Source organism: Pelomonas baiyunensis, from assembly GCF_043555935.1.
Classification (GTDB): Bacteria; Pseudomonadota; Gammaproteobacteria; order Burkholderiales; family Burkholderiaceae_C; genus Pelomonas; species Pelomonas baiyunensis.
This window is the reverse complement of record NZ_JBIGIB010000004.1, coordinates 335,467-390,523: the sequence shown is the minus strand read 5'-3', so window position 1 is coordinate 390,523 and position 55,057 is coordinate 335,467. Positions and strand designations below refer to the sequence as shown.

Genomic DNA, 55,057 nt, shown 5'->3' with positions numbered 1-55,057 from the left:
CGGACCCCACCGCCTTTGCCGAATGGCTGCGCGCACGCGGCGCGGCGCTGACCCTGGGCGGCGTGGTGCTGGTGGCGCCCGAGGGCCTGAGTGCGGCCATCGCCGGCGAGGCCGACGACGTGCGCGCGCTCGAATCCGAGCTGCAAGCCCTGCCCGGGCTGGCCGACCTGCACGTGAAGCACAACGCCTGCGAGCGCCGGCCGTTCAGCCGCTTCAAGGTCAGCGTCAAGCGCGAAATCGTGGCCTTTGGTGTGCCGGGCGTGAGTGGCGACGCCACCGACACCCACGTCAGCCCCCAGCGCTGGCGCGAACTGCTGGACGACCCCGACACCGTGGTCCTCGACAACCGCAACAGCTTCGAGTTCCAGCTCGGACGCTTTCGCGGCGCCATCGACCCCGGCGTGGCCCACTTCCGCGACTTCCCCGCCTACGTGGAGGCCCACCGCAGCGAGTGGCAGGGCAAAACGGTCGCCATGTACTGCACCGGCGGCATCCGCTGCGAGAAGACCGCCGCGTGGATGCAGGCGCAGGGCCTGAAGGTCGCGCAGCTGGATGGCGGCATCCTGAACTTCCTGGAGGCTTTCCCCGACGCGGCACGCGACTGGGAAGGCGAGTGTTACGTCTTCGACAAGCGCATCGCCATCGACGCCCAGGCCCGCGAGACGGGCACCACGGCCGAGCAGGTGTTCACCGACCCGGCAGACGCCTGGCGGCTGGCGCGGGCGAAGCGGTTGGATCCGGGCGAGCCCTGATCAGGCAGGAACGGCCGCCGGCTCGACCGCAGGCCGGTGCGCCGGCGGCATGACGCGAGCCACGTCAATGACCTGGCCGTTCGCGACCTGAACCGCGCGCTGCGCGCCCGCAATGGTCTCGGGGCGGTGCGCGATGACAAGACGCGTCAGTTGAAGGCCAACTTGCCGCCGATATTGATCAATTGGTCTAGAGTGATTCCGCCTCTGGCGCCATGAATTTTTCTAAGGTCTCTGAGATCAAGGTGGGTGCCATATGACGCGGCGCCTTCTAATAAGCATGCGAGACCGTATTCAGCGCGTTCTGATGGAATGGGCATCAAGGCTACCGGTGGCCTGTTGCGTGCTGAAGCCCGCACACCTTTGCATGCAACGCGTCGGTATCGTTGATCCGGTTCAAGTAGTCACAGAAAGGGGGAAGCCCCAGCTTCGACCTGCGCGAGTCCAGGTTAGCTGGATCCTCAACCCGCCAAAATTCCACTGCGTCCTCGACGGACTTGAATCCTGAGTTTGGTCGATAGATCGGTATTTGTGTGCCGTAACGCTGCGGCTGATCTTCTGCAATCAGTGTTCGGTCGATGTAGACCGCCCACCACTCGGCGGACAGTTGCCCGCTGGCCGCCGCAGCTTCAATTGCGGGAAGATATCTTGCCCTTTTTTCTGGATTGGCATGGTGAATGACAAGAACAGCGGACTCCAAGGTGGAGGTCGGCAGGTTGGCGAAGGCGGCCCAGCCACATCTCGAAATGATTCCTTCGACAATGGCGAGGCTCAAATCGTCTGCTGCCCGCAAGTATCGAGACTCGGCGTCGTTTAATTGATCTGAAAGTCCGGCGTTTGCGATTTGATGTGAGATCGCATTGGTGATTTTGCGGGCTTGTCTACCGCTTTGATCGATGTTTTTCGCAAAGCTAAGCGATTGATTGACCATTTCTCGCGAACAGTCGGATGCGAACGTTGAGGCGTGAAAAAAATCACCAGGGCAAATGAGAGGACTTTTAGGGTTTGACGTCGCATTCTTAATATCCGGAGGCTGGCGTTATCCTTTGTTGGATGGTTCCGGCGGTCATTGGTGTGCCAATTCATGGCGGTGCATCGGTTAAGGAAGGTCTGCAAAACCCAGTTCATGGCGCGTGAGTCCGTGCCGAGCGGGAGTTTTGTTTCGTGAGGAGGTCGCGCGCGCTTGAATCGAACGTTCTGAGCGCTGCGCCGACCCGTTTACAGGCCCTTGCGCTCCCAGGATCTGCCTGCGCGCCATCCACAGATTTCCCAGCGCAAACAGCATCGTCAGCCGCGCCGTGTTCTTCGCCAGCCTGCGATAGCGCACCTTGGCGTAGCCGAACTGTTGCTTGATCAGGCGGAACGGGTGCTCGACCTTGGCGCGGATGCTCGCCTTGAGCTTCTCGGCACTCTCCAGCAGTTGATCCAGCTCACGCTCGGGATCGAGCGCTCGGCGCTTGCCCGGTCGCATGGCCACTTCCCAGCGCACCTTGCTGTCCTCGAGTTCCTCGCGCTTGTCCACGCTCAGGTACCCCGCGTCGCCCAAGGCATCGGTCTCTTCGCGATGCAGCAGGCCCGCGGCCTGCGTCACGTCGTTGACGTTGGCCGCCGTGCCGACGACGCTGTGCACCAGGCCCGAGTCCGCGTCCACGCCGATGTGCGCCCTCATGCCGAAGCGCCACTGGTTGCCCTTCTTGGTCTGGTGCATCTCGGGGTCGCGCTCGCCGCCCTTGTTCTTGGTCGAGCTCGGCGCTGCAATGATGGTGGCGTCCACCACCGTGCCGGTTTTGAGCATCAGCCCCTGCTGGGCCAGGCCGGCGTTGATCGTGGCCAGCACCTGCGGTGCGAGCTGCTGCTTCTCCAGCAGGTGTCGAAAGCGCAGGATCGTCGTCTCGTCGGGCATGCGTGCCGCGCCTTCCAGGCCGACGAAGCGTCGGTACAGCGGACGCGCATGCAGTTTCTCCTCCATGGCCGGATCGCTCAGGTTCCACCACAGCTGCAGGCGGTGGATGGGCAGCATGGTCTCGATGGGGAACGGCGGACGGGCGCCCAGCACTTGATGCGCACCGCGTGCGTGCGGCTGGATCAACGCCACAAGCGCGGCCCAGGGCACAACCTGGTTCATCTCATCGAGGAATACTTCCTTGCGGGTCTTCTTGGGCAGCGGGTCAAGGCCAAGCGTGATCTGATCCATGCTTTGCATCGTCCCCTGCCATCAGCCCCTGCGCCAGTCGGAGTGACGAGGGGCTTTGCAGAGCCTCCTTGGCGGCTGCGGGTGTGGGCGTGGGTGGTACATGACGGGTGGCGGGGCGCGGGCCGCCGCATGATGCCCCGCCCCGGAACAAAGCTTCCGCCCCGCCGGCCGTGACGGTGCTGCCGCAGGCCCGACAATCGGCCCCGCGCGCCGCTTGCGCGCCCCGAACTCCCTCATTCGATGTCTCACCTGATCGTTCACGGCGGCACGCCTCTCTCCGGCCGCATCGTTCCCTCGGCGAACAAGAACGCCGTTCTGCCCATCTTGTGCGCCACGCTGCTGACGAAGCAGCCGGTGCGCCTGCGCGGCGTGCCCGAGATCACCGACGTCAAGAAGATCGTCGAGGTCTTCCGCAAGCTCGGGTCCAAGGTGGAGTTGGATTTCAAGACCGGCATCCTGGACGTGCATCACCAGGACACGCACTTTGACCCGGCCACCGACCGCCTGCCGGAGGAAATGCGCTCGTCCATCATGCTGGTGCCGGGCCTGATGGCGCGCTTCGGCGCGGCGCGCATCGAAGATGACGTCAAGGGCTGCACGCTGGGCGCCCGCGAGATCGACCCGCACGTGGAGGTGTTCCAGCGCTTCGGCGCCGAGGTGGAGCGCCTGCCCGACGGCCTGGTGCTGAAGGTGGACCGCCCGCTCAAAGGCAACGACCACTGGACGGACTACGCCTCCGTCACCACCACCGAGAACTTCGTGCTGTGCGCCGCGCTGGCGCAGGGCACGTCCACGCTGACCAATGCCGCCAGCGAGCCGCATGTGCAGGAGTTCTGCAACTTCATGTCGCTGCTGGGCGCCAAGATCGACGGCCACGGCACCTCCAAGCTGAAGATCACCGGGGTCGACGCCCTCGGCGGCGCGGACTACACCTTCACCGAAGACTTCCACGAGATCGTCACCTTCCTGGCGCTGGGCGCCATCACCGGCGGCGACGTGCGCGTGAAGAACGGCGCGCCGGAGATGTTCCCGCTGCTGGACCGCACGTTCGCAAAGTTTGGCGTGGAGATCGTGCACGAGGACGGCTGGAGCCGCTGCGTGACGAACGGCCCGTTGAAGGTGAAGGAGCCCTTCACCCGCAACATCCTGCAGAAGGTGGAAGCCGCGCCCTGGCCTTACGTGCCGGTGGACCTGCTGCCCATCTTCGTGGCCTTGGGCGTCAAGGCCGAGGGCAGCGTGATGTTCTGGAACAAGGTGTATGACGGCGCCATGGGCTGGACGAGCGAGCTGGCCAAGTTCGGCGGCCACGCCTTCCTGAGCGACCCGCACCGCATGATCACTTTCGGCGGCAAGCCGTTGAGCCCGGCCGAGGTGGAGAGCCCCTACATCATCCGCGTGGCGATTGCGCTGCTGATGGTGGCCGCCAGCGTGCACGGCAAGAGCGTGATCCGCAACGCCACGCCCATCCGCCGCGCGCACCCGAACTTCGTGGAGCACATCTGCGAGCTGGGCGCCCGCATCGAGTGGGTGGAAGGCGACTGACATGGAGCCCTTCGTCGGGTCTCTCGCCGCTGAACGCGGGCGAGCCCAGCCGGTTCCCCAAGGGAACGGCGATGCTTGCGGCGTTGAGCCGCAAGCACATCGCCATGGCGGGCCGGCTTGGGAGCGGCCCGGCGCTCGGCCCGGAATGCAAGGCCGCTGATGCGGTGGCTCCAGGTGCTGGTCGTCGGCGTGGCGGCTTCGGCCGCCCAGGCCGCGCCGCCTGTCGACACCATCCGCTGGGTGGCGCAAGACGTGCCGCCGCACTTCAGCTTCTTTCAAGGGCACCCGCCGCGCAACGTGACCGAGCTGGGGCATGGCGAGGTGGACGGCTTCATGCGTCAGTTGCTGGCGCGCATGCCCGAGGTGCGGCACGAGTTCGTCGAGGCCAGCACCGCCCGCTATGAAACGGAGAGCCGGCGCGGCCAGACGCTGTGCTCCACGCTGCACGTGCGTACGCCGGAGCGGCTGCAGTGGGCGTATTTCTCGCACCTGTACCCGCCGCTGGTGTCGCGCGAGATCCATGTGATCGTGCGCCGTGAGGCCTTGGTGCAGTGGGCGCAGACGCCAGCCGGTGGCGGGCGCCTGCAACTGGCTGAATTGCTCAAGCGGCCGGAACTGCACCTGCTGGTGGCCAAAGACCGCTCGTATGGGGCGCAGATCGACAACCTGCTGGCCCAGCACACGGTGCCCCGCCAGGCGGTGAGTGCCCAGCCCAGCGTGCAGGTGCTGGACATGCTGCGCGCCGGCCGCATGGACTACACCTTGGACTACCCCGCCGTGGTGAAGGACTACCTGGCCCGTGCTGGCGACCCGGGCGCGCTGGTGGCGCTGCCGCTGGCCGAGGGCTTGACCACCATGCTGGCCACCGTGTCGTGCAGCCGCACGCCGGAAGGGCGCCGGGCCATCGAGCGGGTGGATGCCGCCGTGCGCGAGCTGGCCCGCGACCCGCAGCGCGACGCCTGGGTGCGGGAGTGGCGGGGCGACCGCGCCGAGCCGCAGGACATGAAGCGGCTGAACGCCTACATGGACGAGCGGGCCCGAGGCGGCCCGCGCATCGAGTAAGGCGGCGCGTGGCCCGGCCGCCCAAGCCTGCATTGCCGCTGCGCGAGGGCGTGGCTGCCAGCGCGGTGCACTGCCCGCCGGGGGCGTGGCCGTCGCTCACGGCCTTCCTGAACGAGCGGCTGCCCCGGGTGGACGACTGGGCCGAGCGCCTGGCCCGGGGCGACGTGGTGGGCGACGACGGCGCCCCGCTGCAGGACCGGCCCTACGTGGGCAACCGCCGCGTCTACTACTGGCGCCAGCTGCCGCAGGAGCCGGCGGTGCCGGGGGGCGAGCGCATCCTGTTTCAGGACGAGCACCTGCTGGTAGCGGACAAGCCGCACTTCCTGCCCGTCACGCCCAGCGGCCTGTACGCCCGCGAGACCCTGATGGCCCGGCTGCGCCACGCCACCGGGCTGGTGGACCTGAACCCGGTGCACCGGCTGGACCGCGAAACCGCCGGCCTGGTGGTGTTCAATCTGCGCCGGCAAGACCGCGACGCCTACCACCGCCTGTTTCGCGAGCGCAGCGTGAGCAAGGTGTACGAAGCCGTGGCGCCGTGGTCGGATGGCCCCTGGCCGCGCGTGCTGCGCCACCGGTTGCAAGAGCCGCCGGGCGACGATTTCATGCAGATGCAGGTGGTGCCCGGTGAGCCCAATGCCGAGACCTGGGTGAACCTGATCGAGCCCCTGCAGGGCGCCTGGCAGGGCTGGGCGCGCTACGAGTTGCGGCCGGTGACGGGCCAGCGCCACCAGCTGCGCGCGCAGATGAACGCCATCGGCCTGCCGCTGTGGGGTGACCGCATCTACCCCGTGCTGCAACCGCACGAAAACCCGCCCAGCTTCGACCGCCCGTTGCAGCTGGTGGCACGCGCCATCGCGTTCACCGACCCCGTCACCGGCGAGTCACGTTCGTTCACCCGCGGCGCCCTCACAATGGCGCCGTGATGAATCCGTCCGACCCCCACGCCCAGGTGCAGGAGCTGCGCCGCCAGCTCCAGTCCCTGCTGGAGGCGGCCAAGGCCAACGAGCGCAAGCTCGACCGGTTCGACGCGCTGGAGCGTCGCCTGGTGGCGGTCAGTTCCATGGAGGAGTTGGTCAACCTGCTGCTGGTGGACTGCCGGGAGGACTTCCAGCTGGATGCCGCCGAGCTGTGGCTGCTGGACCAGGACGAGGAACTGCGCCGCGCCTTGCCGGCGCTGCCCATGATCAAGGCGCCCAAGCTGCTCGACAGCCACGCCGGGCTGAAGGACTTGTTCGGCACCGTGCGCACCACGCGCCTGGTGGGCCCGGGCCACAGTGAGGCGCTGCTGGCGCAGGCCTTCGACCCCCAGGCCGGGGTGCGCTCGGCGGCGCTGCTGCCCTTGATTCGTCAGGGCTTGCTGATCGGCAGCCTGCATTTCGGCTCGCGCGACCCGCAGCGCTACGACGCGGCCTCGGGCACCAAGTTTCTGGACCGGTTGGCTGCGATTGCGGCCATCGCCATCGAGAGCATGCTCAACCGTGAGCGCCTGCGCCGCGCCGGCATGACCGACGGCCTGACCGGCGTGCACAACCGCCGCTATTTCGACCACCGCAGCCTGATCGAATTCAGCCAGGCCGTGCGCCACCGCTACCCGCTGGCCTGTTTGTTCCTGGACATCGACCACTTCAAGTCCATCAACGACCGCCACGGCCACCCGGCGGGTGACGAGGTGCTGCGCCAGGTGGGCGGGCTGATCCTGCGTTCGCTGCGCACCGGCGACCTGGCCGCCCGCTACGGCGGCGAAGAGTTTGTGGTGCTGCTGCCCCGCACCGACCTGGCCGGCGCCCGCGAGGTGGCCGAGCGCATCCGCCTCATGGTGCAGGAGGCGCCGTTCATCACCCCCGACGGCGGCACCGTGAGTGCCACGGTGTCGGTGGGGCTGGCCATGCTGCCGGCCGAGGCCACCAGCTTCGGCGAGTTGCTGCAGGCCGCCGACCGGGCGGTGTACCAGGCCAAGCGCAGTGGGCGCAATCGCACCGTCACCCACGAAGACGCGCCGGCCTGAGCTTGCTTGCAAGCTGTTGCGCAGCGGCACCGCGAAGTGCCAACTCCTGCAGCCCCTGCAGGCAAGGCCTGACCCACAATGGCCGGCATGAAACGCCTGATCAGCCTTTGCCTCGCCCTGGGTGCCGCGTGGTCGGCGCATGCCGGCCCCGTGCTGGACCGCATCCAGTCCAGCGGCCACATCGTCCTGGCGCACCGCGAGTCGTCCGTGCCATTCAGCTATGTGCTGCCTGACGGCAAGCCGGTCGGGTATGCGGTGGACCTGTGCCTGAAGCTGACCGACGCGCTGCGCCAGCGGCTCAAGCTCAAAAGCCTCACGCCGCAGTTCCTGCTGGTGACGCCGGCCAACCGCATCCAGATGGTGGCCGAAGGCAAGGCCGACCTGGAATGCGGCTCCACCACCAACAACGCCGAGCGCCGCGAGAAGGTGGCCTTCACGGTGCCGCACTACATCACCGGGGCCCGCTACCTGGTGCGGGCGGACAGCGGCATCACCGAGCTGTCGCAGTTCGACGGCAAGACGCTGGTGTCCACCAAGGGCACCACGCCGCTGAAGTCCATCACGCAGGCGAACAACGAGCGCGCTCTGCACATCCGTGTGGTGGAGGCGCCCGACCATGCCAAGGCCATGGAGATGCTGGCCGCGGGGCAGGCGGACGGTTTCGTCATGGACGACGTGCTGCTGTACGGCCTGGTGTCGGCCCGGCCGGATGCCGCCAAGTTCCAGGTGGTGGGCAAGTTCCTGACCATCGAGCCCCTGTCCATCGTGCTGCCCAAGGGCGACCCGGAGTTCAAGTCGCTGGTGGACGAGGAAATGAAGCGCCTGGTGACCAGCCATGAGGCCCATGCGCTGTACGAGCGCTGGTTCCTGAAGCCGATTCCCCCGAAAGGCACGGCGCTGAACCTGCCGATGAGCTACCTGCTCAAGGATTTCTGGAAATATCCCTCGGATCAAGTGCCCTACTGACCCCGGGCCCCTGACAAACCCCGAGGTTCCCACACTGCACGGCGGCGGGGGGCGCGCTCACAATTTGTGACTCGCACGAGCCCCGCCATGAGCACCGAGTCCCTCGCCGATCCCCTGAGCCCCGTCGCGGCGCGACCGGTCGGATCGCTGCGGCTCCAACTGGCCCTGGGCTTGCCGCTGGTGACAGCCGGGGTGCTGCTGGCCATCGAATGGACGCTGGACAGCCTGGACACCTCGCCCGAGGGGTTGGTGCGGCTGGCGGGCCTGGTGGTGGTGATCAGCGCCGCGCAGTGGCTGCTGCTGGAGGCGCTGCTGCTGCGCCCGCTGCGCCAGCTGGCCCAGGGCTGCGAGGCCATGGTGGCCGGCGCGCACACGGTGGGCTGGTCTGAGCCGGGCGAGGCGGGGGCGGTGTTGTCGGCCGAGCTGGGCCGCATCGGCCACGCCGTGGAGCAGACCCGCACGCGGCTCTCGCAGCAAGACCACGAAGTGCGCGAACTGCGCCGCGAACTGGGCCAGCAGCGCCAGTTGCTGCAGGAGGCCCACGGTGCGCTGGAAGCCCAGAAGCGCGAGTTGGCCAGCCTGGCCCGCACCGACAGCCTCACGGGCATTGCCAACCAGCGGGCGTTCGACGAAGCCCTGCGCCGGGAATTCAAGCGCGCCCAGCGGCTGCGCGGGCCGCTCGCCGTGGCGGTGCTGGACCTCGATCAATTCAAGGAATTCAACCTCGTGCACGGCACGGACGAGGGCGACGCGGCCTTGCAGCGCGTGGCCGGCCTGCTGAGCGACCGGTTCAAGCGCGACACCGACGTGGTCGCCCGCCTGGGGGGCGAAGAGTTCGTGGCCTTGCTGCCTGGCGTGGGCGTGAGTGAGGCGCAGGGCGTGCTGGAACTGCTGCGCGACGAACTGCGTGCATTGCGCTTGCCCGACGGCCGCGGTGACCTGACGTTGAGCGTGGGTTTGGCGGCGTTCAGCCCGACCCACCCCTACCTCAGCGCCCAAGCCCTGCTGCAGGCGGCCGATGAGGCGCTGTACATCGCCAAGCACGCCGGGCGCGACCGCATGAGCCTGGCGGCTTGAGCCGGTTCACCCGCCGGGGGCGGGTGTGTCGTGAAAGCGTGGGAGGTGTTGCGAACGTGGCCGGCGTGCCGGCCGGGCGGGGCGTCAGCGGCCGTGCTCTTGCGCGGCTTGCAATTGCTCGCTCACTCGGCGGGCGGCGCGCAGCACCAGGGTCTCGTCCAGCTGCGCTTGCGGCGCAATCTGGGTGGCGATGTCGTCCAGTTGATCCGCGTGGTTGAGCAGCGCCCAGGCGACCGTGGAGATGGCGGCCACGCTGCGGCGGGCCAGGCTCTCGGGCATGGTCAAGGTGGTTTGGATTTCCACGTGGTGGCGCACGCTGGCCACGGCCGCCGGGGCCAGGCCCCAGCTTTCGCACAGGGCGGCCCCCAGGGCATCGTGGCTCACGCCGAAGGCGGTTTTCTCCAGCTCCACCAGCTCTGCGTCGCGAGTGGCGGCGCGCAGCATGGCGGGGTAGTGCGTCGGGGCGTGGCGGTACAGCACCGCCTTGCCGCATTCTTCGAACAGGCCGGCCGAGTGCGCGGCCCAGGGGTCCACGCCCAGCATCTGGCCCATGCGGCCCATCAAGAGGCCACGCTGCGAGGCGCGGGACCACACGGTTTCCAGCTCCGCCGCGGCTGGGAATGCGGCGCGCAGGCCCATCTCGAAGGTGATGGCGGCCACTTCACGCATGCCCAGGTAGGTCAGGGCCTGGTGCACCGTCTGCACCCGGCCGCGCAGGCCGTACAGCGACGAGTTCACCGCCTTCATCACCGCAGCCGCCAGGGCCATGTCAGTTTCCACGAGGGAGGACATGGCTTGCAGGTCGATGTCTTCGGCCGCCATCAGCAATGACAGCTTGACCAGGACCTCGGGCTGGGTCGGGATCTCGATGTCCAGATTGCGCAGTTGAGGATCGACAGACATGGTGGGCAGACAGAAGGCTCAGGACGGACGCTGATGGTAGTTCAGCGGAAGAAGGCGTCCCAGGCAGTTTTGACAATCAGCGCCCCCACGACCGTGATGAACACCCCTCGCACGAAGCCCGCGCCGTGCTTCAGCGCCAGCCGCGTGCCGGCCAGGCTGCCGATCACGTTGGTCACCGCCATCACAGCGGCCACATGCCACCAGATGTGGCCCTTGCTGACGAACAGCGCAATTGCGAAGCCGTTGGTCACCAGGTTCATCAGCTTGGCTGTGGCCGAGGCGTGCAGGAAGTCGTAACCGAGCACGCGCACGAACAGGAACACGAAGAAGCTGCCGGTGCCCGGGCCGAAGAAGCCGTCGTAAAAGCCGACCGCCAGCGCGATCGTGCTGGCCACCAGGGCTTCGGCCCGGCCCTGGAAGCGCGGCGCGTGGTCGCGGCCCAGGTCTTTCTTGGCCAGGGTGTACAGGAACACGGCCAGCAGCACGAGCGGCAGCGCCTTGCGCAGGCCGTCCGGGCTCACCAGCGTCAGCGCCCAGGCGCCGGTGAAGCTGCCGGCCCCGGCCAACACGGCCGCCGGCAGCAGCCGCCGCCAGGGCAGCGACACGCGCCGCACATACTGCGCCGTGGCCCAGGCCGTGCCCCAGATAGCCGCGCCCTTGTTCGAGCCCATCAGCGTGGCCGGGGCCGCCGCAGGGAAGGTGCTGAACAGGGCCGGCGTGAGGATCAGGCCGCCCCCGCCGGCCACGGCGTCGATGAAGCCGGCGAGCAAGGAGGCGAGGGCAACGGTTGCGAGTTCAAGCATGGGTTCGGTGATGGCCGCAAGGCCGCAGTGCCGTCTTCGGGCCGAGCCCCGGGCCGCCCCAGACGGGCTTGTCTGGCAATGCGGATCAGACTCGATGCCCGGTCCATCGCCATTCCTTTGAGGGCCTGACCCCGTACAGCGCCGTGCGCTGGGCGAGGGCACAAAGAAAACGGCCACCAAGGGGTGCCTTGGTGGCCGGTGTGATTGTCTTCGGGGTTACGAAGCAACCTGGTGCGTTTAGCGCTTGTCTTGTCTCCTCACAACCCGCCCGGCGGTCCTGGACCGGAGCCCGGAACCGCGTCGAGTGACGAAAATGTATTGCCCTGCTGCGGTGCACAACACTGGGGTAACCCCGGGTTCGTTGGCCGCGAACGGTGCACGAATGCACCGAATGTGTGCAATTTTGGGGCGGGGAGGTGGGTTTTGTCGCCTGCGAGACAAGTAGGGTCGAGCCGCTTGCGAGTGCATTTCTCCCATGAAGCGGGGTGCTTTTCGAGCTGCCGGGCGGGGCTGGCAGCCCTTCGCGCCTGCAGCGCCGCCCCGCGATTGCCGGGGTTCTGCGCTGTTGCACAAAGCCAACGTGCGGTGGCGGCGGCGCTGTCGCGCGCGGCGGGCGGCGCGCGGTGGGGCGGGCCTGAGAATGCGGGGCGGTCAAATCCCGATTGCCGCGGGCCGTTCGCCGTTGAACAGTCGCGCTCCCGCAGTACCCCCCTTTGCCATGTTCCTGTCCCACCGCGCCCGCGGCTTCACGCTGCTTGAACTCCTGGTTGTCATGGTCATCATCGGCCTGCTGGCCGGGTATGTCGGCCCCAAGTTCTTCGGGCAAATCGGCAAGAGTGAGGTGAAGGCGGCGCGCGCGCAGATCGATGCGCTGACCAAATCGCTGGATCAATACCGCCTGGACGTGGGCCGCTACCCGAGCACCGACCAAGGCCTGGCCGTGCTCGTCACCAAGCCGGCAGACGAGCCCAAGTGGGCCGGCCCCTACCTGTCCAAGGCCGTGCCCAAGGACCCCTGGGGCAACGACTACCAGTACCGCAGCCCCGGCGAGCATGGCGAGTACGACCTGCTGAGCTTGGGCAAGGACGGCCGCCCCGGCGGCGAGGGTGAGGACGCCGACCTCACCAGTTGGTGATGGCCGTGTTCCAGGCCCGCGTGCTGCGCGGGGGCGCGGTGAGTGCCGAGCGGGTGGACGCCCCCGACCGCGCGGCCGTCGCGGCGGTGCTCGGGGTGCCGCCCCAGCACGTGCTGGAGGTTCGCGAACTGGTGGCGGCCGCGCCCGGGCGGTCCCGGCGCGCGCGCTTCCCGCTGCAACTCTTCAGCCAGGAGCTGGCCGTGCTGCTGGACGCCGGCATCGCCTTGCTCGAAGCCCTGAGCACCCTGCGCGAGAAGGAAGCCCAGCCCGGCGTGCGTGCGGCGCTGGACGCGGTGATTGGCCAGATCGAACAAGGCCAGCCCCTGTCGGTGGCATTGCGCCAGCAGCCGCAAGCGTTCGACGAGCTGATGTGCGCCATCGTGGCCGCGAACGAAAAGACCGGCCAGCTCTCGGTGGCGCTGGCCCAGCACGCGCGCTACCTGGCCTGGGTGGATGCGCTGCGCTCGCGCCTGGTGGCTGCCTTGGTCTACCCGTTGATGCTGCTGGGCGTGGGCGGGGCGGTCATCCTGTTTTTGTTGCTGTATGTGCTGCCGCGCTTTGCGGGCATCCTGGAACAGACGCAGGGCGAGCTGCCCTGGGCCTCGCGGGTGCTGATTGAGTTCGGCCAGGCCGCCGGCGCGCATCCGGGGTGGGTCATCGGGGGCATCGCTGCCGTGGCCTTCGCCGTTTACGCGCTGGTGCAGCAACCCGCCGTGCGCCAGCGCGCGCTGGCCGCGCTGTGGACGCTGCCGGGCTTGGGCCCGCGCTTGCGCGTGCTGGCGCTGGCGCGGCTGTACCGGTCGCTGGCCATGCTGCTGGCGTCGGGCGTGCCGGCGTTGGCGGCGTTGAAGATCGTGGTCGACGTGGTGGCCGCACCCTGGCGTGTTGCCGTGCAGGCTGCAGCGGCGCAGATCGAGCGGGGTGAGCGGCTGTCGGCCGCCTTCGAGGCGCAGGATTTGGCCACGCCGGTGGCGCGCCGCATGTTGCGCGTGGGTGAGCGCAGCGGCGAGGTGGCCGCCATGCTGGAGCGCGCCGCCGCCTTCCACGACGAAGAGGCCGCCCGGCTGACGGACTTGCTGTCGCGCCTCGTGAACCCGGCGCTGATGCTCATCATGGGCGTGCTGATCGGCGGGATCATCGTGCTGATGTATTTGCCGATCTTTCAGTTGGTGGAGCAGGTGCAGTGATGGGTGGCTTGCTGTTTCGGTACGCTGGCTTGCCGCGTCGGCCCATGCCGGGAGTTCGCCCCGGCGGGCGACCTACTTTCTTGTGCGGACAAGAAAGTAGGCAAAGAAGCCGCCCCTGCAAAACCGGCCCTGCGGGCTGCCTTGCGATGCTCGGAACCCAGGGCCGCGGCGAACTCGCGCCGCTACGCTCTGCTCAAACAGGCGCCGCGAGTCAGTTCTTGAAGTGCGCTTCGCGCACGCCCTGGGCTTCTGCGCTTCTCAGCGGTTTTGAAGGGGAATGCCCAGCAGCCCAACGACCAACCGCCAAGCCCGAAAGCCGGCTGGTGCCGGCTGTTCGTGTTGGCCCCTTGAGCACCGCCGAGGAACGGAAGGCCTTGAAGCCGTGCGCGCAGCGCACTTCAAGAACTGACTCCGCGCAACTGTTTGACCGAAGCGTAGCGAAGGGAGTTTTGTGCGGAGCTTCAAGGCCTGAGTACCGCAGGGAACCCGCAGCTGTGCTGCGGGCGGGGCGAGGTTTTTGCCTACTTTTTGGCGGCCCCAAAAGTAGGTCGCCCGCTGGGGCGAACTCCCGGCATCACGGCGGCCCAACACCCCAAGGTGCCAAGCCATGACCACCTCCCTCCACGACTGCCTCCCCGCCGACCAAGGCCCCTGGCACTTGGACTTCGAGCAATGGCCCCAGGCTCAGGCCCAGCGCTGGCGCGCCGTGCTGGCTGTGGGCGCCAACGGCCGCCGCGTGCTGCTGGCCGAGCGCGACGAAGACGCGATGCTGCTGCAAAGCATCGAAGCGCGGCTGAACGCGCCGGTGGGCTGGCAGCGTGCGTCGGCCGAGGCCGTCACGCATTTCCTCGGCGCGGGCGAGGCGGACTTTCGCGCGCTGTCGGACGTGGAGGATGCGCTGGGCGCCGTCGAAGACCACACCGAGGAGCTGTCGGCCCTGGCCCTGTCCGAACAGGCCAGCCCGGTGGTGCGCCTGCTCAACGCCACGCTGTACGACGCGCTGCAGGACACCGCCTCTGACATCCACATCGAGTGCACAGCCCGCGGCGCGGTGATCCGCTTCCGGGTGGACGGCGTGATGGCCGTGGTGCGCCAGGTCGAGAGCCCGCAGGTGGCCGAGCAGTTGGTGTCGCGGCTGAAGGTCATGGCTGAGCTCGACATCGGCGAGCGCCGGCTGCCGCAGGACGGCCGCTTCAAGCTGCGCGTGCAGGGCCGCGAGATCGACTTCCGCCTGTCCATCATGCCCAGCGTGTTCGGTGAGGACGCGGTCATCCGCATCCTGGATCGCGCCGCCATCGCCCGTGCCGGCACGCTGACGCTGGACGCTCTGGGGTTCGACGACGACGAGCGGGCCGCCATCCGCCACCAGGCCCGGCAGCCGCACGGCATGTTGCTGGTGACCGGGCCGACCGGCTCGGGCAAAACCACCACGCTGTACGCCACGCTTGCCGAGATCCACACTGGCGCCGACAAGATCATCACCATCGAAGACCCGGTGGAGTACCAGCTCAGCGGCGTGGTGCAGATTCCGGTCAACGAGAAGAAGGGGCTGACCTTCTCGCGCGGTCTGCGGTCCATCCTGCGCCACGACCCCGACCGCGTGATGGTGGGCGAGATCCGCGACGCCGAGACGGCCCAGATCGCCGTGCAGGCCGCGCTGACCGGCCACCTCGTGTTCAGCACCGTGCACGCGAACAACGCGTTCGATGTGATCGGCCGCTTCATGCACATGGGGCTGGACCTGTACAACGTGGTGTCGGCCCTGAACGCCGTGCTGGCCCAGCGTTTGGTGCGCCTCACGTGCAAGCACTGCGCGCAGCCGTTCACGCCCGACGCGGCCACGCTGGCGCGGCATGGCTTGAATGTCAGCCCCGGCCCGGCGGGTGGCGGGAGCAATGGCAACTTCATGAAGGGCGAGGGCTGCGGCCACTGCCGGGGCACCGGCTACAAGGGCCGCCGCGCGGTGGCGGAGCTGCTGAAGCTGGACGACGGCCTGCGCGACCTGATCGCGGCGCGGGCGCCGATGTCCGAGATCAAGGCTGCGGCGCGCGCACGCGGCATGAAGTCGCTGCGGGAGATGGCGCTGGCCGCCGTGTGCCGGGGCGACACGACGTTTGAGGAGCTGGAACGTGTCACGCTCGATGAGTGATTCGTGGATTCAGCGCCTGCGCCAGCGGCTGAGCGCACGGCTGGCGGCGCCGCAACGCGTGTTCGTCACGCCCGGCGGCGAGGAATTCGGGGCCTGGTGCCGCGCGCACCCCGGCACGGCGGTGGAGCTGGTGGTGTCGGCCTGCGCCTTGCACGAACTGGTGTGCGAGCCGGGCCTGCCCTTGGCCGACCTGGACGCCGTGCAGGCCTACGCGCAACAGCAGTTCGTGCACTACTTCGGCGCGGCCGCCCAGCGATTTGCCATCGCCCCCTGGCAGGCTGGCGGGGCGCGGGGCGCCTCTGCCCTGCACGGGCTGGAGCTCGCGTCGCTGCTGTCGCAAGCCGAGGCTGCAGGCGTGCGCCTGGCCGCGGTGCGACCGGCCTGGGCCGTGTGGCTGGCCTCGCTGCCGGCCGCCACGCGCGCCGGCTCGGGCCGGGTGGTCTGGCACGAGGGCGCCGTGGCGGTGGTGGTGCAACTGGAGCGGGGCCAGGTGAGCGGCCTGCAAGTGCGCCGCGTGAACACCCTGGCCGACCTGGACGGACCCGCGCAGGCCGCACCGTTGGCCGTGGGCAGCCCCGCCGATGTGGGCGCGCCCCAGCCCGGCCCGGCCACGCCGCAACCGGATTTCCTGCCCCGCGGCGCGCGTTCGCCCCTGGCCTGGCCGCTGGCCGCGACCGGGGCGCTGGTGCTGGCCACGGCCGCGTGGGGCGCGGTGCAGAGCCACCAACTGCGCGACGTGGCGCAGGCGGCGCGCGACCGCGTGGCCGCGGTGCGCCCGACCTTGGCGCCCACATCCGCGCCCACATCCGCGCCCACATCGGCCCCAGCCCGCAGCACCCGCACCGCACCGACTGAGAACCGGGCTGCTGCGGAAGCCCGCGGCTTGTTGGCCATGCCGTGGGAGCCGGTGTTCACGCGCGTCGAGACCACCGGTGCTGAGGCCCGGTCCATCGCCTGGCTGGGGCTGGAGGCCAACGCCGCGCGCGGCGAATTGCGGCTGGAGGGGCTGACGCCAGACAAGCTGCTGGCGCTGCAACTGGCCGAGCAGCTCGGCACCACGCCGGGCTGGCGCCAGGTGGTGCTGTCGCGCTTCTCGGCGGCCGAGACGGGGCTGGTGGGCCAGCGCTTCGAGATTCAAGCCCGCGTGGCCACCGGAGGCGGCTCATGACGTCAGTCCGTGAAGTGCTCAGGGCCGGAGCCCGGCTGGGTGGGCCGGGTCTGGTGGGCGTGGGGGCGCTTGTGGCGGCTGCGGTGTTGGCCGGGCTGGGCCAGCGCTGGGACGCGCAGACCCAGCGCCTGCAAGACGAAGCCCGGGCCTTGCGCGCCCAGGCCCGGCCGCAGGCCACGGCCGAGGCGCCCTTGAGCGTGCAGCAGTGGCAGGCGAGCTTGCCGGCACCGGCCGACCGCCAGCAGCGCCTGGCGGACTTGCTGGAACTGGCGATTCGCCTGGACCTGAACCCCGCGCGCACCGAGCACCGCCTGAGCACCAGCGAGGGCCTGGAGCGCTTGCGTGTGACGCTGCCGGTGACCGGCCGCTACGCGCAGGTGCGGCGGTTCATTGCCGCCGCGCTGGCGCATGACCCCGCGCTGAGCCTGGATGCGATCAAACTGCGCCGCGTGAGCCCCCAGGCGGCGGAGGTGGAGGCGGAGATGCAGTGGTCCTTGCACGGGCGGGCGGCGCCATGAGCGTGACGCCGCGTCAATATGTGCTGGCCGGCGCACTGGGCCTGACCGTGGCCGCCACCGTGTGGCTGGCCACGCAGCCGGACGACGAGGCCCCGGTGGCGGCCGCCCGGCCGCTGCGCGCGGCCGACCGGGTGGGGGCGCGCGCCGCCTTGGCGGCATCGGCACCATCGACCGCCGCTGCCACAGGCGCGGCCGCCTCGGCCCCGGCGCGCCCCGCGTGGGCCGAGGTGTCGGACGCGCAGCTCGCCGCTTGGCAGCCCCCGCCGCCTCCGCCCGCGCAGGCCGTGCCTGCCCAGGCCAGCGTGCAGCCCCCGCCGCCGCCGCCCGTGGCGCCGCCCGCGCCTTACCAGATGATCGGCCGTTTGATCGAAGGCGAGGGCGCGCGCGCGGTGCAGGTGGCCTTGCTCAGCGGCCCGAACAAGGCGCTCAGCGTCAAGGCCGGCGACGTGCTCGACGGCCAGTGGCGTGTCGAACAGGTGTCGGACGCCGGTGTGCGCCTGACTTGGCTGCCCGGCCCGCTCCCTCAGACGATTGTTTTCAAGGCTGTGCCATGAACGACCACCCCCAACGGCCTTGGGCCGCCCCCTGCGAGGGGGCACCGCTGGCGGCCCGGCAGAGCCGGTGTCGCGGCGGTCGCTCGATCGGGACCGTCTGGCGCGGAGACCTCGCATGAAGAAGCTGATTCCGTTGCTGCTTGTCGCCCTGCTGACGGCCTGCGCCAACCCGGCGCTGCGCCAGGCCGAAGACCTGGGCCGCGCCAACCAGTGGCCCGCGGCCTTGCGCGTGCTCAACGACGCCGTGGCGCAAGACCCGGCCAACCCGCAGCTGCGCGCTGCGCAGGTGCGCGCCCGCGAGCAGGCCACGGCCCGGCTCATCCTGCAGATCGAGGCGCTGCGCGGCGCCGGGCGTTGGGATGAGGCGGCCGCGCTGCTGAGCCAGCTGGCCCTGGCCGACGCCAAGCACCCGCGCCTGGCCGCGCTGACGACCGAAGTCGAACGCAGCCGCCGCCAGGACGTGCAGTTGGCCGCAGGCCGCGTCGCGTTGAAAGAAGGCCGCATCGACCGGGCCGACGCCACCGCCCGCGAGGTGCTGGCCGAGTCGCCCCAACACCCCGGCGCCCGCCTGCTGGCCAGCCAGGTGGCCCAGGCGCGGCCGCTGGAGTCGGCGGTGGGCGAACTGGGCGCGGCTTTTCAGAAGCCGGTCACGCTGGAGTTCCGCGACGCGCCGCTGCGCCAGGTGTTCGAGTCCCTCGCCCGTTCCAGCGGCGTGAACTTCGTGTTCGACAAAGAGGTGCGCGGTGATGCCCGCGTGACGCTGTTCCTGCGCAACGTGACGCTGGACGAAGCGATGCGCATCCTGCTGAACACCCAGCAGCTGGACCGCAAGCTGCTGAACGACACCTCGGTGCTGATCTTTCCCAACACCTCGGCCAAGCAGCGCGAGCACCAGGAGCTCATCACCCGCACGCTCTACCTCACCAATGCCGATGTGAAGCAGGTGCAAGCCCTGGTGCGCACGATTGCCAAGGTGCGCGACATCCACATCGACGAGCGGCTCAACCTGCTGGTGGTGCGCGACACGCCGGAGGTGCTGCGCCTGGTGGAGAAGCTCATCGCCTCGGTGGACCTGCCCGAGCCCGAGGTGATGCTGGAGGTGGAGGTGATGGAGCTGGCCACCGACCAGGTCGAGACGCTGGGCCTGCAGTGGCCCGAGACCGCCAGCCTGGGCATCAGCGACGCGACCGGCAACATCCCGGCGCAAGTGTTCGTGGGCGGACGCAACCCGATCAACTTCCGCGCCAGCATTGCCAACCCGGCGGTGGTCGCCACGCTGCGTGGGTCGGCCGGCAACACCAACACCTTGGCCAACCCCAAGATCCGGGTGCGCAACCGCGACAAGGCCAACGTTCACATCGGCCAGAAGCTGCCGGTGTTCACCACCACCACCAACTTCACCGGCGCCACGTCCGTGGCCGCGTCGGTGAATTACCTGGACATCGGCCTCAAGCTCGATGTCGAGCCCACCATCCAGCTCGACAACGACGTGGTCATCAAGGTGGGCCTGGAGGTCAGCAACCTGATCCGCCAGGTGGCCGGCCCTGGCGGCACCACGGCTTACGAGATCGGCACGCGCAAGACGGCCACCACGCTGCGCCTGGCCGATGGCGAAACCCAGGTGCTGGCCGGACTCATCAACGACGAGGACCGCAAGAGTGCGTCCGGCATTCCGGGCTTGTCGCGCATTCCGCTGCTGGGGCGGCTGTTCGGCACGCACAGCGACACCCGCAACAAGACCGAAGTGGTGCTGCTGATCACGCCGCGCGTGGTGCGCAACCTGGCCGTGCCCGATGCCTCGCTCACGCGCTTGCCCAGCGGCGTGGACGGCAGCCCCGGCGCCTTCAGCAGCCTGTTGCGCCGCGATGCCCGCGTGGGCGGCGCGCCGGGCACGGCTGGCAGTGCAGTGCCGGCGGTGAGCCCCGCTGTCAGTGCGACCGCGCCTGCGGCAGCACCCACGCCGCCCGCCGCGCCCACCGAAGCCGGCCTGAAGCTGGACGTCACACCCCAGGTGCCCGCGGGCGGCACGGTGTCGGTGGCGCTGAAGAACGATAGCGGCCTGACCATCAAGGGCGAGGTGGAGTACGACGCCACCCGGCTGGCCCCTGCCCAACCCCTGCCCGGCAGCACGCCGGGCCGCTACCCGGTGGAGCTGTCGCCGCGCGGCGACCGGGTGGTGGTGCTGCGCGCGCTGCCGGCTGCCGCGGGCCAGGTGCTCAACATCAGCCTGGGCGCGCTGCAGGCGAGCGGGCTCAATGGCGAGACCGCAAGCGTGCGGGTCGATGGCTCGGGCCTGCTGACCGTGGACGCGGCCCGTTGATGGACGCAGGCCGGCTCCTCGCACACGGCGCCCCGCCGGGGCGCGCGGTGCGCGGCTTCACGCTGATCGAGATGCTGGTGGTGCTGGCCATGCTCGGCGTGCTGGCGTCGGCGGCGCGGCCGCTGCTGGAGTTGTCGGTGCAGCGCAGCCGTGAACATGAGTTGCGCCAGGGCCTGCGAACCCTGCGCGAAGCGCTGGACGCCTACCGCCGCGCGACCGAAATCGGCGCCATCGCCCGCAGCCCCGAAGACAGCGGCTACCCCGCCCGGCTGGACCTGCTGGTGGACGGCGTGCCCGACGCGCGCTCAGCCGAGGGCCGCAAGCTGTACTTCCTGCGCCGCCTGCCGCGCGACCCCTTCGCACCGGCCGACCTGCGTCCCGCCGAGACCTGGGGCCTGCGCGCCTACGACAGTCCGCCCGACAACCCCCGCGCCGGCAAAGACGTGTTCGACGTGTTCTCCCGCTCCGAGCGCCTCGCGCTGGACGGCACACGGCTGAAGGACTGGTGATGCGCCCCGCGATGCCACTGCTTCCCGCCGCGCGCCGCACCCGACGCGGCTTCACGCTGATCGAGCTCATCGTGGTGATGGCCATCGTGGCGCTGCTGGCGTCCATTGCCGCGCCGCGCTACTTCGCGTCCCTGCACAAAAGCAAGGAAGCGGCCTTGCTGCAGTCGCTGACGACCCTGCGCGACGCGCTGGACCAATACGCCGCGGACAAGGGCCGCTACCCCGAGTCGCTGCAGGAACTGGCCGCCGCCCGCTACGTGCGGGCCATTCCGGAAGACCCGTTCACCGCCCGCCACGACACCTGGGTGGAACTGCCCCCGCCGAGCGAGATGCAGACCAGCGGCCGGGTGTGGGACGTGCGCAGCGGCGCGGCCGGGCGCTCGGCCGACGGCAGGCTGTATGCCGACTGGTGAGCCTGCGGCACGGTGCCGTGGGCAGCGCGGCTACAGCTACCTCGCCGTGCTGCTGCTGGTGGCCCTCACGGCCGCGGGCCTGGCGGCGCTGGGCCAGGCCTGGCACACCGCCGCACAACGGGAGCGCGAGCGCGAGTTGATGTTCCGCGGCGCCGAGATTGCCCGCGCGCTGGCGGCCTACGCCGAAGCCACGCCCACGCCGCCGCAGCAATACCCGCGCAGTCTGGAGGAGTTGTTGGTCGACGACCGCGGCCCCCAGGTGCGGCATCACCTGCGCCGCCGGTACGTTGACCCGTTCACCGGCGAGGCCGACTGGGAGTTGGTGCCCGAGGCGGGCCAGCCCGGCCGCTTCAGCGCGGTGCGCAGCCGGTCCACGCAGCCGCTGCTGCGCGCTTTCGCCCCCAACGGCGACCCGGTGCGACAGGCGCGCGATCTGGTGTTTGCGGCCCGCGACCATGGGCGCGAGGCCCTGACCTCGCCCAGCGTGGACCCGGCCCAGGCGGCCGCCAGCGCCGCGAGTGCGGCCAGCGCGGCCTCCGCCGCGACCCGCTGACCTGGCGCTCTGCAGGAAAAACCCTGAGCCCAAGCGCGACAAGCATCCAGAAAAACCCTAGACCCCCCTGCTTGGGTGCCGGGGAATTTGGGATAGGCGTGAATTTTGCCGCGCCCAGAATCGGCACCCCAGTCAGTCCCAACTTCTAGGGACTGTCGGCAGGGCATCCAGCGATGGGTCGATCAGGCTGTCAGAGATGTCGCAGCGCCAACAGCGCTGCTCGCCTGCACGGAGTTGATTCAACTTGCACAGAAAGAGAGAAGTTTGATGAAGAAGGCTTTGACCACGCTCGCCTTGGCGATGGCTGCTGCCGCCGCCTCGATGAGCGCGCAGGCAGGCGTGCTGCGCACCACGATCAATTTCGAGGCGCCGATCGATGCGTCCCCGTTCCTGAGCTACCCCGGCTCGAATCTGCTGGGCAGTGGTGACGAGTTCTACCAGGCCGGCCTGGCAGGCCGCACCATGTACTTCAGCCCGTTCTCCAACTCGGCCTCGGCCGTGGCGGGCGATCTGGTGGGCTTCATGGGCAACGGCTCCGACGCCAGCACCTGCTGGAGCATCACCTGCCCCAGCAACAACCCGAGCACCTACCTCGGCCTGCTGGACGACGCCGTGATGGTGATGGGCTCGACCGATGGCTTCCGCTTCTCGGTCAAGAACTTCAAGGCCAGCTTCATCAGCAACGGTGATCCGATCGCGGCCATCCCGGGTTACGTGCGCCTGCAAGGCATCCGCAACGGCGCGTCCACCATCGCCACCTTCGCGCTGACCGGTCTGGACGCCAACGGCGCCCTGAACTTCGGCACGATCAACACGGGCACCTTCGGCAACATCGAGTTCGACTACGTGTACGCCTACGGCTTCGCCTGCCCGACGCCGGGCGTGGCGGGCAGCTGCTCGGCCTTCTCGACCGACCGCGCCCAGTTCGCGTTGGATGACATCACCATCGAGCACGTGCCCGAGCCGGCCAGCCTGGCGCTGGTCAGCCTCGCCGGTCTGGCTGCTGCAGGCGCACGCCGCCGCCGCGCCGCCTGATCCCCGCACACGCCGACAAGGATTCTGAGATGAACATGAAGATGAAGCCCGCCGCACTGGCGACGCTGGTTCTGCTCTCCGGCCTGGCCACGAGCTCCTTTGCGCAGGACCGCAAGACCTACATCGTCCAACTGAAGGACGAACCCGCTGCCTCCTACCAAGGCACCGTGCCTGGCTACGCCGCCACGCAACCCACCGCCGGCGAACCGTTCCGCTACAGCAGCGCTGCGGTGCAGGCCTATGTGAACTACCTGAGTCAGCAGCAAAGCAACGTGCTGTCGCTGGTGGGCAACGCCCCCGTGCTGGCCACCTACAACACGGTGTTCAACGGTTTTGCGGCCAGCCTGACGGATGACGAGGCCCGTGCGCTGAGCGCCAATGCCCAGGTGGCCGGCCTCTGGCAAGACGAAGCCCGCAAGGTCGACACCATCTCCACCAGCAAGTTCCTGGGCCTGACGGCTGCGGGCGGCCTGTGGTCGCAGTCCATCGGTGGTTCGGCCATCAAGGGCGAGAACATGGTGGTCGGCATCGTTGACGGCGGCATCTGGCCTGAGAACCCCGCGTTCTTCGACCGCGTGGATGCCAACGGCGTGCCCAGCAACAACCCCGCCGACGCCCTGGCCTACGGCCCAGCACCGGCCTCGTTCAGCGGCACCTGCGTGGCAGGCCCCGGCATCGACCCGGCCAAGCACTGCAACAACAAGCTGATCGGCATCCGCCACTTCAACGCCGGCTTCAAGCAGTCCGGTCAGACCCTGCACTGGACCGACTTCCCCGATTCCGGTCGTGACTCCGTGGGTGGCGCCACCGGCCACGGTGGCCACGGTGACCACACCGCCTCGACGGCGGCCGGCAACGCCAACGTGACGGCCATCGTCAACGGCCTGGCCCTGGGCCAAGCCTCCGGCGTTGCCCCGCGCGCTCGCGTGGCCTCGTACAAGGTCTGCTGGACCTACGACAACCCGGCTGCCACCGACGGCACCGGCAGCCAAAACAGCTGCTACACGTCCGACTCGGTCTCGGCCATCGACCGTGCCGTGGCCGATGGCGTCAACGTCATCAACTTCTCCATCAGCGGCTCGCAGACCTCGGTCAACGACCCGGTGGAACAAGCCTTCTACCGTGCCGCGCTGGCGGGCGTGTTCGTGGCCGCTTCGGCCGGCAACAGCGGCCCGGGCACGGCTGTGGCGCACGTCAGCCCCTGGCTGACCACCGTGGGTGCTTCCACCCACGACCGCGCCTTCTCGGGCGATGCAACGCTGGGCAACGGCGCCAAGTACACCGGCTCCTCGCTGACCCAAGGTTCCGTGGCTGCTGGCACGCCCATGATCCGCGCCGAAGACGCGGGTCTGGGTGGCAACGCCAGCCTGTGCTTCAGCGATGCGGCCGCCGCGGCAGCCGCTTCGCAAGTGACGCTGGATCCCGCCAAGGTCACCGGCAAGATCGTGGTCTGCACCCGCGGCACCAATGCCCGCGTGGACAAGAGCCTGGCCGTGAAGAACGCCGGCGGCGTCGGCATGGTGCTGGTGGACAACGGCGCGGGTCCCGTGGCCGAAGCCCACTCGGTGCCGACCGTGCACGTGTCGGCCGCTGACGGCGCGCTGATCAAGACCTATGCCCAGACCGCCGGTGCGACTGGCGCGGTGAGCAATTTCTACATCGGCACGACGGCAGCGCCGTTCATGGCCAACTTCTCGTCGCGTGGCCCCAACCAGGGCGACAGCAACGTGATGAAGCCGGACCTGACCGCACCGGGCGTGGACATCATTGCGCAGGTGACGCCGGCCCTGAACCAGGCCGACCGTGACGCCGTGGCCAACGGCACGCTGGTGCCGGGCGCTGCCTGGGCCTCGTACCAGGGCACGTCGATGTCCAGCCCGCACGTGGCGGGCCTGGCACTGCTGCTCAAGCAAGCCCACCCGACCTGGGGTCCGGGCGCCATCAAGTCGGCGCTGATGACCACGGCGTACTCCACGCTGAACGACGGCGTGGCCGGCCTGTCCAACGGCCTGCTGCCCTGGTCGCAAGGCGCGGGCCATGTGCAGCCCAACGTCGCGACCGATCCGGGTCTGGTCTACAACGCCGGCAAGAACGACTGGGTCAAGTACCAGTGCAAGGTGAACCGCGCTGCGGTGTCGCCGGCCTCGGACTGCACGACCATCGGCACCCTGGGTGAAACCTACGAACTGAACCTGCCGTCCATCACGGTGGGCACGGTGGTGGGCAGCGTGAACGTGCCGCGCACGGTCACGAACGTGGGCGCCACGACGGCCACCTACACCCCCGCCATCAGCCTGCCGGGCTTCACCACCACGGTGACGCCGGCATCGCTGACCCTGGCACCGGGCGCTTCGGCCAGCTTCACGGTCAAGATCACGCCGACCACGGCGGCTGAAGGCGTGTGGAGCTACGGCCAACTGGTGTGGACCGATGGCTCGCACAACGTGCGCATCCCGGTGCAGGCCAAGGTGGGCAAGTCCATCACGGCTCCGGCTGAACTGACGGCCAACACGGCTTCGGGCACCCGTTTGATGACCGTGCGCACCGGCTTCAACGGTCGCATGGGCTCCAAGGTGGGTGGCTTCAAGGACGTGACGATGAGCCCGGCGGCCACCCTGACGCCGCAAGCCATCAGCAGCACGGGTCTGAAGGCCGTCTGCCAGGCCGGCGTGGACACGGCCAGCGTGAAGGTCTACAGCTTCACGGTGCCGGCCGGTGCCATGGTGGCGCGCTTCGCGCTGCGTGATGCCGACGTGGGCGCTGCCGGTGACGACAACGACCTGATGGTCCTGTACCCGAACAACACCACCAGCGTGTACTCGGGCAACGACGGCTCCAACGAGGCGGTGCAAATCACCGCCCCGACCGCCGGCACCTACAAGGTGTGCGTGGCCGCCTACGGTGGCGATGGCCCGACGATGACCCACCAGCTGTCCAGCTGGATCGTCAGTCCGGGTGAAGGCACGGGCATCCGTGTCGCGCTGCCGAGCCAGGTCTACGCGGGCAGCACGGCCACCGTCGGCCTGACTTGGTCGGGCCTGCCCACGGGCAAGCGCGTGCTGGGTGGCTTCCAGTTGACCGACCTGTCGGGCAACGCACAAACCACCACGGTGCTGCGTGTCGTGACCGACGGCAGCGTGCCGGTTCTGAACGAGCCGGCCACGGTGTCGTCCAAGGTGTCCGAAGTCGCCAAGGCGCAATAAGCGGTCCCGTCACCGGTCGCCCGCGGGCGGCCGGTTGCACCGCCAGCCGCAGGTCGCAAGGCCTGCGGCTTTTTTATGCCTGTCGCGCGGGTTGGGGCGGGTCAGCGTGCGGCGTCAGCTGCGCTGCGCAGCTGGCAGCGCCCTGCGGTGCAGACGGCGCCGGGGTCGGGGGTCACCGCGCAGTTGGAGCGCAGGCCGCGGGCGTCGTTTTCCTGGCGTTGCGCTTCGGCCAGGCGCTGGGCTGTGGCGCGCACGCGTTCGGCGTGGGCCGACTGCGGTGCCCAGGCCCAGTAGCCGGCAGGCCCGCCGCAGGCTTTGGCGCCAACGGGCAAGGTGGCGCATTGGGCGTCGGCCGTGCAGGCGGCAGGCTCCACCAACGCGCGCAGTTCGCGCGTGAGGCGCAAGGACTCGGGTTCGCTCGCGGCGGCAGCCGGTGGCGCCGGGGCAGGCGTCACGGGAGGGTGGGCGCAGGCGTGCAGGGCGACGCACAAGGCGGGGAGGGTGATGCCGGTGATCCAGGGGCGGAGCTTCATGGCCGGATCTTGCGGCGCGCCGTGCCCCTTTGGCAACTACGATGCGGTGATGCGCAAGGTGATGCTTGGGATGCTGGCGTGGTGGGGTGTGGTGGCGGTGCAGGCTCAACCGGCCTGCTCCATCGATTTGCTGCCAGCCCTGGACAAGATCAACGCCTTGCGGGCGCAGGGCGCGATGTGCGGCAACCGCCGCATGGCGAACGCGGGCCCGGTGCGGGCGCATCCGGCGCTCGATGCCAGTGCGCGGAGTTTTGCGCAGGACCTGGCGACCCAAGACCGGCTGTCTCACCTCAACACCGCAGGCCAGGCCCTGCGTGCGCGCCTGCGCGAGAGTGGCTATGCCATGCGGACCGCTGCCGAGAACGTGGCCGGCGGTGCCGAGACGCTCGACGAGGTGCTGGAGCAGTGGATGGCGAGCCCCCTGCACTGCGAGAACCTGATGGCCCCCGAATTTCAGGAATTCGGACTGGCCTGTGCGACCGGTTCCGGGGCGCTGGAGCGCTTTTGGGTGCTGCAGCTGGCGCAGCCGGCGCGGGCGCCCTGACCCGGCGCCGCTCGAGGGCTCAGATCCAGCCCAGGTCGATCGCGCGCAACACCGCCTGCGTGCGGTCGCGCACGCCCATCTTGGAGAAGATGGCCGAGCAGTGGTTCTTGATCACGCCTTCGCTGTTGCCCAGCAGGGCCGCGATCTCGGTGTTGGAGCGGCCGCTGGCCACCAGGCGCAGCACCTGCAGTTCCTTCGGTGAAAGCGGGTCCGGGTGATCGGCCGCCGTGAACGCGCGCTCGCCCCCTTTGGCTTCCATGCGGGTGGTGAGCGACGGGCGCAGCGCGGTGCCGCCGGCGTGCACGTCGCGCAGCGCCTGGGCCAGCGTCTCGGGGCTGATGGCCTTGAGCAGGAAGCCGCGGGCGCCAGCGCGCACGGCTTCGTCAAAGGCGGTGGTGTCGTCGAAGGTGGTGAGCAGCACCACGGGCAGGCGCAGCGCGCGCGCGGCCAGCGCGCGGATCAATCCGATGCCGTCCAGCCGCGGCATGCGCATGTCCGACAGGATCAGGTCGGGCATGTCCTCGGCGGCCGTGGTGTTCAGCCATTCCAGCGCTTCGGCGCCGTCGCTGGCCTCGCCCACCACGCGCAGCTCGTCGTGCAGCGCCAGCAGCCCCTTCAGGCCCTCGCGCACCAGTTGCTGGTCTTCAACCAGCAGGATCTTGATCACATCCATCGCGGACATCTCAATTCGATTCGGAAACCCGGGCTGGTGCGCGTCACACGCATCTGCCCGCCCAGTTCGGTCATGCGCTCGGTCATGCCGGACAGGCCATTGCCAGCCCGGCCGGTGTGCCAGTGCGGCGCACCCCGCCCATCATCGTCGATGCTGACGCTCACCTCGTCGCCTTCACCGCGCAGTTCCACCTGCACCCGCCGCGCGCCGGCGTGGCGAACGCTGTTGGTCACGCCTTCCTGCACGCTGCGCAGCAGTGCGTGCGCGGTGCGGGGGCCGAGGTCGCGCGCGGCGTCGTCCAGCGTCAGCTCGATGCGGGTGCTGGCAATGCCCTCGGCCAGCGCCTGCAGCGCCGCCGACAGGTTGATGCGCCGCGAGCTGCGCTGCTGCGACACCGCCTCGCGCACATCGGCCAGCAGCTGCGCAGCCACGCCCTCGGCGCGGCTCATGGCCTGGCCGGCGCCGCCCGTGTCATTGCGGGCCAGCAGCGCGCCGCCCAGCTGCAGTTGCAGGTTCAGCGCCGTGAGGTGGTGGCCCATCAGGTCGTGCAGCTCACGGGCGATGGTCATGCGCTCGCTGTAGCGCATCTGCTCGGCCAGCAGCTGCTCGCCGGCGGTCTGCTCGGCCAGCACGGCCTGCAGCCAGCGGCGCTTTTCGCTCTCGGCCGCGGCCATGCGGCCCAGGCCGAAGGCCAGGCCGTGCAGGGCCAGCATGGATGACAGCAGGCCGAACTGGTCCCACCAGGCCGCGGCCTGCGGCGCAGCGTAGATGCCGGTGTTCAGCAGCACCTGGGCGAAGCCGAAGCCCAGCGCCAGCCGCGCCGGCAGCAGCACGGCGGCCAGTGCCGTGACGAGGAAGGGCAGGCCGGGCGTGACGCTGTAGGCCAGCAGGTCCACCAGCAGCAGCCAGGCCAGCCGGCGGTTCACGGCCACCACGCTGCCGCCCTGGCTGGCCAGGCGCCACATCAGCGCCACGAACACCAGCAGCAGGGCCACGCACAGCAGCAGCAGGCCGCGGTCATTCACGCCGCCGCCGGCCGCGCTCCACAGCCGGGCCAGCAGCCCGTCGTAGGGCTCGGTGCGCGCGCCAGCCAGCGCGGCGCCGGCGCTCACCAGCTCCATCACGCACACCACCAGCGCCGCCAGCCGCAGCACCACGCCGGGCTCGGCCAGGCGCGCCAGCAGGCGATCGAAACGGGTCATGCCAGGGCGGCCGAGATGACGCCACCGCCCAGGCACACCTCGCCGTCGTACAGCACGGCGCTTTGCCCCGGCGTCACGGCCCATTGCGGCTCGGGGAAGCGCAGCAGCAACTGGCCGTTGGTAGCGAACCCCACGCTGCAAGGCGCGTCGGCCTGGCGGTAGCGGGTCTTGGCCGCGGCGGGGCCGGCGGCGGGCGGCTGGCCGGAGATCCAGCTCAGGTCGTCGGCCGCCAGGGCGGGGCTGAGCAGCAGCGGGTGGTCGTGCCCCTGCACGGCGATCAGCGTGTTGTTCGGAATGTCTTTGGCGGCCACGAACCACGGCTCGTGCTCGCCGCCGCCGCGCTGCGCGCCCTTGTCCTTGAGCCCCCCGATGCCCAGGCCCTGGCGCTGGCCCAGCGTGTAGAAGCTCAGGCCCACGTGCTGGCCGAGCTTGCGACCGCGCTCGTCCTTGATGGGGCCGGGCTGGTGCGACAGGTACTTGTTCAGGAACTCGCGGAACGGCCGCTCGCCGATGAAGCAGATGCCGGTCGAGTCTTTCTTCTTGGCGTTGGGCAGGCCGATCTCGGCGGCGATGCGACGCACTTCCGTCTTGGGCAGATGGCCGACCGGGAACATCGCCTTGCTGATCTGCGCCTGGCTCAGGCGGTGCAGGAAGTAGCTCTGGTCCTTCAGCGGGTCCAGCCCCTTGAGCAGTTGGAACTCGCCGTCCACCTCGCGCACGCGGGCGTAATGGCCCGTGGCGATCTTTTCCGCGCCCAGGCGCATCGCGTGGTCCAGGAAGGCCTTGAACTTGATCTCGGCGTTGCACAGCACGTCGGGGTTGGGCGTGCGGCCGGCCTGGTACTCGTGCAGAAAGCTCTCGAAGACGCGGTCCTTGTACTCGGCGGCAAAGTTGACGTGCTCGATCTCGATGCCCAGCACGTCGGCCACTGAGGCGGCGTCCAGGAAGTCCTGACGCGTCGAGCAGTACTCGTCGTCGTCATCGTCTTCCCAGTTTTTCATGAAGATGCCGACGACCTCGTGCCCCGCCTGCTTGAGCAGGTGGGCGGTCACGGCGGAGTCCACGCCGCCGGACAGGCCGACCACGACGCGGTGCTTCTTTTCTGCGGAACTCATGGTTCCGGATTGTCCCAAATGGGCTGCTCAGCCGGCGGCAAACAGGGTTTCGGCGCGCTGGTACAGCACCCAGCTGGTGGCGATGTACTTGTCGCCGCCGCGCGGGCGGTTGCCGCGGTGGGTGTGGGTGAAGCCGCCCGGCGCGATCAGCAGGCTGCCGGTGCGCGGTTCGATCTTGCGGCCCTGGTAGAGGAACTCCGTCTCGCCCTCGGCAAAGTCGTCGTTCAGATAGACCGTCCAGAGCACCGCACGGTGCAGGGCCTCGCCCTGGTCCAGCCGCGGGTACTGCTCGCAGTGCCAGTAGGGGTAGCCGCCCTCGTCGGCGCGGTAGCGCTGCAGGTTGATGGCGCCCGGGCGGAACACCTTGGCGATCAGCCCCATCAGGTGGGCGTCGGGCAGCGCGGCCACGCCGTCTGCATCCAGCAGCGCCATTGAGCCGTCGGGCTGCTGCATCTGCAGCTTCAGTGGCGCGAGCGCCAGGTGCGCGTAGCGGCGCAGGTAGTGCTTGAGCCCGGCAATCACCGCGTCGTTCAGCAGCGCGCAGGCATCGGCCCATTCGGGGTGGCGGCTGATGGCGAGGTCCCAGCTGTCCTTGAGCGTCACATCGACGCCGCTGCCGGTTTCGCCGCGCTGCAGGTGCGGGCTGGCCTCGAAACGCGCGATCAACGCGCGGCAGGCATCAGGGCTCAGAGCCTGGTCATAGACCTCGATGAAATCGGCGGGCGCAGTCATGGGGGCCGGATTCTCAGCCCTTGCGTTGCGGGGCTTGCAGCGAGGCGTGCGCGAAGACGGTCTCCAGCGGCAGGCGCCGGCCGGCGGCGTGGTCTTGCACGCACTGCAGCACCAGCGGGCTGCGGTGGCGCTCGGGGCAGGCGGCCAGCTCGGCCTCGGTCATCCACAGCGTGCGGCGAATGCCGGTGTCCAGCGCCCGCCCGGCGATGGCTTCACCAACCGCGCCCGAAAAAGCCAGCCGAACGTAGGTGACATCCTCTAAACGGGCCGGGCGCACGAAGCGCGCGAGGTACACGCCCAGGAAATGTTCGGGCACGAAATGCCGCGCGGTTTCCTCCAGCGCTTCGCGCACGACCGCGTCCAGCGGGCTTTCTCCCTGCTCCAGGTGGCCGGCGGGGTTGTTCAGCATCACGCCTTCAGGCGTGTCCTCTTCCACCAGCAGGTAGCGGCCCGCGTTCGCAATCACGGCAGCCACGGTCACGCTGGGACGAAATCGGTCTGTGGCGCTCATGAAACCTCTTGTGGGATTCCCGCAGTGGGACGACACGTGCATTGTGTAAGCTGAACCGCACCTGTCCCGAGGAGGAGACCTCATGCAGATCGGAGTTCCGCGCGAACGCGCGGCCGCAGAGACACGGGTGGCCGTTACGCCCGAGACGGCCAAGAAGCTCAAGGCCCAAGGCCATGTGCTGCGCATCGAAACCGGTGCCGGCGTGGCCGCCAGCGTGCCCGATGCCGCCTACGAGGCGGTGGGGTGCGAGATCGTCGACCAGGCCACGGCGCTGGCGAGCGAGCTGGTGCTGAAGGTGCGCGCCCCCGGGGCCGATGAACTCGCGCTGATGAAGCCGGGCACCGCACTGGTGGGCATGCTCAACCCCTTCGACCGTGACGGCCTTGCCGCCATGGCCGCTGCCGGCCTCACCAGCTTCGCGCTCGAAGCCGCGCCGCGCACGACGCGCGCGCAGAGCATGGACGTGCTGTCCAGCCAGGCCAACATCGCGGGCTACAAGGCCGTGATGATCGCGGCCGACAAGTACCAGCGCTTCTTCCCGATGCTGATGACGGCCGCCGGCACCGTGAAGGCTGCGCGCGTGGTCATCCTCGGCGTGGGCGTGGCGGGCCTGCAGGCGATTGCCACGGCCAAGCGGCTGGGGGCGGTCATCGAGGCGTCGGACGTGCGCCCGAGCGTGAAGGAGCAGGTCGAGTCGCTGGGCGCCAAGTTCATCGACGTGCCCTACGAAACCGCCGAGGAAAAGGAAGCGGCCGAGGGCGTGGGCGGCTATGCCCGCCCGATGCCGCAAAGCTGGCTGGACCGCCAGAAGGCGGAAGTGGCCAAGCGCGTGGCGCAGGCCGATGTGGTCATCACCACGGCCCTGATCCCCGGGCGCGCCGCGCCGGTGCTGGTGACCGAGGACATGGTCAAGGCCATGAAGCCGGGCTCGGTGATCGTGGACATCGCGGCACCGGCCGGCGGCAATTGCCCGCTGACCGAGGCCGGCAAGACGGTGGTGAAGCACGGCGTGACGCTGGTGGGCGAAACCAACCTGCCGGCGCTGGTGGCGGCTGATGCGTCGGCACTCTATGCGCGCAATGTGCTGGACTTCCTCAAGCTCGTCATCACCAAGGAAGGCACGTTCGCCGTGCCGCTGGATGACGACATCGTCGCGGCCTGCCGCGTGACGCAAGACGGACAAGTGACGAGGGCCTGACCATGGAACTGGTTGACCACACCATCATCAATCTCATCATCTTCGTGCTGGCCATCTACGTGGGCTACCACGTCGTCTGGACGGTGACGCCCGCGCTGCACACGCCGCTGATGGCCGTGACCAACGCGATCTCGGCCATCGTCATCGTCGGCGCCATGCTGGCCGCCGCCATGACCGAAACGCCTTTTGCCAAGGGCATGGGCGTGCTGGCCGTGGCGCTCGCGGCGGTGAACATCTTCGGCGGCTTCCTCGTGACGCGGCGGATGCTGGAGATGTTCAAGAAGAAGGACAAGAAGCCCGCGGCCGCGAAGGAGGGCAAGTGATGAGCATGAACCTGGTCACGCTGCTGTACCTCATCGCCAGCGTCTGCTTCATCCAGTCGCTCAAGGGGCTGTCGCACCCGACGACCTCCATCCGCGGCAACCTGTTCGGCATGGTGGGCATGGCGATCGCCGCGTTCACCACGGCCGCGCTCATCGTCAAGCTCGCCGGCCACGGCATGGGCCTGGTGTGGGTGCTGCTGGGGCTGGTGCTGGGTGGCGGCTTCGGCGCCTGGAAGGCCAAGACGGTCGAGATGACCAAGATGCCTGAGCTGGTCGCGTTCTTTCACAGCATGATCGGCCTGGCGGCCGTGGCGATTGCGGTGGCTGCCGTGTACGAGCCGGCGGCCTTCGGCATCACGCCGCCGCTGGATGCTGCGCTGGCAGGCATTGCACCGGAGGACGGCATCGCCGCGCGTGCGCTCGCCCCCATCCCCATGGGCAACCGGCTGGAGTTGGCGTTGGGCGCCTTCATTGGCGCCATCACCTTCACCGGCTCCGTCATCGCCTGGGGCAAGCTCTCGGGTGGCAGCAAGTTCCGCCTGTTCCAGGGCGCGCCGGTGGTGTTCAAGGGCCAGCACTGGCTGAACCTGCTGCTGGGTCTGCTGGCCTTGTGGGGCTGCGCGGTGTTCTGCCTGGCCGGCTACGCGCATGCGTTCTGGATCGTGGTGGTGCTGGGCTTCGTGCTGGGCGTGACGCTCATCATCCCCATCGGCGGCGCTGACATGCCGGTGGTGGTGAGCATGCTCAACAGCTACTCCGGCTGGGCGGCGGCGGGCATCGGCTTCTCGCTGAACAACCCGATGCTGATCATTGCCGGCAGCTTGGTGGGCAGCTCGGGCGCGATCCTGAGCTACATCATGTGCAAGGCGATGAACCGCTCGTTCTTCAACGTGATCCTGGGTGGCTTCGGCGGTGACGCCACGGCCGCGGCGGCTGGGGCCACGCAGCAGCGCAACGTCAAGAGCGGCAGCGCCGACGACGCGGCCTTCGTGCTGGGCAATGCAGAGAGCGTGGTCATCGTGCCGGGCTACGGCCTGGCCGTGGCGCGCGCCCAGCATGCGGTGAAGGAACTGGCTGCCAAGCTCACCGAGAAGGGCATCAGCGTCAAATACGCCATCCACCCGGTGGCGGGCCGCATGCCCGGTCACATGAACGTGCTGCTGGCCGAGGCCGAAGTGCCGTACGACCAGGTCTTCGAGATGGAAGACATCAATGGCGAATTCGGCCAGGTGGACGTGGCCATCATCCTCGGGGCCAACGACGTGGTGAACCCCGCCGCCCACGTGAAGGGCAGCCCGATCTACGGCATGCCCATCCTGGAGGCCTACAAGGCCAAGACCATCATCGTGAACAAGCGCTCCATGGCCGCCGGCTACGCGGGCCTGGACAACGAACTCTTCTACATGGACAAGACCATGATGGTGTTCGGCGACGCGAAAAAGGTGGTTGAGGACATGCTCAAGGCCGTGGAGTGATCCACGCATCGCGGCGCTATCGAATCCCCTGACCGGAGGGCTGTCAGCCTTCGGTCAGAATCGCCGCCAGTGAAGAACTAGGAGACAAGTCCATGGAGCCGATCTGGCTGAAGCACTACCCGGCCGCGGTGCCGCGCGACATCAATGTGTCGCTCTACCCCAGCCTCGTAGATTTGCTGGACACCTCGTTCAAGAAGAACGCGGACAAGCCGGCCTATCTGATGATGGGCAAGAGCCTGCGCTTTGCGCAGGTGGATGAGGCCTCGCGCGCGGTGGCGGCCTACCTGCAGAGCCTGGGCCTGGAAAAGGGCGACCGCGTCGCGGTGATGATGCCCAACCTGTTCCAGTACCCGGTGGCGGTGGCGGCCATCCTGCGGGCGGGCTTCGTCGTCGTGAACGTGAACCCGCTGTACACGCCGCGCGAGCTGGAGCACCAGCTGAAGGACTCCGGCGCCAAGGCCATCTTCATCATCGAGAACTTCGCCTCGGTGCTGCAGCAGGTCATCCAGCACGTGCCCACCAAGCACATCATCCTGGCCGCCATGGGCGACATGCTGGGCCTCATCAAGGGCAGCATCGTCAACTACGTGGTGCGCAAGGTGAAGAAGATGGTGCCGGCCTACGAGCTGCCGGGCGCCGTGCGCTTCAACGACGCGATCGCCAAGGGCCGCAGCCTCAGCTACAAGGCGCCCAAGCTCAGCCCGGACGACATCGCCGTGCTGCAGTACACCGGCGGCACCACGGGTGTGTCCAAGGGCGCGGTGCTGCTGCACCGCAACCTCGTGGCCAACATCCTGCAAAGCGAGGCCTGGTACCAGCCCGCGCTGAAGAAGATCCCGGCGGGCGAGCAGGTCGTCACCGTGTGCGCGTTGCCGCTGTATCACATCTTCGGCTTCAACACGAACATGATGCTGTCCATGCACATGGGCGGCGCCAACGTGCTGATTCCGAATCCGCGCGATCTGCCGGCCGTGTTCAAGGAACTGGCCCAGCACCGCTTCCACAGCTTCCCGGCGGTGAACACCTTGTTCATGGCCATGGCCAACCACCCGGAGTTCAGCACGGTGGACTGGAGCCGCCTCGTCATCTCGGTGGGCGGCGGCATGGCCGTGCAGCAGGCCACGGCCAAGCTGTGGCTGGAGAAAACCGGCTGCCCCATCGTGGAGGGCTACGGCCTGTCGGAAACCTCACCGACCGCCAGCTGCAACCCGACCGACAGCGACGCCTACAGCGGCACCATCGGCCTGCCCATGCCCAAGACCGAGCTGCAGCTGCTGGACGACGACGGCCACGAAGTGCCCCTGGGCCAGGCGGGTGAGATCGCCATCCGTGGCCCGCAGGTCATGGCCGGCTACTGGCAGCGCCCGGACGAAACCGCCAAGGTCATGACGCCCGACGGCTTCTTCCGCACCGGCGACATCGGCACCGTGGACGAACGCGGTTACTTCAAGATCGTGGATCGCAAGAAGGACATGATCCTGGTCAGTGGCTTCAACGTCTACCCGAACGAGGTGGAAGACGTGTTGACCCAGATGCCCGGCGTGCTGGAGTGCGCCGCCGTGGGCGTGCCGGACGCCAAGGCGGGCGAGGCGGTCAAGGTGGTCATCGTGAAGAAAGACCCGAATGTCAGTGAGGCCGACGTGCGGGCCTATTGCGAAGCCAACCTGACCGGCTACAAACGACCCAAGATCGTCGAATTCCGCACCGAACTGCCCAAGACGCCCGTGGGCAAGATTCTGCGCAGGGAGCTGCGGGACAAGAGCTGATACAGCCGGCCCGACCAGCCCGCAGGCGGTGACACCGTACGCGGGCGAGGCACGACACCGTGTTCAACCTGTACGCCAAGACTGAAGCCGGCCGCGCCGAGATTCGCGCCCGCGCACTGCCGCTGTCGCGCACCGCGCGCAACCTGCTGCTCGTGCTGGACGCCACCAAACCCGCGGCCGAGTGGGTGAGCCTGGTGGCGGGCGCCACCGACGCCGATTTCCAGACCCTGTGGCAGCACGGGCTGGTGGCCTTGGCAGGCGGCCCGGCCGCGGCCCATGCCGCACACGCCGCACACGCCGCATCTCACCCGGCCCCGGCCGCCCCGCCGGCCGTGCCCGCAGCACCCGCAGCGCCGGCGGCGGCCCCGTCCTCCGCCGCGCCGGCCGCGTCGGCTTCTGCGGGCCACTCGCCGCTGCTGGACCGCGCGGCGCTCTACACCTACCTCAGTGGCCAGGCCACCAAGCTGCTGGGCCCGTTCAAGGGCTACGCGTTTGCGCTGGAGGTGGAGCGGGCCGACAGCCTGCCGGCCTTGCAGGCGCTGGCCTTGCAACTGGTGGAGCGGGTGCAGAAGGCCAAGGGCGAGGACGCTGCCGCCGCCGTGCGCGAGGCCCTGGGGCTTCGCTGAGGGACACTTGCGGCTCGCCCTGTTTGCCGAGCCCTGCCTTGCCCCGCTTCTACGTTGATGTTCCGCTGACGCCCGCCGAGGGCGACTTTGCGCTGCCGCCCGGCGCGGCCCGCCATGTGCAGGTGCTGCGCATGCAGCCGGGCGATGCGATCACCCTGTTCGATGGCACCGGCCCCGAGTGGCAGGCCGAGGTCACGGCCATGGGGCGCAGCGAGGTGCGGGTGCGCCTGGGAACCTCGACTCAGCCGGCGCGGGAATTGATCCGCGCCGTCACCTTGGCGGTGGTGATGCCGGCCAACGACCGCATGGACTTCATCGTCGAGAAGGCCACCGAGCTGGGTGCCGCGCGCCTGGTGCCGCTGATGAGCGAACGCTCGGTGCTGCGCCTGAACGGCGACCGCGCCGAGAAGAAGCGCGCGCACTGGGAAGGCGTGGCGATTGCTGCGGCCGAGCAGTGCGGCCGCACCGTGCCGATGCGTGTGGACCCGGTGCAGCCGCTGGCAACGTGGCTGGCCACGCTGCCGCCGGACCCGGACGAATGGCGCGGTGTGCTCAGCCCGCGTGCCGCGCAGCCCCTGGCCCCGTTCGCACAGGCGCGGGCGCTGTTCCTGAGCGGGCCGGAAGGCGGCCTGAGCGACGCCGAAGTGGCGGCCGCGCACGGCTATGGCCTCGCGGCGGTGAGCCTGGGCCCCCGGGTGCTGCGGGCCGACACGGCACCGCTGGCGGTGATGTCCTGGCTGGCGCTGTCATGAACCGCCGCCTGGCCCTGCTGGTGCTGGTGCAGGGCCTGTTTCTCACCAACAACATTTGCTTCATGGCCATCAACGGCCTGGTGGGCCTGGCCCTGGCGCCGCGGCCGTGGATGGCCACGCTGCCCATCTGCGCCTACGTGGCCGGCGGCGCCTTGATGGCGCGCTGGGTGGGCCGCCACCAGCTGCGCTTCGGCCGCCAGCGGGCCTTCCTGATCGGCCTGGCGGTGGCGTTCGTCAGCTGCGGCGTGGCGCTGTGGAGCGTGCTGAACCAGCAGTTCTGGGGTGTCGTGGGGGCCACCTTGATGGCCGGTTACTACAACGCCGGCGCGGCGCTGTACCGGTTCGCCGCCACCGAGCTGGTGCCGCCGTCGCAGCGGGAGTCGGCGATCTCGTGGGTGCTGGGCGGCGGCTGCCTGGGCGCGGTGCTGGGCCCGTGGCTGGCCGGCGCCAGCAAGCAGTGGCTGGTGGCGCCGTTTGCCGGGGCCTACCTGATGCTGATGGGCGTGGCGGTGGCCGGGGCGCTGCTGATGTCGCGCATCGAGTTCCCGCCGCTGGTGCAGCCGGCGCCGGGGGCGGGTGGCCGCCCCAGCGGCGAGTTGCTGCGCCAGCCGGTGTTCCTCGTGGCGCTGGCGGCCAGTGCGCTCGGGTACGGCGTCATGAACCTCTTGATGGCCGCCACCCCGATAGCCATGGGCCAGTGCGGCCTGCCGTTCGCCGACGCGGGCCTGGTGCTGCAGTGGCACGTGCTGGGCATGTTCGTGCCCAGCTTTTTCACGGGCGGGCTGATCCGCCGGATGGGTGTGCTGCGCGTGATGGCGCTGGGTGTCGCGTTGAACCTGGGCTGCGTGGTGTTCGCGCTGTCAGGCCAGGACCTGCCGCACTTCCTGGGCGCCTTGCTGCTGCTCGGCGTGGGCTGGAATTTCCTCTACATCGGCGGCACCACGCTGTTCACGCAGGCCTACCGCCCCGAGGAGAAAACCCGTGCCCAGGGCCTGCTGGACACCGGCGTCTACGCCACCATGACGCTGACCTCGTTCTCCTCCGGCGCGCTGGTGACGACCGGCGGCTGGCAGTGGATGAACTGGGCGAGCCTGGTGCCGCTGTCGCTGTGTGCGCTGGCCCTGGCAGCGCTGGCGTGGGGGCCGTCGCGCGGTTCTCGCGCCCGTTGACGCGAGTCAGCGGGGGGGACGGCGGCGCAAGGCCGGCAGCAGGGCGAGCCCGCCCAGGGCCCACAACGTGACCGCGCCAGGCTCGGGCACGGCGCTGACCTGGACTTTGTCGATGGCGATCCAGTTCGCGCTGGTCTTCCCGTTGGCGATGGTCAAGTCAAAGCTGGCGCCCAGGGTGCTGACCGGCAGGTTCACTTGGGTCCAATTGGTGAAGCGGGTTCCAAACGGCGTGCCGTGGGCCAGGCCGTTGATCACGAGGGGCGTGTTGCCGTTGATTTGGATGCTGGTGAGGTAGCTGGACTCAGGCCGGCTGTAGGTGTCATCTGCCGCCAGCCACACGCTGAGCAAGTAGGAACCAGGCGCCATCGTGGCGGGTAGGTTGAGCGTCCAAGTGTGCTGCTCGCGCTCGTACAGGATGCTTGAGCTGCCATCTCGGCCGTAGTTGCCATAGCCGCCGAACTCCCAGGTGGCCGTGGCGGGCGCCGCGGGGCTGACCACCGGGGTGGGTTGGTTCACGAATTTGGCGTGCGCCGGTAGGGCTGCGGCCAGCAGCGCAGCGCGGATCCAGAGTTGCATCTTCATCGGGAGGGCTCCGTTGTCGCGCCACGTGGCGCCGGCCGCAGTGTTCGCGTGTGCGCACCTGCCCACATCCGCAACTTTGACGGGGACGCTCAGCGCCGGTCGTGCTGCAAGTACTCGGCCGCCAACTGCTGGCCGGTGGCGTCCAGCTTCAGGCGCAGCAGGGCCTTCAACGCGAACTCGCGCTGGGTGATGAACACCGGCGCGCCGATGCGCAGGCCGGTGAGGGTGCCGCCCGGGCCCAGGGTGGGCAGCAGGGGGTAGACGCGCAGGCGCAGCACCAGGGTGTCTTGTTCGTCGGCGAACACATTGGTCTCGGCCAGCGTGGCGCAGCCCAGGCGGTCGGCTTCGCGCAGCAGTGCGAGTGCAGCGGCCTCGGGGTCGGCTTGCACGCTGTCCGCCGTCAGGGGCATGACGCGGCGGCCGGCGGCGTCCAGCGCCTGGCTGATGGCGGCATTGAACTGTTGATTGAGCGTGTCCCAGTCGGGGCCGCCCTTCAGCGTGGGGTTGCGGCCCTGGCCGAACACCAGGGTGCAAGGCGTGGCGCTGGCCAGGCCGCAGGCGGCCGCCAGCACCGCTGCCGTGATCGCGTCACGCCACCGCATCGCCTTCGGCCGGCTTGCGCGCCGAGCCCTTGATGAGGTCGAAGCGGAACAGCCGGCATTCGATGGGGCCGTTCCACATCGGCACGCGGCGGGTTTCCTTCAGCCGCATCTTGCTGGGCAGCTTCATGTCGGGCGTCAGCATCCAGGCGGTCCAACCGGCCGGGTTCTCGGTGTACTGGCGCTTCCAGTGCGCCGCCAGGCGCGGGAAGAAGTCGTCGCCCGCGTCCAGCTCCTCGGAGCCGCGGGCATCGCGCGTCATCGCGGCCTTGCCGCGCACCTCGATGCGCTCGCCGTACGGCGGGTTCATGACGATGGCGCCGGGCAGGCCGTCGGGCAGTTTGGGGGCCGGGCGCTCCAGCGCGTCGCCGCCGTTGAACTGGATGTACTGCGCCACGCCCGCGCGCTCGGCGTTGCGGCGCGCGAAGTCGACCATGCGGAAGGCCACGTCACTCGCGTAGATGGGCACGGCCGGCGGGTGGATGCGGGCGCGGGCGGCCTGCGTCATCTCGCCCCACGCGGTTTTCATGGCCGGCGTGGCGAAGGGCAGTTGCCGCTCGAAGGCGAAGCGGCGCTGCAGGCCGGGTGCCGAGTCGCAGGCGATGAGGGCCGCCTCGATGGGGATGGTGCCGGAGCCGCAGCAGGGGTCGTGCAGTGCGCCGCCCTGCTCGGGCGTGCCGCGCCAGTCGGCGGCGGCCAGCATGGCGGCAGCCAGGGTTTCCTTCAGCGGGGCGTCGCCCTTGTCGATGCGCCAGCCGCGCTTGAAGAGCGGCTCGCCCGAGGTGTCCACGTACAGCGCGGCGCGCTCGGGGCCCACGTGCAGCACCACGGGCAGGTCGGGCGAATGCGTGTCCACGCTGGGGCGCTCGCCGGTGTGCTCGCGCAGCTGGTCGCAGATCGCGTCCTTGATGCGCAGGGCCGCAAAGTTCAGGCTCTTCAGCGGCGAGCGCTGGGCGGTCACGTCGATGCGAAGCGTGTGCTTGGGCGTGAGCCAGTCGCGCCAGTCCACGCGGCGGGCCAGCGAGTACAGGTCGTCTTCGTGGCGGTAGGGGCCTTCGATGATTTCCACCAGCACGCGCTGGGCGAGGCGGCTCTCGAGGTTGATGCGCATCACATCGTCAGCGCCGCCGACGAGGCCGCAGCCGCCGCGCAGGGCTTCCACTTTGCTGCGCACGCCCGGGGGCAGGAAGCGTTTGAGTTCGGCCTCCAGCAGCGGCTCGACACCGGCGGGGCAGGGAACGAAGAGGAACAGTTTGTTGGGCAGGCTCACCGGCCGGATTGTCGCCGCGCCTACACTGGACAGCGTTGTCCAACCTGCGTCTGCATGCGATGAAGCGACTGGTTTCGACCCTGGCCTTGATGTGGACCGCCTGGCAGGCCCAGGCTGCCGACCCGGTGCGGGTGGACCCGCCGCACCGCCTGCCCGACACGGTGCTGCGCGTGTTGCCGCCCACCGCCCAAGGCCGCAGCTATCAGTTGCACGTGCACCTGCCCGCGTCGTTTGCGTCGCAGCCCCAGCGGCGCTACCCGGTGCTGTACGTGACCGACGCCTATTGGGACTTCGCAACGCTGGTGGCCTCGTACGGCAATCTCGTCTACGACCGCGTGGTGCCTGAATTCATCATCGTCGGCCTGGGCTATGCCGGCGACGGGCTCGACTACGACGCGCTGCGGCTGTGGGATTTGTCACCCGTGCGCCTGCCGAACGAGAAGGCCGAGTCGGGCCATGCCAACCAGTTTCTGGCCACCTTGGAACAGGTGGTGCTGCCGCTGGTGGAGCGTGACTACCGCGCCGACCCCGCCCAGCGCTTTCTGGCCGGCAGTTCCTTGGGCGGCCTGTTTGCGCTGCATGCGATGTACGCCAAGCCCGGGCTGTTCCAGGGCTACATCGCCGCCAGCCCGGCCGTGGTGGCGGGCGGTGACTGGATCATCGGCCAGGCCCAGGCCTACGCCGCCACCGGCAAGCCCCTCCACGCGCGGCTGTACGTGACGGGCGCCGAGTACGAATGGCCCGGCTTCCTGGCCGGCATCCAGCGCTACCAGGCGCTGTTGCCCACGTTGAAGCACCCGGGCCTGGTGTTCCAGAACCGCACCATCGACGGCGAGCGCCATGCCGGCACCAAGGCCGAGAGCTACACGCGCGGCATGCGCTTCGTGTTCGAGCCGCTGGCGCCGGAGACTGGCCCATCGAAGGACTGAGCCCCTCGCCCAGTCGCGCCTCGCTGAACGCGGGCGCACCTGGTCGGTCTTGCAGACCGCGCCGCAGCTCCCGCTGCGCCCCTTCGGCAGGCACATGCCGCCCACCGGGCGCCATGTGTCCGGCCTCAGCCCCCCGAGGGGGCGGCGATGCTTGCGGCGTCGAGCCGCAAGCACATCGCCAGAGGCGGGCCGGCGTGGGGCGGCCCGGCGCTCGTCCCGCAATCGGCCCGGCCTCCGAGGATCACTTGCTGATGAAGTCCAGCAGGTCCTGGTTCAGGCGGTCCTTGTGCGTGTCGGTGATGCCGTGCGAGCCGCCGGCGTACTCGATCAGGCGGGCGCCCTTCACCAGCTGGGCCGTGGCGCGGCCGGTGGTGTCGATGGGCACGACCTGGTCGTCCGTGCCGTGGATCACCAGCGTCGGCACGTTGACCTTCTTCAGGTCCTCACGGAAGTCGGAGTGGAAGAAGGCTTCGATGCTTTCGTACGTGGCCTTGGCGCCGGCCTGCATGCCCTGCACATAGAAGCTGTCCACCAGTCCGCTGGACGTCTTGGCGCCCGGGCGGTTGAAGCCGAAGAACGGGCCGCTGGCGATGTCTTTGTAGAGCTGGGCGCGGTTGTCGAGCGACGCCTGGCGCAGCGTGTTGAACACCGCCTCGGGCACGCCGTTCGGGTTGGTGGGGCTGGCGCCCATGATGGGCGTGACCGCGCTCACGAACGCCACCTTGGCCACACGTGCCGTGCCATGGCGGCCGATGTAGCGGGCCACCTCGCCGCCGCCGGTGGAAAAGCCCACCAGCGTGGCGCGCGTCACGCCCTTGGCGCGCAGCACGGCGTCCAGGTCGTCGGCGTATTGGTCCATCGTGTTGTTCGCCCAGGGCTGGCCCGAGCGGCCGTGGCCGCGGCGGTCGTGCGCGATGACGCGGTAGCCGCGCTCGGCCAGGAACTGCATCTGCGACTCCCAGCTGTCGGCGTTCAACGGCCAGCCGTGGCTGAACACCACGACCGGGCCGTCCTTGGGGCCCCAGTCCTTCACGTACAGCGGCGTGCCGTCGTTGGCCGCCACGAAGGGGCTGGCGATGGCGGCCTGGGGGGCAGCCGGTGCGGCCACGGCAATGGTCTGGGCGGCTGCGCCACCGAGGGCGATGGTGGCGGCGAGGGCGAGGCGGGTGAAAGCGTTCATGTGGATCTCCAGGGGGGTGACTGAACCGTCTTGCGACAGGACGAACTGTGCGCGCCCATGCGGAACTGAAGATGCCTTAAAGTTCGTTCGACTTTGCATTTGGTACGGGGTGGCTGACCATGGCCGATCGACTTGCCGCGCTCTTCCGCCACTTCGCCGTGCGGGCAGAGGCCTTCCAGGCCGGGCCACTGTGTGGGGTGAACAGCCTGGAGCCCCAGGCCGGGCGGGGGCAGTTGCACCTGGTGCGCGAGGGCGGGGTGGCCGTCTACAACGCCGGCGCGGCCGAGCCGCTGCGGCTGACCGAGCCCAGCCTGCTGCTGTACCCACGCCCGCTGCCGCACCGCTTCGTGACCGACCCGCACTGCGGCGCGCAGTTCCTGTGCGCGCACATGGCGTTCGAGGGCGAGGCCAGCCACCCGATCGCTGCCGCGCTGCCCGACTGCGTCTGCCTGCCGCTGGCTGCCGTGCCGCAATGCCAGCCGGTGCTGGCGCAGCTGTTTGCCGAGGCTGAGGCCAGCCATTGCGGCCGGCAGCTGATGCTGGACCGGCTGTTCGAGGTGCTGTTGATCTGGGTGCTGCGCGAGTTGATGACGCTGGGGCGCCTGCAGTCGGGGCTGCTCGCGGGCCTGTCGCACCCGCGGCTGCGCGGGGCCTTGGTGGCGATGCACGAAGCCCCGCAGCGCGACTGGCCGCTGGAGGCGTTGGCCGAGGCGGCGGGCTTGTCACGCACGGTGTTTGCCAACACCTTTCGGGACGTGGTGGGCTGCACGCCCGGCGCCTACCTGCAGCGCTGGCGGATCGGCCTGGTGCAGAAGGGCTTGCGCGAGGGCCGCGCGCTCAAGCACCTGGCGGCCGAGGTGGGCTACGGCGGCGAGGCGGCGCTGTCACGCGCCTTCCGGGCGCACACGGGCGAGTCGCCCCGGGCGTGGCGCAAGGCGGCGCTGGGGTCCAGCGCTGACGCGGCTTGACCCGCCACCGGCCGGCCTCCGGGCGAGACCCCGCCCGCCTCCCGCCGGCTCAGGCGTTGCGCAGGCGGAAGATGCCCACCGTGCCCACCAGCCGTTCGGCCTGCTGGCTGAGGCTGCCTGACGCCGCGGCGCTTTCTTCCACCAGCGCGGCGTTCTGCTGGGTCATCTGGTCCAGCTGCGTGACGGCCTCGTTGATCTGAGCCAGCCCGCGGGTCTGCTCCACCGTGGCCTGGCTGATCTCGTCGATCAGCCGGCTGACCTTCTGCACCTGCCCCACGATGTCCGTCATGGTGCTGCCGGCATCGGCCACCAGCGTGCTGCCGTTCTCGACGTTCTCCATGCTGGCGCCGATCAGCGACTTGATCTCGCGGGCGGCCTCGGCCGAGCGTTGCGCCAGGCTGCGCACCTCGCCGGCCACCACCGCGAAGCCGCGCCCCTGCTCGCCGGCCCGCGCGGCTTCCACCGCGGCGTTGAGCGCCAGGATGTTGGTCTGGAACGCAATGCCGTCGATGACGCCAATGATGTCGGTGATCTTGCGCGAGCTCTGCGAAATCGCCTGCATGGTGTCCACCACCCGGCTCACCACCTGGCCGCCGCGGTCGGCCGCGGTGCTGGCGTTGCGGGCCAGGTCGGACGCGCTCTGCGCCGTGTCGGCCGTGTTGCGCACCGTGGCGGTCAGCTCTTCCATGGACGAGGCGGTCTCCTCCAGGTTGGCAGCCTGCTGCTCGGTGCGCTGGCTCAGGTCGGTGTTGCCGGCGGCGATTTCCAGCGTGGCCGTCTGCATGGTGTCGGCCGCCGTGCGCACCTCCAGCATGATGCGGCTCAGGTCGGTGTTCACGGCGGCCAGCGCCTGCATGAGCCGCCCCACCTCGTCGCCCGACTGCATGCGGATCTCGCGCGACAAATCGCCCTCGGCGATGGACTGCGCCACCGACACCGCCTCCGCCAGCGGCCGCGTGATGCTGAGCTGGATGCGCCAGGCCACCACCGCGCCCACGGCCAGCGCCGCCAGGGACAGGCCGATGATCAACGCCACCGACGTGCGGTAGGCCGACGTGGCCGCAAGGTCGCGTTCGTGGGACGCGGCCTGGATGGTTTCGATCACCGCATCCAGCGCCTGCACGTGGGCCTGCTGGGCGGGGCGCAACTGGTCGCGCACCATGGCCGAGGCGCCGGCCATGTCGTCGTTCATGGTCAGGTCCACGATCTTCTCGATCAGGCCCTTCGTGCCGGCCAGCGCAGTCGCGGCGCGGGCCAGGGCAGCGCGGGCGGGCTCGTCCTGCACCATGCCGGCCAGCGTTTGCGCGGTCTTGTCGTAGTCCTGCCGCGCGGCCTTCATCAGGTCGAACTCCTTCTTCTTGAAGGCCATGTCGTCCTGCATGATGACGTCGCGGATCGTCACGCTCTGGTAGCGCGCCAGGTCACGCAACTTGCTGGCCAGGCGCTCGGGCGCCTCGCCGGTCACGGCGGCCAAGTCGGCCTTCAACGCGGCCAGGCGGCTCAGGGCCAACATGCTGTCAATGCCCAGCAGCGCCAGCACCAGGGCAAAGCCCAGCACTAGGCGTGGGCCCACTTTCAACGAGGTGAGCATCACGGCATCCTTTCCTCGGGAGGAATCTGTGCCGGCCACGCGAGCGGGCCGGATGGGGTCAGGGTCGGGCCGCGGCGCGGCCGGGGCGCCTTACTTGGCCGTCACGGCGCTGTGCAGCACGCCGATGGGCTTGCCGCCGTCCAGCACCGGGGCCGACAGCTGCACGCTGGGCACCTGGGTGGACGGGTCCGGCTTGACCTCTTCGGCCGCCCAGGCCTGGCCCTTGATGGCCTGTGCGAACACCGGGCGGGCCACGTTGTTCCAGATCAGCGGGCGCACGCTGGCCGCGACCAGATTGCCCTTGTGATCCCGCAGCACCAGCTTGTTGATGGTGTCGTCCTTGGCCTCCCAGTCGGCAATCTGCCGGCTGGTCTTGGTTTTGAGCAGCGTCTGGATGAAGGGATCGGTGTCTGGCAGGTCCACCCACTTGCCATTGCTCATGCCGGGGTCGCCCTTGGCATTGGCTTCCTTCACGGCGGCCACCATGGCCGGGTCGGCCGCCAGGGCCACGAGCTTGGCTTTGCTCTTGTCCACCTTGGCTTGCAGCTCGGCAGGCAGCGAGGCGGACGCCTGGATGCAGGTGAACAGGCCAGCGGCGGCGGCCAGCGCCAGCCAGGAGCGACGTGCGAGAACGGGCATCTTCAAACTCCCTGAATGATGGGTGCCAGAACGGGGTCGACGCCTCGGCTCGGACTTCACGCCGGACTGCTGGGGTTCCGAGGCGGTCTGCGAACGGTTCCGTCACAGGGACTAACCGCATCGCGAAGCGGAGTCTCCGCGCCTGCTCGGGTCAGCGCAAGCGCGGCGTTTGGCGCGCAACGGCGGGGTTCGGGAGTTTTTCTCGTTTGGGCCGCAGCCCGAGGCGGCTTACAGCGCCTTGCGCAGGTTCGCCGGGGCGATCTTCATGCCTTCGCGGTACTTGGCCACCGTGCGCCGCGCGCACTGGATGCCTTGTTCCTCCAGCATGGCGGCCAGCGCGCTGTCAGACAGCGGCTTCTTGGTGTCTTCCGCGGCCACGAACTGCTTGATCAACGCCCGCACGGCAGTGCTGGACGCCTCGCCGCCGGCTTCCGTGCTCAGGCCCGAACCGAAGAAGTACTTCAGCTCGAAGGTGCCCCAGGGCGTGGCCATGTACTTGGCGGTGGTGACGCGGGAGATCGTGCTTTCGTGCAGGCCGAGTTCGTCGGCAATCTCGCGCAGCACCAGCGGCTTCATGGCCAGCTCGCCGTGGGTGAAGAAGCCGCGCTGGCGCTCCACGATGGCGGTGCTGACGCGCAGGATGGTGTCGAAGCGCTGCTGGATGTTCTTGATGAACCAGCGCGCCTCCTGCAGCTGCCCGCCCAGCGGCGAGTTGCTGATGCCGCCGCGCGTGGCGCGCAGCGCGTTGGCGTAGAGCTCGTTGATGCGCAGCTTGGGCGCCACCTCGGGGTTGAGCATCACGCGGAACTCGCGCCCCACCTTGCGCACGATGACGTCCGGCACGATGGCCGCGGCCGCGCCTTGTGCAAAGCGCCGCCCGGGTTTGGGCTCGAGTTGCGTGATCAGCGCCTGCGCCTCGCGCAGCAGCGCTTCGTCGGCGCCGGTCTCGGCCATCAGCCGGCGCATGTCGCGCTTGGCCAGCAGTTCGAGATGACCCTTGCAGATCAGGATGGCAATCACCTGCGCCGGGCTCTTGGGCAGCGCGCGCAGCTGCAGCACCAGGCACTCGGACAAGTTGGCCGCGCCGATGCCCGCAGGCTCCAGGCTTTGCAGCAGCCGCAGCGCAAAGCGCAGGCGGTCCAGCAACTCCTCGCGCTCTTCCTCGTCCTCGGCAAAGCCGGCCGCGATGTCTTCCAGCGGGTCTTCGAGGTAGCCGTCTTCGTTGAGCGACTCGATCAGCAACTGCAGCACCGCGCGGTCTTCGGCCGACAGGTGGTGGCCGGCCAGTTGTTGCGCCAGGTGCTGGGCCAGCGTGAGTTCGGCCGACTCCTGGCTCTCGCGCTCGCCGTCGTCGTCGCCGCTGGCACTGCCGCTGCTGGAGGGCAGCTCGCGGATGCCGTCGAAGTCGTCGCGCTCGGTGCCGTTTTCCCAGTCGTCGCGCTCGGTGCCGCCGAAGTCGTCACCGCTGAGCTCGGCGGCTTCCGGCTCGCCGCCTTCGGGCGTGTTGTCGCTGCCGGTGCTGTCGGCCGGGGCGTTGGTGGCGAGTTCCGGCGTGCTGACGCTGAATTCCTCCTCCGTCTCCAGCAACGGGTTGCTGGCTAGCATCTGCTCCACTTCCTGGTGCAACTCCAGCGTGGACAGCTGCAGCAGCCGGATGGACTGTTGCAGCTGGGGGGTCAGCGCCAGGTGCTGACTGAGGCGGACCTGGAGGGTCTGCTTCATGGTGCAACGTCGCGATGAAGGTTTCGCGGGCCGAGCGCCGGGCCGCGCCCAAGCCGGCCCGCCAGGGCGATGTGCTTGCGGCTCCATGCCGCAAGCATCGCCGTCCCCTCGGGGGCTGAGGCTGGACACATGGCGCCCGGGGGGCGGCATGTGCCTGCCGAAGGGCCGCGACCCAGGGCGCGGCGCGGTCTGCAAGACCGGTCAGACTGGCCCGCGTTCAGCGGGGCAAGGCTGGACGAGGGGCTCATGGCGTCACATCTTGAAGTTTTCGCCGAGGTAGACCTTGCGCACGTCGGCGTTGGCCACGATCTCGTCGGGCATGCCTTCGGCCAGCACGGCCCCTTCGCTGATGATGTAGGCCCGGTCACAGATGCCCAGCGTCTCGCGGACGTTGTGGTCGGTGATCAGCACGCCGATGCCGCGCGCCTTCAGGAAGCCGATGATGCGCTGGATCTCCAGCACCGCGATCGGGTCCACGCCGGCGAAAGGCTCGTCCAGCAGGATGAAGCGCGGCTGGGTGGCCAGGGCGCGGGCGATTTCCACCCGTCGGCGCTCGCCGCCGGACAGGGCCGGGGCCGGGCTGTCGCGCAGGCTGTCGATGGACAGGTCGTGCAGCAGGCCATTCAGCAGTTCGTCGATGCGCGCCTTGGACAGCGGGCGGCCGGCGTCGTCTTGCTGCAACTCCAGCACCGCGCGGATGTTTTGCTCCACCGTGAGCTTGCGGAAGATGGACGCTTCCTGCGGCAGGTAGGACAGGCCCAGGCGCGCGCGTTGGTGGATGGGCAGGCGCTGCACTTCGGCGCCGTCGATGCGAATGACGCCGGCGTCCGAGCGCACCAGGCCCACGATCATGTAGAAGCTGGTCGTCTTGCCGGCGCCGTTGGGGCCGAGCAGGCCCACCACCTCGCCGCAGTCCACGCGCACGTGCACGTCTTTCACCACGCGGCGCACGCCGTAGCTCTTGGCCAGGCCTTCGGCCTCCAGGCGGCTGCCGCAGGCCGCGGCGGTGTTCGCGGGGCTGACCGCTGCCGCGCTCATCACGAGGGCTTGCCCGGTTGCAGCGTGGTGGACGGCTTCAGCGGCAGGCTGGCCGGCGGGGCCGACGCGGCGTCGTCGCCCGGCTGCACGCGCGGCATCATGACGATGCGGGTGCGGCCGTTCGGGTTGGGCGAGGTGCTGCCGCCTTCCAGCGTGAACACTTCGGTGCGGCTGTCGTACACGATGACCGCGCCGGTCACTTCTTCCGCCACGGCCGCGCCGCGCAGGCGCCGCACGGTGGCGTTGCCGATGAAGCGCACGGTCTCGGTGCGGGTGTCGTACTCCAGCTGATTGGCCACGCCTTCGATGGACTCCCCCGGCACGTCGCGCGCCTGGCGGAAGCTCACCGGCTGGCCCGGAGCCCCGGTGGCGAACGCCTGGTGGTAGCCCTCGCGGGTCTCCTGCATGTCGACCTTTTCGGCCTTGAGCAGCAGGCTGCCCTTGGTGATGACCACGTTGCCCAGCAGCTCGGTGCGCTGGTTCACGGCGTCGACGCGCCCCAGCTTTTCCTGCGTGAAGATGAAGGGCTTGAGCCGGTCGGCCTTCTCGGCCTGGGCGGCCGGCAGCGCCAGCGCCAGGGCAAGCACGGGAACGAAGGAGATCAGGTGGCGGGACATGGCGGCACGGAAGTTGCAGGCCATTCTAGGGGCCTGCCGTGCCGCTCAGGCTTTCCCTCGCGGCAAGCCTGTCAGGAATCGTTCAAGCCCGCGCCAGCTTCAGCAGCTGGCTGGCCACGGCCAGGGCCTGCTGGCCTTGCGTGGCTTCGCTCTGGCCTGGTGTGCCGGCCAGGCTGGGGCTGGTGCGCCAGCGGCCGCCTACCACCAGGGCCGGCACTTCCTGGGCGCCGGCCAGCTCGGCCAGCTTGCTGCCCTGCTGCACCTTGGCCTGGATGCCGAAGGAGTTGAAGGCCTGCTTGAACTTGGCGGTGTCCACGCCCAGCTGGCCCACCAGGGCCGTCACGGCGGCTTCATCCGTGGCTTGCACGCCCCCGCGGTGGAAGGCGTTGAAGATGCCGCTGTGCACCTGGGGTGTCATGGCGCCCATCGCCTCCAGCGCGTAGAACATGCGCTGGTGCAGCTTCAACATCAGCTGCTGGCCCACCGGCACGCGTCGGAAGCTCACATCCGCCGGCAGCTGGTGCACCCAGGCTTCCAGCAACGGATCGAACGCGTTGCAGTGCGGGCACATGTAGAAGAAGAACTCGATGACCTCGATCTTGCCCGGCGTGCTGGGCAGGGGCTGACCGAGGCGCACGTAGTGCTTGCCTTCCACCGGGGTGCCTTGGGCCCAGGCGGCCGGACCGAAACCCGCCGCGATCAGTGCGGCGGTGGCGTGGCGGCGAGTCACGACGGCACCCTTCGGCCTGACGGCCGGAGCCGTCAGGTGGGAGGGCGCGTGCTTGGGGCGGCCCGGCGCGGCGCTCATGCCTTGTTCCGCGCGCGCTGGATGAGGAAGTCGGTGATCTGCAGCGCGCGGGCGCCCAGTTCATGCTCGGGCAGGCGCTGGCCCAGGCCCACACCGGCCTGGCCGGGCGAGGTCAGGAAGCGGCCGGCCACGCCCAGCATGGGCACGCCGTCGATGCGGTAGGCCTCGGACAGCTTTTCGGCCTGCGAGCACTTGGTGGCCACGCCGAAGGAGTTGTAGGCCTCCTGGTACTTCACCGGGTCGATGCCCAGCGGGCTCAGGAACTTGGCTTGCTCCTTGGCGTCATCCAGCCCCAGGCCTTGCTGGTGCATGGCGTTGAAGATGGCGGGGCGGGCGGCGGCTTCTTTGCCCAGGGCTTCCAGCGCGTAGAACATGCGCTGGTGGATCTTGACGTTGGCGCGGAAGGCCACGTGCACCTTGCGGAAGGCCACATCGGCGGGCAGCTGCTTGGCCCAGGCTTCCACGGCGGGCTCGAAGGCGTAGCAGTGCGGGCAGCCGTACCAGAAGAACTCCACAACCTCGATCTTGCCGGGCGTGGTGCTCAGCGGCGGGTTGATGACCTGGTAGTTGCGGCCTTCGACCGGGCCGCCTTGGGCCAGGGCCGAACCGGTGGCGCCCAGGGCCGGGGCCGAGGCGAGCAGGGCAGAGAAATCACGGCGCTTCATGGCGGCAGTCATCCTTCAGTACGGGGTGCGGTCAGCGTTGTACACGAACGAGGTTGGCCTCGAAGCCAGCCCCCTCAATCTTGCGTTGCAGGTCTTCGGCGGCTTCCCGGGTGTCCGACGGGCCCAGGCGCACGCGGTACACGGTGCGGCCGTTCTGCTCCCGCTCCATGACCTTGGCGGTGAAACCCTGGATGGCCAGCTTGGCCTTCTGGGATTCCGCGTCTTCGGGGCGGGTGAAGGCGCCGGCCTGCACGAAGTACACGTAGCCATCGGCGCCCGCTGCTGCAGCCTGCGGCGCGGTGGCGGCTGGGGCAGAGGCCGCCGGGGCGTCCGCCTTGGCGGCAGCCGGTTTGGCCGCAGGCGCCGGGGCGGGCGCGGCCGTGCTGGCCGACGGGGCCGGAGCGGGTGCGGTGGTGGCGGCGGTCGGGGCCGGCGTGGCCGGGGCCGTGCCGGTGGCGGCAGGCGGGTTCACCACGCCGCTGGCGCTGCGGGCGGCCTTGCCGGCCAGCGGGGCGTTCGGGTCCCAGTTCTTGTTGCGCTCGGCCTCGGCGGCGTCCTGCTCAGCGGTGCGCTGGGGCACCTTGTTCACAAAGGGAATGGGCACCTTGGTGATGTACAGCGCCACACCCAGGGCAATGGCCAGGCCGACCAGCAGGCCGACGATCAGCCCCAGAACGAAGCCGCCCTTCTGGTTCTTCTGGCCGGCAGGTTTGGACGCAGCAGTCATTCGCTCTCCGAGGTTTCCGTGGTGTCCGCAGTGTCGCGGCTCATTTGTTCAGGGGCGCTCACGCCCAGCATGCCCAGCGCATTGGCCAGCACCTGGCGGGTGGCCTGCAGCAGGGCGACGCGGGCACGGCTCAGCTCGGGGGTCTGGTCCAGCACGCGTTCGGCCGCGTAGTAGGAGTGGTAGGCGCCGGCCAGGTCGCGGGCGTAGAAGGCCACGTCGTGCGGGGCGATGCCAGCGGCCGCGCCGGTGAGCATGTCCGGGTAGGCAGCGAGCTTGAGCATCAGCGCCTCCTCGGTCGGCGCGGTCAGCAGGCTCAGGTCGGCCGGGCTGGACAGGTCGCCGCCCCACTTGCGGATGACGGAGCAGATGCGGGCATGCGCGTACTGCACATAGAACACCGGGTTCTCGTCGTTCTGCTTGAGTGCGAGGTCGACGTCGAACACGAACTCGGTGTCGGCCTTGCGGCTGATCAGGAAGAAGCGCACCGCGTCGCGGCTGGTCCAGTCGATCAGGTCGCGCAGCGTCACGTAGGAGCCGGCGCGCTTGGAGATCTTGACCTCCTCGCCGTTCTTCATGACGGTGACCATCTTGTGCAGCACGTAGTCGGGAAAGCCCTGCGGGATGCCCAGGTCCACCGCTTGCAGGCCGGCGCGCACGCGGGCGATGGTGCCGTGGTGGTCCGTGCCCTGGATGTTGATGCACTGCGTGTAGCCGCGCTCGAACTTGTTGATGTGATACGCCACGTCGGGCACGAAGTAGGTGAAGCCCCCTTCCTTCTTGCGCATCACGCGGTCTTTGTCGTCACCGTAGTCGGTGGTGCGCAGCCACAGCGCGCCGCCGTCTTCGTAGGTCTTGCCGCTGGCGACCAGGCGCTCGACCGTCTTCTCCAGCTGGCCGCCCTTGTAGACGCTGGTTTCGAGGAAATAGCTGTCGAACTTGAGGCCGAAGGCCTGCAGGTCCAGGTCCTGCTCGTGGCGCAGATAGGCCACGGCGAACTGGCGGATGCTGTCGAGGTCGTCCACGTCGCCCGAGGCGGTGAACTCGCGGTCGTCGGCCTTGACGGTTTCGCGCTGAAGGAAGGCGTCGGCGATGTCCTGGATGTAGTCGCCGTTGTAGGCGGCCTCGGGCCACTCAGCGTCACCGGGCTTGAAGCCCTTCAGGCGCATCTGCGTGGAGTTGGCCAGCGTCGCGATCTGCACGCCCGCGTCGTTGTAATAGAACTCGCGCGTGACCTGGTGGCCCTGGCTCTGGAAGACGGAGCACAGCGAGTCGCCGAGTGCGGCCTGGCGGGCGTGGCCCACGTGCAGCGGGCCGGTCGGGTTGGCCGACACGAACTCGATCATCACGTGTTTGTCGGTCGGAGCGCGGTGGCCGAACTTCTCGCCGGCGGCCAGCACCTCGGCCACCACGGCCTGCTTGGCGGCGGGCTTCAGGCGGATGTTGATGAAGCCCGGGCCGGCAATCTCCAGCGACTGCACCCAGGTCTGGAAGGCCGGCTTGGCCTCCAGCGCGGCGATCAGGCGCGTGGCCAGTTCGCGCGGGTTGGCCTTGAGCGGCTTGGCCAACTGCATGGCCGCCGTGCAGGCGAAGTCGCCGTGCGCGGCCTGCTTGGGGGATTCAAAGGCCGCCGGGGCGTTGGAGCCGGGGGCGATTTCCTGAAGAGAGTCGGCGAGTGCGGCGAGCAGCGCCTGCTTGGCTTGGATCATGGGCGGGATTTTAGGAGGCGGGCCCCGTCCAGCCAGAACGCATGGGCGGGCGGGTCGGTGGACTCAGTCGGCCGGGGCGGTGTGGCAGGCCAGGCCCAGTTTGTTGCCGTCGGGGTCGCGCACATAGGCACCGTAGTAGTGCGCGTGGTAGTGCGGGCGCGGGCCCGGCGGGCCGTCGCAGCGGCCGCCCAGGCTCAGGGCCAGCGCGTGGGCCTGGTCGACGAGGGCGCGGTGCGAGGCCAGCAGCGCCACCATCTGGCCATTGCCCGGCGCGTGCTCGCCCTCGAAGGGCCGGCCCAGCACCAGCAGCGGCCGTGGCCCGGGCGTGCTTTCCCAGCCCGCCCAGCCCTGGGCGGGGTCGCAAAAGCGCTCGGTCACGCCCAGCAGCGCCAACAGGGGGCGGTAGAAGGCCAGGGCGCGCTCGAAGTCGCGCGTGCCGATGTAGATGTGGGAGAACATGGGCCGAAGCTCCGTCAGGCGGCCCGTATCATGCCCCGCGTGAGTGCCCCCGCAGAAGACCTGCCCTCCCACATCGGCCGCTACCAGGTGATCCGTCGCCTGGGCGAAGGCGCGACCAGTGATGTCTTTCTGGCCCGCGACCCGTTCCAGGGTCAGGAGGTCGCCATCAAGCGGCTGCGCGCCTGGGCGCCCCCGCCGGACGCCCCCAGCAGCGACTTCAGCAACCGCTTCTTCAGTGCCGAGGCGGCGCTGGCCGGTCGGCTGCACCACCCCAACGTCGTGTCCATCCTGGACGCCGTGTCCGAAGAGGCCGCGCCCTACCTGGTGATGGAGTACGTGCCGGGCGTCACGCTCAAGCACTTCTGCCGCAGCGACCGCCTGCTGCCGCTGGACCAGATCGTGGAACTGGCCTTCAAGTGCGCGATGGCGCTGGGCTACGTCTACCGGCAGGGCGTCATCCACCGCGATGTGAAGCCCGCCAACCTGCTGGCCGTGCTGGATGCAGCCGGCCAGGTGGTGGATGTGAAGGTGAGTGACTTCGGCTCGGCGCTGAACCTGCATGCCGACTCCACCCAGATTCACCGCGTGGGGTCGCTCGCCTACATGCCGCCGGAGCAGATCGAGGGCGGCGACGTGGACTGCCGGGCCGACATTTACGCGCTGGGCGCCGTGCTGTACCACCTGATCTGCGGCCGCCCGCCTTTCGATGCGCCGCACCAGATGGCGCTGATGCACCAGATCTACCACCAGCCGCCGTTGCCGTTGCTGGGTCAGCGCGGCGGCGTGACCGAAGCCTTGAACACCGTGGTGCTGCGCGCGCTGGCCAAGAGCCCGCACGAGCGCTACCCCGACTGGGAGGCCTTCGGCCAGGCGTTGTCCAGCCTGGTGGCCAG

General features: G+C 69.4%; 53 protein-coding genes and 1 pseudogene (2 of these 54 running past the window's edge). 30 read left to right on the top strand and 24 right to left on the bottom strand.

What is annotated here, in order from left to right:
* Positions 1-752: the 3' portion of an oxygen-dependent tRNA uridine(34) hydroxylase TrhO gene (gene trhO, locus ACG01O_RS15945; RefSeq protein ID WP_394386067.1), read on the top strand. It extends 43 nt beyond the left edge of the window; the window shows 752 of its 795 coding nt (coding positions 44-795); its start codon lies off the left edge, out of view; the stop codon is at positions 750-752.
* 322 nt (positions 753-1,074) lie between these two features.
* Here the strand turns inward: trhO and ACG01O_RS15940 are convergent, their stop codons facing one another.
* Together ACG01O_RS15940 and ACG01O_RS15935 are read right to left on the bottom strand one after the other, a co-directional pair.
* Positions 1,075-1,680 carry a DUF6624 domain-containing protein gene (locus ACG01O_RS15940; protein WP_394386065.1) on the bottom strand — a complete coding sequence of 202 codons (606 nt, stop codon included), beginning with the start codon at positions 1,678-1,680 and terminating at the stop codon, positions 1,075-1,077.
* A 300-nt stretch (positions 1,681-1,980) separates the two neighbouring features.
* Positions 1,981-2,943: pseudogene (locus tag ACG01O_RS15935) on the bottom strand (IS5 family transposase); the annotation flags it as partial.
* Positions 2,944-3,183: 240 nt separating this feature from the next.
* Between ACG01O_RS15935 and ACG01O_RS15930 the strand changes: the two are divergent.
* The 6 genes from ACG01O_RS15930 to ACG01O_RS15905 all read left to right on the top strand — a co-directional run bounded on the left by ACG01O_RS15930 (position 3,184) and on the right by ACG01O_RS15905 (position 9,595).
* A complete protein-coding gene (locus tag ACG01O_RS15930; RefSeq protein ID WP_394386064.1) occupies positions 3,184-4,485 on the top strand; it encodes a UDP-N-acetylglucosamine 1-carboxyvinyltransferase in 1,302 nt (433 codons plus the stop codon).
* Between the two features lie 159 nt (positions 4,486-4,644).
* Positions 4,645-5,547, top strand: a complete 903-nt coding sequence (locus tag ACG01O_RS15925; protein WP_394386063.1) for a TIGR02285 family protein — start codon at positions 4,645-4,647, stop codon at positions 5,545-5,547.
* A gap of 8 nt (positions 5,548-5,555) precedes the next feature.
* Complete coding sequence (locus ACG01O_RS15920; RefSeq protein ID WP_394386062.1) at positions 5,556-6,470, top strand: pseudouridine synthase; 915 nt, start codon at positions 5,556-5,558, stop codon at positions 6,468-6,470.
* Positions 6,470-7,552 (top strand): GGDEF domain-containing protein, encoded by a 1,083-nt coding sequence (locus tag ACG01O_RS15915; RefSeq protein WP_394386061.1) that lies wholly within the window; start codon positions 6,470-6,472, stop codon positions 7,550-7,552. The genes ACG01O_RS15920 and ACG01O_RS15915 overlap by 1 nt, the downstream gene beginning before the upstream one ends.
* Before the next feature lie 87 nt (positions 7,553-7,639).
* Positions 7,640-8,518, top strand: a complete 879-nt coding sequence (locus ACG01O_RS15910) for an amino acid ABC transporter substrate-binding protein (RefSeq protein WP_394386060.1) — start codon at positions 7,640-7,642, stop codon at positions 8,516-8,518.
* 87 nt (positions 8,519-8,605) lie between these two features.
* Positions 8,606-9,595 carry a GGDEF domain-containing protein gene (locus ACG01O_RS15905; protein WP_394386059.1) on the top strand — a complete coding sequence of 330 codons (990 nt, stop codon included), beginning with the start codon at positions 8,606-8,608 and terminating at the stop codon, positions 9,593-9,595.
* 84 nt (positions 9,596-9,679) lie between these two features.
* Here the strand turns inward: ACG01O_RS15905 and ACG01O_RS15900 are convergent, their stop codons facing one another.
* Positions 9,680-10,498 (bottom strand): HDOD domain-containing protein, encoded by an 819-nt coding sequence (locus ACG01O_RS15900; RefSeq protein WP_394386058.1) that lies wholly within the window; start codon positions 10,496-10,498, stop codon positions 9,680-9,682.
* Positions 10,499-10,539: 41 nt separating this feature from the next.
* The gene (locus tag ACG01O_RS15895) at positions 10,540-11,301 is read right to left on the bottom strand and encodes a sulfite exporter TauE/SafE family protein (RefSeq protein WP_394386057.1); all 762 of its coding nucleotides are present in this window, start codon (positions 11,299-11,301) and stop codon (positions 10,540-10,542) included.
* Positions 11,302-12,019: 718 nt separating this feature from the next.
* Between ACG01O_RS15895 and gspG the strand changes: the two genes are divergently transcribed.
* From gspG to ACG01O_RS15835, 12 genes are all read left to right on the top strand, one after another.
* Positions 12,020-12,436 carry a type II secretion system major pseudopilin GspG gene (gene gspG, locus ACG01O_RS15890; protein WP_394386056.1) on the top strand — a complete coding sequence of 139 codons (417 nt, stop codon included), beginning with the start codon at positions 12,020-12,022 and terminating at the stop codon, positions 12,434-12,436.
* Entirely contained in the window at positions 12,436-13,623 is a 1,188-nt protein-coding gene (locus ACG01O_RS15885) for a type II secretion system F family protein (RefSeq protein ID WP_394386055.1), read from the top strand. The genes gspG and ACG01O_RS15885 overlap by 1 nt, the downstream gene beginning before the upstream one ends.
* A gap of 607 nt (positions 13,624-14,230) precedes the next feature.
* Positions 14,231-15,772 (top strand): GspE/PulE family protein, encoded by a 1,542-nt coding sequence (locus ACG01O_RS15880; protein WP_394386054.1) that lies wholly within the window; start codon positions 14,231-14,233, stop codon positions 15,770-15,772.
* The gene (locus ACG01O_RS15875; RefSeq protein ID WP_394386053.1) at positions 15,765-16,940 is read left to right on the top strand and encodes a hypothetical protein; all 1,176 of its coding nucleotides are present in this window, start codon (positions 15,765-15,767) and stop codon (positions 16,938-16,940) included. Before ACG01O_RS15880 ends, ACG01O_RS15875 begins: the two co-directional genes overlap by 8 nt.
* Positions 16,937-17,458: a hypothetical protein gene (locus tag ACG01O_RS15870; protein WP_394386052.1), complete on the top strand. Its 522-nt coding sequence runs from the start codon at positions 16,937-16,939 to the stop codon at positions 17,456-17,458. The genes ACG01O_RS15875 and ACG01O_RS15870 overlap by 4 nt, the downstream gene beginning before the upstream one ends.
* A gap of 2 nt (positions 17,459-17,460) precedes the next feature.
* Complete coding sequence (locus tag ACG01O_RS15865; RefSeq protein WP_394386050.1) at positions 17,461-18,012, top strand: hypothetical protein; 552 nt, start codon at positions 17,461-17,463, stop codon at positions 18,010-18,012.
* Between the two features lie 115 nt (positions 18,013-18,127).
* A complete protein-coding gene (locus ACG01O_RS15860; protein WP_394386049.1) occupies positions 18,128-20,332 on the top strand; it encodes a secretin and TonB N-terminal domain-containing protein in 2,205 nt (734 codons plus the stop codon).
* A complete protein-coding gene (locus tag ACG01O_RS15855; protein WP_394386048.1) occupies positions 20,332-20,841 on the top strand; it encodes a type II secretion system protein in 510 nt (169 codons plus the stop codon). The genes ACG01O_RS15860 and ACG01O_RS15855 overlap by 1 nt, the downstream gene beginning before the upstream one ends.
* 11 nt (positions 20,842-20,852) lie before the next feature.
* Positions 20,853-21,254: a type II secretion system protein gene (locus ACG01O_RS15850; protein WP_394386047.1), complete on the top strand. Its 402-nt coding sequence runs from the start codon at positions 20,853-20,855 to the stop codon at positions 21,252-21,254.
* The gene (locus ACG01O_RS15845) at positions 21,241-21,807 is read left to right on the top strand and encodes a hypothetical protein (RefSeq protein ID WP_394386046.1); all 567 of its coding nucleotides are present in this window, start codon (positions 21,241-21,243) and stop codon (positions 21,805-21,807) included. Before ACG01O_RS15850 ends, ACG01O_RS15845 begins: the two co-directional genes overlap by 14 nt.
* Before the next feature lie 267 nt (positions 21,808-22,074).
* On the top strand, positions 22,075-22,842 hold the full coding sequence (locus tag ACG01O_RS15840; protein ID WP_394386045.1) for an NF038120 family PEP-CTERM protein: 768 nt from the start codon (positions 22,075-22,077) through the stop codon (positions 22,840-22,842).
* Between the two features lie 29 nt (positions 22,843-22,871).
* Entirely contained in the window at positions 22,872-26,045 is a 3,174-nt protein-coding gene (locus ACG01O_RS15835; protein ID WP_394386043.1) for a S8 family serine peptidase, read from the top strand.
* Between the two features lie 101 nt (positions 26,046-26,146).
* On the opposite strand, the gene ACG01O_RS15830 is transcribed toward ACG01O_RS15835, so the two are convergent.
* Complete coding sequence (locus ACG01O_RS15830) at positions 26,147-26,578, bottom strand: hypothetical protein (protein WP_394386041.1); 432 nt, start codon at positions 26,576-26,578, stop codon at positions 26,147-26,149.
* Between the two features lie 49 nt (positions 26,579-26,627).
* Here ACG01O_RS15830 and ACG01O_RS15825 point away from each other — a divergent pair, with 49 nt between their 5' ends.
* Complete coding sequence (locus tag ACG01O_RS15825) at positions 26,628-27,122, top strand: CAP domain-containing protein (RefSeq protein WP_394386040.1); 495 nt, start codon at positions 26,628-26,630, stop codon at positions 27,120-27,122.
* Positions 27,123-27,141: 19 nt separating this feature from the next.
* On the opposite strand, the gene ACG01O_RS15820 is transcribed toward ACG01O_RS15825, so the two are convergent.
* The 5 genes from ACG01O_RS15820 to ACG01O_RS15800 are packed head-to-tail and all read right to left on the bottom strand — an operon-like array spanning position 27,142 to position 31,355.
* Positions 27,142-27,804 (bottom strand): response regulator, encoded by a 663-nt coding sequence (locus ACG01O_RS15820; RefSeq protein ID WP_394386038.1) that lies wholly within the window; start codon positions 27,802-27,804, stop codon positions 27,142-27,144.
* On the bottom strand, positions 27,786-28,997 hold the full coding sequence (locus ACG01O_RS15815) for a sensor histidine kinase (RefSeq protein WP_394386037.1): 1,212 nt from the start codon (positions 28,995-28,997) through the stop codon (positions 27,786-27,788). Before ACG01O_RS15815 ends, ACG01O_RS15820 begins: the two co-directional genes overlap by 19 nt.
* Positions 28,994-30,112, bottom strand: coding sequence for a tRNA 2-thiouridine(34) synthase MnmA (gene mnmA / locus ACG01O_RS15810; RefSeq protein WP_394386036.1), 1,119 nt, complete (start codon positions 30,110-30,112; stop codon positions 28,994-28,996). Before mnmA ends, ACG01O_RS15815 begins: the two co-directional genes overlap by 4 nt.
* Before the next feature lie 27 nt (positions 30,113-30,139).
* The gene (locus ACG01O_RS15805; protein WP_394386034.1) at positions 30,140-30,844 is read right to left on the bottom strand and encodes a 2OG-Fe(II) oxygenase; all 705 of its coding nucleotides are present in this window, start codon (positions 30,842-30,844) and stop codon (positions 30,140-30,142) included.
* Positions 30,845-30,857: 13 nt separating this feature from the next.
* Positions 30,858-31,355: an NUDIX domain-containing protein gene (locus ACG01O_RS15800; RefSeq protein ID WP_394386033.1), complete on the bottom strand. Its 498-nt coding sequence runs from the start codon at positions 31,353-31,355 to the stop codon at positions 30,858-30,860.
* An 82-nt stretch (positions 31,356-31,437) separates the two neighbouring features.
* Here ACG01O_RS15800 and ACG01O_RS15795 point away from each other — a divergent pair, with 82 nt between their 5' ends.
* From ACG01O_RS15795 to ACG01O_RS15765, 7 genes are all read left to right on the top strand, one after another.
* Positions 31,438-32,553 (top strand): Re/Si-specific NAD(P)(+) transhydrogenase subunit alpha, encoded by a 1,116-nt coding sequence (locus ACG01O_RS15795; protein ID WP_394386031.1) that lies wholly within the window; start codon positions 31,438-31,440, stop codon positions 32,551-32,553.
* A 2-nt stretch (positions 32,554-32,555) separates the two neighbouring features.
* Positions 32,556-32,876, top strand: a complete 321-nt coding sequence (locus ACG01O_RS15790) for an NAD(P) transhydrogenase subunit alpha part 2 (RefSeq protein WP_394386029.1) — start codon at positions 32,556-32,558, stop codon at positions 32,874-32,876.
* Complete coding sequence (locus ACG01O_RS15785) at positions 32,876-34,351, top strand: NAD(P)(+) transhydrogenase (Re/Si-specific) subunit beta (protein WP_394386028.1); 1,476 nt, start codon at positions 32,876-32,878, stop codon at positions 34,349-34,351. Before ACG01O_RS15790 ends, ACG01O_RS15785 begins: the two co-directional genes overlap by 1 nt.
* A gap of 92 nt (positions 34,352-34,443) precedes the next feature.
* Positions 34,444-36,117 carry a long-chain-fatty-acid--CoA ligase gene (locus ACG01O_RS15780; RefSeq protein WP_394386026.1) on the top strand — a complete coding sequence of 558 codons (1,674 nt, stop codon included), beginning with the start codon at positions 34,444-34,446 and terminating at the stop codon, positions 36,115-36,117.
* Positions 36,118-36,176: 59 nt separating this feature from the next.
* Entirely contained in the window at positions 36,177-36,743 is a 567-nt protein-coding gene (locus ACG01O_RS15775; protein WP_394386025.1) for a hypothetical protein, read from the top strand.
* 38 nt (positions 36,744-36,781) lie between these two features.
* Positions 36,782-37,495 carry a 16S rRNA (uracil(1498)-N(3))-methyltransferase gene (locus tag ACG01O_RS15770; protein WP_394386023.1) on the top strand — a complete coding sequence of 238 codons (714 nt, stop codon included), beginning with the start codon at positions 36,782-36,784 and terminating at the stop codon, positions 37,493-37,495.
* On the top strand, positions 37,492-38,664 hold the full coding sequence (locus ACG01O_RS15765; protein ID WP_394386021.1) for an MFS transporter: 1,173 nt from the start codon (positions 37,492-37,494) through the stop codon (positions 38,662-38,664). Before ACG01O_RS15770 ends, ACG01O_RS15765 begins: the two co-directional genes overlap by 4 nt.
* A gap of 6 nt (positions 38,665-38,670) precedes the next feature.
* Here the strand turns inward: ACG01O_RS15765 and ACG01O_RS15760 are convergent, their stop codons facing one another.
* The 3 genes from ACG01O_RS15760 to ACG01O_RS15750 form a co-directional block, all read right to left on the bottom strand.
* Complete coding sequence (locus ACG01O_RS15760; RefSeq protein WP_394386020.1) at positions 38,671-39,246, bottom strand: hypothetical protein; 576 nt, start codon at positions 39,244-39,246, stop codon at positions 38,671-38,673.
* 89 nt (positions 39,247-39,335) lie between these two features.
* Positions 39,336-39,848, bottom strand: a complete 513-nt coding sequence (locus tag ACG01O_RS15755; RefSeq protein ID WP_394386019.1) for a hypothetical protein — start codon at positions 39,846-39,848, stop codon at positions 39,336-39,338.
* The gene (locus tag ACG01O_RS15750) at positions 39,835-41,115 is read right to left on the bottom strand and encodes a THUMP domain-containing class I SAM-dependent RNA methyltransferase (RefSeq protein ID WP_394386017.1); all 1,281 of its coding nucleotides are present in this window, start codon (positions 41,113-41,115) and stop codon (positions 39,835-39,837) included. Before ACG01O_RS15750 ends, ACG01O_RS15755 begins: the two co-directional genes overlap by 14 nt.
* 59 nt (positions 41,116-41,174) lie before the next feature.
* Here ACG01O_RS15750 and ACG01O_RS15745 point away from each other — a divergent pair, with 59 nt between their 5' ends.
* Positions 41,175-42,044 (top strand): alpha/beta hydrolase, encoded by an 870-nt coding sequence (locus ACG01O_RS15745; RefSeq protein WP_394386016.1) that lies wholly within the window; start codon positions 41,175-41,177, stop codon positions 42,042-42,044.
* 241 nt (positions 42,045-42,285) lie between these two features.
* Here ACG01O_RS15745 and ACG01O_RS15740 read toward each other — a convergent pair whose 3' ends face one another.
* A complete protein-coding gene (locus ACG01O_RS15740; protein ID WP_394386014.1) occupies positions 42,286-43,224 on the bottom strand; it encodes an alpha/beta fold hydrolase in 939 nt (312 codons plus the stop codon).
* A gap of 119 nt (positions 43,225-43,343) precedes the next feature.
* On the opposite strand from ACG01O_RS15740, the gene ACG01O_RS15735 reads away from it, so the two are divergent.
* The gene (locus tag ACG01O_RS15735; protein ID WP_394386013.1) at positions 43,344-44,192 is read left to right on the top strand and encodes an AraC family transcriptional regulator; all 849 of its coding nucleotides are present in this window, start codon (positions 43,344-43,346) and stop codon (positions 44,190-44,192) included.
* 49 nt (positions 44,193-44,241) lie between these two features.
* Here the strand turns inward: ACG01O_RS15735 and ACG01O_RS15730 are convergent, their stop codons facing one another.
* The 10 genes from ACG01O_RS15730 to ACG01O_RS15685 all read right to left on the bottom strand — a co-directional run bounded on the left by ACG01O_RS15730 (position 44,242) and on the right by ACG01O_RS15685 (position 54,164).
* Positions 44,242-45,783, bottom strand: a complete 1,542-nt coding sequence (locus ACG01O_RS15730) for a methyl-accepting chemotaxis protein (RefSeq protein ID WP_394386011.1) — start codon at positions 45,781-45,783, stop codon at positions 44,242-44,244.
* 90 nt (positions 45,784-45,873) lie between these two features.
* Positions 45,874-46,422 carry a hypothetical protein gene (locus tag ACG01O_RS15725; protein ID WP_394386010.1) on the bottom strand — a complete coding sequence of 183 codons (549 nt, stop codon included), beginning with the start codon at positions 46,420-46,422 and terminating at the stop codon, positions 45,874-45,876.
* A 228-nt stretch (positions 46,423-46,650) separates the two neighbouring features.
* A complete protein-coding gene (locus ACG01O_RS15720) occupies positions 46,651-48,144 on the bottom strand; it encodes an RNA polymerase factor sigma-54 (RefSeq protein ID WP_394386009.1) in 1,494 nt (497 codons plus the stop codon).
* 252 nt (positions 48,145-48,396) lie between these two features.
* Positions 48,397-49,182, bottom strand: coding sequence for an LPS export ABC transporter ATP-binding protein (gene lptB, locus ACG01O_RS15715; protein ID WP_394386007.1), 786 nt, complete (start codon positions 49,180-49,182; stop codon positions 48,397-48,399).
* Positions 49,182-49,799, bottom strand: coding sequence for a lipopolysaccharide transport periplasmic protein LptA (gene lptA, locus ACG01O_RS15710; protein WP_394386005.1), 618 nt, complete (start codon positions 49,797-49,799; stop codon positions 49,182-49,184). The genes lptB and lptA overlap by 1 nt, the downstream gene beginning before the upstream one ends.
* A gap of 82 nt (positions 49,800-49,881) precedes the next feature.
* Entirely contained in the window at positions 49,882-50,529 is a 648-nt protein-coding gene (locus tag ACG01O_RS15705; RefSeq protein WP_394386003.1) for a thiol:disulfide interchange protein DsbA/DsbL, read from the bottom strand.
* A gap of 74 nt (positions 50,530-50,603) precedes the next feature.
* Positions 50,604-51,272: a thiol:disulfide interchange protein DsbA/DsbL gene (locus tag ACG01O_RS15700; RefSeq protein WP_394386001.1), complete on the bottom strand. Its 669-nt coding sequence runs from the start codon at positions 51,270-51,272 to the stop codon at positions 50,604-50,606.
* Positions 51,273-51,303: 31 nt separating this feature from the next.
* Complete coding sequence (locus ACG01O_RS15695; protein WP_394385999.1) at positions 51,304-51,999, bottom strand: SPOR domain-containing protein; 696 nt, start codon at positions 51,997-51,999, stop codon at positions 51,304-51,306.
* The gene (argS, locus tag ACG01O_RS15690; RefSeq protein ID WP_394385998.1) at positions 51,996-53,705 is read right to left on the bottom strand and encodes an arginine--tRNA ligase; all 1,710 of its coding nucleotides are present in this window, start codon (positions 53,703-53,705) and stop codon (positions 51,996-51,998) included. Before argS ends, ACG01O_RS15695 begins: the two co-directional genes overlap by 4 nt.
* 63 nt (positions 53,706-53,768) lie before the next feature.
* Entirely contained in the window at positions 53,769-54,164 is a 396-nt protein-coding gene (locus tag ACG01O_RS15685) for a VOC family protein (RefSeq protein ID WP_394385996.1), read from the bottom strand.
* 30 nt (positions 54,165-54,194) lie between these two features.
* Here ACG01O_RS15685 and ACG01O_RS15680 point away from each other — a divergent pair, with 30 nt between their 5' ends.
* Positions 54,195-55,057 carry the 5' portion of a serine/threonine-protein kinase gene (locus ACG01O_RS15680; RefSeq protein WP_474102568.1) on the top strand. Its footprint extends 484 nt past the window's final position, so 863 of the gene's 1,347 nt are visible here — the first part of the coding sequence; it begins with the start codon at positions 54,195-54,197; the stop codon falls past the right edge of the window.

Bases quoted from the DNA above. Each gene is read 5' to 3' on its own strand.
- ACG01O_RS15765 (WP_394386021.1), top strand. From the start codon at position 37,492: ATGAACCGCCGCCTGGCCCTGCTGGTGCTGGTGCAGGGCCTGTTTCTC.
- ACG01O_RS15875 (WP_394386053.1), top strand. From the start codon at position 15,765: ATGAGTGATTCGTGGATTCAGCGCCTGCGCCAGCGGCTGAGCGCACGG.
- ACG01O_RS15730 (WP_394386011.1), bottom strand. From the start codon at position 45,783: ATGCTCACCTCGTTGAAAGTGGGCCCACGCCTAGTGCTGGGCTTTGCC.
- ACG01O_RS15720 (WP_394386009.1), bottom strand. From the start codon at position 48,144: ATGAAGCAGACCCTCCAGGTCCGCCTCAGTCAGCACCTGGCGCTGACC.
- ACG01O_RS15835 (WP_394386043.1), top strand. From the start codon at position 22,872: ATGAACATGAAGATGAAGCCCGCCGCACTGGCGACGCTGGTTCTGCTC.
- ACG01O_RS15745 (WP_394386016.1), top strand. From the start codon at position 41,175: ATGAAGCGACTGGTTTCGACCCTGGCCTTGATGTGGACCGCCTGGCAG.
- ACG01O_RS15840 (WP_394386045.1), top strand. From the start codon at position 22,075: ATGAAGAAGGCTTTGACCACGCTCGCCTTGGCGATGGCTGCTGCCGCC.
- ACG01O_RS15880 (WP_394386054.1), top strand. From the start codon at position 14,231: ATGACCACCTCCCTCCACGACTGCCTCCCCGCCGACCAAGGCCCCTGG.
- ACG01O_RS15830 (WP_394386041.1), bottom strand. From the start codon at position 26,578: ATGAAGCTCCGCCCCTGGATCACCGGCATCACCCTCCCCGCCTTGTGC.
- ACG01O_RS15940 (WP_394386065.1), bottom strand. From the start codon at position 1,680: ATGGTCAATCAATCGCTTAGCTTTGCGAAAAACATCGATCAAAGCGGT.
- gspG (WP_394386056.1), top strand. From the start codon at position 12,020: ATGTTCCTGTCCCACCGCGCCCGCGGCTTCACGCTGCTTGAACTCCTG.
- ACG01O_RS15855 (WP_394386048.1), top strand. From the start codon at position 20,332: ATGGACGCAGGCCGGCTCCTCGCACACGGCGCCCCGCCGGGGCGCGCG.
- ACG01O_RS15905 (WP_394386059.1), top strand. From the start codon at position 8,606: ATGAGCACCGAGTCCCTCGCCGATCCCCTGAGCCCCGTCGCGGCGCGA.
- ACG01O_RS15815 (WP_394386037.1), bottom strand. From the start codon at position 28,997: ATGACCCGTTTCGATCGCCTGCTGGCGCGCCTGGCCGAGCCCGGCGTG.
- ACG01O_RS15895 (WP_394386057.1), bottom strand. From the start codon at position 11,301: ATGCTTGAACTCGCAACCGTTGCCCTCGCCTCCTTGCTCGCCGGCTTC.
- ACG01O_RS15885 (WP_394386055.1), top strand. From the start codon at position 12,436: ATGGCCGTGTTCCAGGCCCGCGTGCTGCGCGGGGGCGCGGTGAGTGCC.
- ACG01O_RS15735 (WP_394386013.1), top strand. From the start codon at position 43,344: ATGGCCGATCGACTTGCCGCGCTCTTCCGCCACTTCGCCGTGCGGGCA.
- ACG01O_RS15930 (WP_394386064.1), top strand. From the start codon at position 3,184: ATGTCTCACCTGATCGTTCACGGCGGCACGCCTCTCTCCGGCCGCATC.
- ACG01O_RS15910 (WP_394386060.1), top strand. From the start codon at position 7,640: ATGAAACGCCTGATCAGCCTTTGCCTCGCCCTGGGTGCCGCGTGGTCG.
- ACG01O_RS15820 (WP_394386038.1), bottom strand. From the start codon at position 27,804: ATGTCCGCGATGGATGTGATCAAGATCCTGCTGGTTGAAGACCAGCAA.
- argS (WP_394385998.1), bottom strand. From the start codon at position 53,705: ATGATCCAAGCCAAGCAGGCGCTGCTCGCCGCACTCGCCGACTCTCTT.
- ACG01O_RS15825 (WP_394386040.1), top strand. From the start codon at position 26,628: ATGCGCAAGGTGATGCTTGGGATGCTGGCGTGGTGGGGTGTGGTGGCG.
- lptA (WP_394386005.1), bottom strand. From the start codon at position 49,799: ATGTCCCGCCACCTGATCTCCTTCGTTCCCGTGCTTGCCCTGGCGCTG.
- ACG01O_RS15925 (WP_394386063.1), top strand. From the start codon at position 4,645: ATGCGGTGGCTCCAGGTGCTGGTCGTCGGCGTGGCGGCTTCGGCCGCC.
- ACG01O_RS15755 (WP_394386019.1), bottom strand. From the start codon at position 39,848: ATGCGGTGGCGTGACGCGATCACGGCAGCGGTGCTGGCGGCCGCCTGC.
- ACG01O_RS15900 (WP_394386058.1), bottom strand. From the start codon at position 10,498: ATGTCTGTCGATCCTCAACTGCGCAATCTGGACATCGAGATCCCGACC.
- ACG01O_RS15740 (WP_394386014.1), bottom strand. From the start codon at position 43,224: ATGAACGCTTTCACCCGCCTCGCCCTCGCCGCCACCATCGCCCTCGGT.
- ACG01O_RS15790 (WP_394386029.1), top strand. From the start codon at position 32,556: ATGGAACTGGTTGACCACACCATCATCAATCTCATCATCTTCGTGCTG.
- mnmA (WP_394386036.1), bottom strand. From the start codon at position 30,112: ATGAGTTCCGCAGAAAAGAAGCACCGCGTCGTGGTCGGCCTGTCCGGC.
- ACG01O_RS15725 (WP_394386010.1), bottom strand. From the start codon at position 46,422: ATGCCCGTTCTCGCACGTCGCTCCTGGCTGGCGCTGGCCGCCGCCGCT.
- ACG01O_RS15700 (WP_394386001.1), bottom strand. From the start codon at position 51,272: ATGAAGCGCCGTGATTTCTCTGCCCTGCTCGCCTCGGCCCCGGCCCTG.
- ACG01O_RS15860 (WP_394386049.1), top strand. From the start codon at position 18,128: ATGAAGAAGCTGATTCCGTTGCTGCTTGTCGCCCTGCTGACGGCCTGC.
- ACG01O_RS15695 (WP_394385999.1), bottom strand. From the start codon at position 51,999: ATGACTGCTGCGTCCAAACCTGCCGGCCAGAAGAACCAGAAGGGCGGC.
- lptB (WP_394386007.1), bottom strand. From the start codon at position 49,182: ATGAGCGCGGCAGCGGTCAGCCCCGCGAACACCGCCGCGGCCTGCGGC.
- ACG01O_RS15795 (WP_394386031.1), top strand. From the start codon at position 31,438: ATGCAGATCGGAGTTCCGCGCGAACGCGCGGCCGCAGAGACACGGGTG.
- ACG01O_RS15785 (WP_394386028.1), top strand. From the start codon at position 32,876: ATGAGCATGAACCTGGTCACGCTGCTGTACCTCATCGCCAGCGTCTGC.
- ACG01O_RS15780 (WP_394386026.1), top strand. From the start codon at position 34,444: ATGGAGCCGATCTGGCTGAAGCACTACCCGGCCGCGGTGCCGCGCGAC.
- ACG01O_RS15805 (WP_394386034.1), bottom strand. From the start codon at position 30,844: ATGACTGCGCCCGCCGATTTCATCGAGGTCTATGACCAGGCTCTGAGC.
- ACG01O_RS15685 (WP_394385996.1), bottom strand. From the start codon at position 54,164: ATGTTCTCCCACATCTACATCGGCACGCGCGACTTCGAGCGCGCCCTG.
- ACG01O_RS15870 (WP_394386052.1), top strand. From the start codon at position 16,937: ATGACGTCAGTCCGTGAAGTGCTCAGGGCCGGAGCCCGGCTGGGTGGG.
- ACG01O_RS15850 (WP_394386047.1), top strand. From the start codon at position 20,853: ATGCCACTGCTTCCCGCCGCGCGCCGCACCCGACGCGGCTTCACGCTG.
- ACG01O_RS15845 (WP_394386046.1), top strand. From the start codon at position 21,241: ATGCCGACTGGTGAGCCTGCGGCACGGTGCCGTGGGCAGCGCGGCTAC.
- ACG01O_RS15915 (WP_394386061.1), top strand. From the start codon at position 6,470: ATGAATCCGTCCGACCCCCACGCCCAGGTGCAGGAGCTGCGCCGCCAG.
- ACG01O_RS15760 (WP_394386020.1), bottom strand. From the start codon at position 39,246: ATGAAGATGCAACTCTGGATCCGCGCTGCGCTGCTGGCCGCAGCCCTA.
- ACG01O_RS15800 (WP_394386033.1), bottom strand. From the start codon at position 31,355: ATGAGCGCCACAGACCGATTTCGTCCCAGCGTGACCGTGGCTGCCGTG.